The 57671-nt window shown below is 46.5% G+C and carries 40 protein-coding genes and 1 tRNA gene (1 of these 41 running past the window's edge); 12 read left to right on the forward strand and 29 right to left on the reverse strand.

The genetic code is table 11. The features are described from left to right. Positions 1–3: 3 nt before the first annotated feature. The 20 genes from NXS07_RS00005 to sdhC all read right to left on the reverse strand — a co-directional run bounded on the left by NXS07_RS00005 (position 4) and on the right by sdhC (position 19444). Positions 4–79, reverse strand: a tRNA-Lys gene (locus NXS07_RS00005). A 157-nt stretch (positions 80–236) separates the two neighbouring features. After that, the gene (cpoB, locus tag NXS07_RS00010; protein WP_038222379.1) at positions 237–1004 is read right to left on the reverse strand and encodes a cell division protein CpoB; all 768 of its coding nucleotides are present in this window, start codon (positions 1002–1004) and stop codon (positions 237–239) included. 9 nt (positions 1005–1013) lie between these two features. Then, on the reverse strand, positions 1014–1517 hold the full coding sequence (gene pal / locus NXS07_RS00015; RefSeq protein ID WP_038189160.1) for a peptidoglycan-associated lipoprotein Pal: 504 nt from the start codon (positions 1515–1517) through the stop codon (positions 1014–1016). 47 nt (positions 1518–1564) lie between these two features. Next, positions 1565–2872, reverse strand: a complete 1308-nt coding sequence (gene tolB / locus NXS07_RS00020) for a Tol-Pal system beta propeller repeat protein TolB (protein ID WP_038206421.1) — start codon at positions 2870–2872, stop codon at positions 1565–1567. Between the two features lie 169 nt (positions 2873–3041). Then, positions 3042–4130, reverse strand: coding sequence for a cell envelope integrity protein TolA (gene tolA / locus NXS07_RS00025; RefSeq protein WP_258085951.1), 1089 nt, complete (start codon positions 4128–4130; stop codon positions 3042–3044). A 35-nt stretch (positions 4131–4165) separates the two neighbouring features. Next, positions 4166–4597 (reverse strand): colicin uptake protein TolR, encoded by a 432-nt coding sequence (gene tolR, locus NXS07_RS00030; RefSeq protein ID WP_038193162.1) that lies wholly within the window; start codon positions 4595–4597, stop codon positions 4166–4168. Positions 4598–4621: 24 nt separating this feature from the next. Beyond that, positions 4622–5311, reverse strand: coding sequence for a Tol-Pal system protein TolQ (gene tolQ, locus NXS07_RS00035; protein ID WP_038193160.1), 690 nt, complete (start codon positions 5309–5311; stop codon positions 4622–4624). Then, on the reverse strand, positions 5308–5712 hold the full coding sequence (ybgC, locus tag NXS07_RS00040; protein WP_038193159.1) for a tol-pal system-associated acyl-CoA thioesterase: 405 nt from the start codon (positions 5710–5712) through the stop codon (positions 5308–5310). The genes tolQ and ybgC overlap by 4 nt, the downstream gene beginning before the upstream one ends. A gap of 125 nt (positions 5713–5837) precedes the next feature. Beyond that, positions 5838–6125 carry a cyd operon protein YbgE gene (ybgE, locus tag NXS07_RS00045; protein WP_038217835.1) on the reverse strand — a complete coding sequence of 96 codons (288 nt, stop codon included), beginning with the start codon at positions 6123–6125 and terminating at the stop codon, positions 5838–5840. Further along, positions 6125–6241, reverse strand: coding sequence for a cytochrome bd-I oxidase subunit CydX (gene cydX, locus NXS07_RS00050; protein WP_012987608.1), 117 nt, complete (start codon positions 6239–6241; stop codon positions 6125–6127). Before cydX ends, ybgE begins: the two co-directional genes overlap by 1 nt. Positions 6242–6253: 12 nt before the next feature. Next, positions 6254–7393, reverse strand: a complete 1140-nt coding sequence (gene cydB, locus NXS07_RS00055) for a cytochrome d ubiquinol oxidase subunit II (RefSeq protein WP_038217831.1) — start codon at positions 7391–7393, stop codon at positions 6254–6256. A gap of 14 nt (positions 7394–7407) precedes the next feature. Next, positions 7408–8979: a cytochrome ubiquinol oxidase subunit I gene (cydA, locus tag NXS07_RS00060; RefSeq protein WP_038206409.1), complete on the reverse strand. Its 1572-nt coding sequence runs from the start codon at positions 8977–8979 to the stop codon at positions 7408–7410. A gap of 641 nt (positions 8980–9620) precedes the next feature. Beyond that, a complete protein-coding gene (gene sucD, locus NXS07_RS00065; protein WP_038222375.1) occupies positions 9621–10496 on the reverse strand; it encodes a succinate--CoA ligase subunit alpha in 876 nt (291 codons plus the stop codon). After that, positions 10496–11662, reverse strand: a complete 1167-nt coding sequence (gene sucC / locus NXS07_RS00070; RefSeq protein WP_038191822.1) for an ADP-forming succinate--CoA ligase subunit beta — start codon at positions 11660–11662, stop codon at positions 10496–10498. Before sucC ends, sucD begins: the two co-directional genes overlap by 1 nt. A 163-nt stretch (positions 11663–11825) precedes the next feature. Next, positions 11826–13040: a 2-oxoglutarate dehydrogenase complex dihydrolipoyllysine-residue succinyltransferase gene (gene odhB / locus NXS07_RS00075; protein WP_038222373.1), complete on the reverse strand. Its 1215-nt coding sequence runs from the start codon at positions 13038–13040 to the stop codon at positions 11826–11828. A gap of 13 nt (positions 13041–13053) precedes the next feature. After that, complete coding sequence (gene sucA, locus NXS07_RS00080) at positions 13054–15861, reverse strand: 2-oxoglutarate dehydrogenase E1 component (RefSeq protein ID WP_038206400.1); 2808 nt, start codon at positions 15859–15861, stop codon at positions 13054–13056. Between the two features lie 331 nt (positions 15862–16192). Further along, the gene (locus NXS07_RS00085) at positions 16193–16909 is read right to left on the reverse strand and encodes a succinate dehydrogenase iron-sulfur subunit (RefSeq protein ID WP_038222371.1); all 717 of its coding nucleotides are present in this window, start codon (positions 16907–16909) and stop codon (positions 16193–16195) included. 37 nt (positions 16910–16946) lie between these two features. Then, positions 16947–18713: a succinate dehydrogenase flavoprotein subunit gene (gene sdhA / locus NXS07_RS00090; RefSeq protein WP_038206396.1), complete on the reverse strand. Its 1767-nt coding sequence runs from the start codon at positions 18711–18713 to the stop codon at positions 16947–16949. Further along, entirely contained in the window at positions 18714–19061 is a 348-nt protein-coding gene (gene sdhD, locus NXS07_RS00095; RefSeq protein WP_038206393.1) for a succinate dehydrogenase membrane anchor subunit, read from the reverse strand. Then, complete coding sequence (gene sdhC / locus NXS07_RS00100) at positions 19055–19444, reverse strand: succinate dehydrogenase cytochrome b556 subunit (protein WP_012987618.1); 390 nt, start codon at positions 19442–19444, stop codon at positions 19055–19057. The genes sdhD and sdhC overlap by 7 nt, the downstream gene beginning before the upstream one ends. A gap of 625 nt (positions 19445–20069) precedes the next feature. Here sdhC and NXS07_RS00105 point away from each other — a divergent pair. Next, a complete protein-coding gene (locus tag NXS07_RS00105) occupies positions 20070–21353 on the forward strand; it encodes a citrate synthase (protein WP_038191834.1) in 1284 nt (427 codons plus the stop codon). A 102-nt stretch (positions 21354–21455) separates the two neighbouring features. On the opposite strand, the gene NXS07_RS00110 is transcribed toward NXS07_RS00105, so the two are convergent. Continuing rightward, positions 21456–22241, reverse strand: a complete 786-nt coding sequence (locus NXS07_RS00110) for an AraC family transcriptional regulator (RefSeq protein WP_258085952.1) — start codon at positions 22239–22241, stop codon at positions 21456–21458. Positions 22242–22360: 119 nt separating this feature from the next. On the opposite strand from NXS07_RS00110, the gene NXS07_RS00115 reads away from it, so the two are divergent. After that, positions 22361–23479 carry a multidrug effflux MFS transporter gene (locus NXS07_RS00115; RefSeq protein WP_258085953.1) on the forward strand — a complete coding sequence of 373 codons (1119 nt, stop codon included), beginning with the start codon at positions 22361–22363 and terminating at the stop codon, positions 23477–23479. Positions 23480–23569: 90 nt separating this feature from the next. Here NXS07_RS00115 and NXS07_RS00120 read toward each other — a convergent pair whose 3' ends face one another. Both NXS07_RS00120 and NXS07_RS00125 read right to left on the reverse strand, forming a co-directional pair. Then, positions 23570–24313, reverse strand: a complete 744-nt coding sequence (locus NXS07_RS00120; protein ID WP_038217908.1) for a type 2 GTP cyclohydrolase I — start codon at positions 24311–24313, stop codon at positions 23570–23572. A 245-nt stretch (positions 24314–24558) separates the two neighbouring features. After that, positions 24559–24768 (reverse strand): YbfA family protein, encoded by a 210-nt coding sequence (locus NXS07_RS00125; protein ID WP_038191843.1) that lies wholly within the window; start codon positions 24766–24768, stop codon positions 24559–24561. A 338-nt stretch (positions 24769–25106) separates the two neighbouring features. On the opposite strand from NXS07_RS00125, the gene kdpF reads away from it, so the two are divergent. Genes kdpF through kdpE form a run of 6 tightly spaced genes read left to right on the forward strand, consistent with a single transcriptional unit; the run spans position 25107 to position 32992 of the window. Then, positions 25107–25196 carry a K(+)-transporting ATPase subunit F gene (gene kdpF / locus NXS07_RS00130; protein ID WP_038191844.1) on the forward strand — a complete coding sequence of 30 codons (90 nt, stop codon included), beginning with the start codon at positions 25107–25109 and terminating at the stop codon, positions 25194–25196. Further along, entirely contained in the window at positions 25197–26903 is a 1707-nt protein-coding gene (gene kdpA / locus NXS07_RS00135; protein WP_258085954.1) for a potassium-transporting ATPase subunit KdpA, read from the forward strand. A gap of 20 nt (positions 26904–26923) precedes the next feature. Continuing rightward, entirely contained in the window at positions 26924–28990 is a 2067-nt protein-coding gene (gene kdpB, locus NXS07_RS00140; RefSeq protein ID WP_038222363.1) for a potassium-transporting ATPase subunit KdpB, read from the forward strand. Positions 28991–29000: 10 nt separating this feature from the next. After that, the gene (gene kdpC, locus NXS07_RS00145) at positions 29001–29579 is read left to right on the forward strand and encodes a potassium-transporting ATPase subunit KdpC (RefSeq protein ID WP_038191847.1); all 579 of its coding nucleotides are present in this window, start codon (positions 29001–29003) and stop codon (positions 29577–29579) included. Positions 29580–29585: 6 nt separating this feature from the next. Continuing rightward, the gene (gene kdpD / locus NXS07_RS00150; protein WP_038222361.1) at positions 29586–32303 is read left to right on the forward strand and encodes a two-component system sensor histidine kinase KdpD; all 2718 of its coding nucleotides are present in this window, start codon (positions 29586–29588) and stop codon (positions 32301–32303) included. After that, positions 32300–32992 carry a two-component system response regulator KdpE gene (gene kdpE, locus NXS07_RS00155; protein WP_038206383.1) on the forward strand — a complete coding sequence of 231 codons (693 nt, stop codon included), beginning with the start codon at positions 32300–32302 and terminating at the stop codon, positions 32990–32992. The genes kdpD and kdpE overlap by 4 nt, the downstream gene beginning before the upstream one ends. Before the next feature lie 20 nt (positions 32993–33012). Here the strand turns inward: kdpE and pulA are convergent, their stop codons facing one another. The 3 genes from pulA to seqA form a co-directional block, all read right to left on the reverse strand. Further along, a complete protein-coding gene (gene pulA / locus NXS07_RS00160) occupies positions 33013–35793 on the reverse strand; it encodes a pullulanase-type alpha-1,6-glucosidase (protein WP_051862925.1) in 2781 nt (926 codons plus the stop codon). Positions 35794–36152: 359 nt separating this feature from the next. Beyond that, a complete protein-coding gene (pgm, locus tag NXS07_RS00165) occupies positions 36153–37793 on the reverse strand; it encodes a phosphoglucomutase (alpha-D-glucose-1,6-bisphosphate-dependent) (RefSeq protein WP_038222360.1) in 1641 nt (546 codons plus the stop codon). Between the two features lie 89 nt (positions 37794–37882). Beyond that, positions 37883–38416: a replication initiation negative regulator SeqA gene (gene seqA, locus NXS07_RS00170; protein ID WP_038222358.1), complete on the reverse strand. Its 534-nt coding sequence runs from the start codon at positions 38414–38416 to the stop codon at positions 37883–37885. A 260-nt stretch (positions 38417–38676) separates the two neighbouring features. On the opposite strand from seqA, the gene ybfF reads away from it, so the two are divergent. Both ybfF and NXS07_RS00180 read left to right on the forward strand, forming a co-directional pair. Then, positions 38677–39456, forward strand: coding sequence for an esterase (gene ybfF / locus NXS07_RS00175; protein ID WP_038206371.1), 780 nt, complete (start codon positions 38677–38679; stop codon positions 39454–39456). A 728-nt stretch (positions 39457–40184) separates the two neighbouring features. Continuing rightward, positions 40185–40451: a hypothetical protein gene (locus NXS07_RS00180; RefSeq protein WP_038206370.1), complete on the forward strand. Its 267-nt coding sequence runs from the start codon at positions 40185–40187 to the stop codon at positions 40449–40451. Between the two features lie 246 nt (positions 40452–40697). Here NXS07_RS00180 and NXS07_RS00185 read toward each other — a convergent pair whose 3' ends face one another. After that, positions 40698–41030 carry a PAAR domain-containing protein gene (locus NXS07_RS00185; RefSeq protein WP_258085955.1) on the reverse strand — a complete coding sequence of 111 codons (333 nt, stop codon included), beginning with the start codon at positions 41028–41030 and terminating at the stop codon, positions 40698–40700. A 636-nt stretch (positions 41031–41666) separates the two neighbouring features. Here NXS07_RS00185 and NXS07_RS00190 point away from each other — a divergent pair. Then, a complete protein-coding gene (locus NXS07_RS00190; RefSeq protein WP_038206367.1) occupies positions 41667–42404 on the forward strand; it encodes a class I SAM-dependent DNA methyltransferase in 738 nt (245 codons plus the stop codon). A gap of 238 nt (positions 42405–42642) precedes the next feature. Then, on the forward strand, positions 42643–42930 hold the full coding sequence (locus NXS07_RS00195; RefSeq protein ID WP_051862924.1) for a hypothetical protein: 288 nt from the start codon (positions 42643–42645) through the stop codon (positions 42928–42930). A gap of 108 nt (positions 42931–43038) precedes the next feature. On the opposite strand, the gene rtxA is transcribed toward NXS07_RS00195, so the two are convergent. Together rtxA and rtxC are read right to left on the reverse strand one after the other, a co-directional pair. Then, positions 43039–57189, reverse strand: coding sequence for an MARTX multifunctional-autoprocessing repeats-in-toxin holotoxin RtxA (gene rtxA / locus NXS07_RS00200; RefSeq protein WP_258085956.1), 14151 nt, complete (start codon positions 57187–57189; stop codon positions 43039–43041). Between the two features lie 27 nt (positions 57190–57216). Further along, positions 57217–57671: the 3' portion of an RTX toxin-activating lysine-acyltransferase RtxC gene (gene rtxC, locus NXS07_RS00205; protein ID WP_038183015.1), read on the reverse strand. Its footprint extends 7 nt past the window's final position; the window shows 455 of its 462 coding nt (coding positions 8–462); its start codon lies beyond the right edge, outside the window; its stop codon occupies positions 57217–57219.

Here is a 57671-nt window from a genome sequence, read left to right on the forward strand (position 1 = left end):
AAATGGTGGGTCGTGCAGGATTCGAACCTGCGACCAATTGATTAAAAGTCAACTGCTCTACCGACTGAGCTAACGACCCATCTAAATCTGCTTGACAGTATTCCCTGCCAACGGCGGCATATATTACTGATTTCTCAGAATGGCGCAACATTTATTTTATTAAATCTCGCTCAAACGCTTACTAATCACCCAACCACCCCCGAAAAGACCGATATATGACCTTTCGGGGATAATTATTACATCCCCGCAATCTTTTTCTCGGCCATTTTAGCCGAATTAGTGCCGGGATATTGTTTAACAACCTGCTGATAAACTGCTTTCGCTTTAGCCTTCTGTCCCTTTTCCTGCATGATTAATCCCACTTTGTACAGAGAATCGCTACTTTTCTGTGAGTTAGGATAATCTTTCACGACAGTAGCGAAATAAAAAGCCGCGTCGTCTTTCTTGCCTTTGTTGTAATTCAACTGCCCTAACCAATAGTTGGTATTCGATAGATATTTCGACTTAGGATAGGCTTTAACAAATTTTTGAAACGCAGAGATTGCTTTATCATATTCTTTGGTATTGATCGCCAAAGCAACCGCAGCATCGTAATCACCTTTTTCACTCCCCGTACTTGCCGGAGCAGCAGGTGGATTACCATCGGTTTTTGCCGATGGCGTAGCTGTATTATCGCCTTCTGTACCTGATGATGGATTAGTGATTTTATCCAACTGTTGGTAAATATCTTTCTGGCGCTCAATAACTTGATTTAATTGATACTGATTTTCCTGGATCTGACCACGGAGTGTATCAATATCACGTTGAGAGTCAGCAAGCTGTTGTTGAAGTTGAGTTAACAATTGACTGTGAGCATCGGAAACACGCTCTAATTGGGAGAGGCGCTCATCGGTGGAGCCTGAGCCGACATTACTGATTGGCGCTTGGGCGGTAGCGGCCCAAGGAGCCGCTACGCCAACCAATAACGACAGACCCAACACATAACGTCTGAAGTTACTGTTCATGCATTACTCTTAGTATACGATTACAGCACGACGGTTTTTAGCGTATGCTGCTTCGTCATGACCAAGTACAGCTGGTTTTTCTTTACCGTAAGAAACGATAGCCAGTTGATCAGCAGAAACACCTTTGCCTTGCAGGTACATTTTCACTGCGTTAGCACGACGCTCACCCAGAGCGATGTTGTACTCAGGCGTACCGCGTTCGTCTGCATGGCCTTCAATGGTCACTTTGATAGATGGGTTGCTGCGCAGGAATGCCGCGTGTGCATCCAGCATCTGAGCGAAATCGCTGTTGATGTCATACTTATCGAAACCGAAGTATACGATATTGTTGTTTTGCAGCTCTTGCATCTGCTGACGTGCTAATTCTTCAGCAGACAGACCTGCTTTAGCAGAATTATCAACAGTGCCTACACCAGACTGATCATTGTTGCCATTTTTGTTAGTACTACACGCTGCTACGGCCATGATTGGTAAAGCTAACATCAGCCCTTTTAGCACTTTGTTCAGTTGCATTTCTTTGATCCTTTTATAGTTTGCCATACATATTATTTTATTATGCATCACAGATACGGCGACCAGGCAGGGAATTTAACCTGTCCATCGGTAGCCGGAAGACGCGCTTTGAAACGCCCGTCGGTCGAAACTAGCTGCAATACAGTCCCCAACCCTTGAGTGGAGCTATAAATCACCATAGTGCCGTTAGGTGCGATACTCGGCGTTTCATCTAGAAACGTATCTGTCAAAATTTGGACAGATCCCGTTGCCAGATCTTGTTTGGCGATATGCTGACTGCCACTTGCTGAGCTAACCATCACGATAAAACTACCGTCAGAACTAACATCAGCATCTTGGTTCTGAGAACCTTCCCAAGTCAGGCGCTGTGGAGCACCGCCATTAATATCAATTTTGTACAACTGCGGACGGCCACCTTGATCTGAGGTATAGACCAGTGTCTGGTTATCCGGCATCCAGCTTGGCTCAGTATTGTTACTGCGGCCATCAGTTACCTGATGGATCTGACCAGAAGCCAAATCCATCATGTAAAGATTCAAACTACCTGTTTTAGATAGTGCAAATGCAAGTTTAGTCCCATCTGGAGAAAATGCAGGCGCTCCGTTATGACGAGGGAACGAGGCAACCTGACGCACTGCTGTCGTTGCCAGTGTTTGAATAACTAGCGCAGAGCGACCACTTTCAAACGTAACATAAGCAAGTTGAGAACCATCTGGCAACCATGCTGGCGACATTAATGGTTCAGGTGAGCGGTGGACGGTAAACTGGTTATAACCATCATAATCAGAAACACGCAGTTCATATGGGTATTTACCCACACTCGCTTTCTTGACGACATAAGCCAAACGGGTACGAAATGCCCCTTTAATACCCGTCAGTTTTTCAAATACTTGATCACTGGCAGTATGGGCGGAATGGCGTAACCATTTTTTCTCAATTTTAAATTGATCCTGAGCCATCACCGTTCCTGGTGCGCCAGCAGTATCCACTAGCTGATATGAAACCAGATAATTGCCATCTGCAGCTGGCTGGATTTGCCCAACAATCACAGAGTCAATCCCGAGGGCAGACCATGCAGCAGGTGTTACCTCTGATGCAGTTGTGGGTTGTTGTGGCATACGGTTTGGATCAATGGGATTGAACTTCCCACTGTTTCTCAAATCCGCAGCAATAATTGAACCAATTTCTTCTGGAGCATTGGCTGCACCTGTCCATTTAAATGGAACGACTCCAATAGGACGTGCAGAATCAACACCTTGTGTAATTTCAATGCGAACTTCCGCATGAGCAAGCGCTGCCCACATCATCAAAAAGCCTAATACTATTTTAAACGACTGTTTAAAAGTTTGCTTCATCATGTCTCCCTTATCGCGATCGTTTATATGCCCGCAATAATCCGCCGGATTCTAACAAAGGCCAACAAACAAAACTAGATACCTAAATAAAATCTAATAATTTTGTTTGTATATATAAATTATTCGTATTTTTAACTAGCAAATAACGCTTTTCTACCAAATAATTACCTTACTGGGGCTTGAAATCCAGTGAGGAATTCTTGAAATGCTCATAAATCTCTTTACTCGGTGGTCGTGGAATTTTAGTCTGACGAGCCGCCGCAACCGCTGCCCTGCATAACGCAGGGTCACCCGCACCAGCCTTAATATCAATCAGCAGGCCATCCGGTGCCAATTTTATCCTTAACTCACAAGTACGTCCGAGATACAAACTCGGGTCATGGAAATTCTGCTGGATTGCAGTCTGAATTTGCCCCTTGTAATTATTGATATCCGACTGTGAAGGGCCGCTTTTCTTGCCGCCACCTTGACCAGCCGCAGACGCCCCGCCCTGCTTAGGTGCACTGGACGTTAACCCACCCAGCAGGTCATCAACTTCCTGAGCCTGTTTTGTCGCTTCTGCCTTGGCCTTGGCTTTGGCCTTAGCTTCTGTTTTCGCTTTGGTTTCTGCCTCGGCTTCTGATTTTGCCTTAGATTCGGCTTCGGCTTTTACCTTAGACTCGGCTTCCGCTTTAGCTTTGGTCTTGGCTTCAGCCTCTGCTTTGGCCTTCGCCTCAGATGCGGCTTTGCGTTTCGCAGTCTCTTCCGCTTCTTTCTTGGCCTGAACCTCTGCCTTCTGCCGAGCCTCTGCCTGTTCCTTTAGAATTATTTCTTTTTCTGCTTTCGCCTTAGCAGCAGCTTCTTCCGCAAGTTTTTGTTCCTCACGGGCTTTCGAAGCGGCGGCATCAGCCTGTTTTTTCTGTTCTTCAGACGCCTGTTGTGCTTTTATTCGCTCTTCTTCTGCCGACTTCAAGCGTTCCTGCTCCTCAGCCTGTTTTACCCGTAATTCCGCCGCCTGCTGTTCAGCTTTTTTCTTCCGCTGCTGCTCAGCCGATTTTGCATTAGCCTGCTGTTGCTGTTGCTGATTGTATTGCTGAACGACTGCATTCGGATCGACCATAACAGCATCAATGACAGTACCACCAGCTCCGCCGCCTCCCATTTCTGTTTTTTGCATCAGCGAACCCCAAATCAGAAACCCGATCAGGATAATGTGAAGTATAACCGAAATGATAATGGCGCGATTCAGCCTATTATTTTGCTCGTTTGTCTTTCCCACGCTCGACATCCAGAAACTTTAAGTAACAGCAACCATCAGGCCCCAATGGGCTGAGTCATTAAACCAACCGATTTTACACCCGCCTGACGAAGCATATTCAGCGCCTTGATGATTTCGTCATAAGGAACTTCCTTAGAACCACCAATCAGGAAAACTGTTTTAGGATTGGCTTTCATCAAGGCTTGAGCTTCAACAATGATTTGCTGTTCAGGTAACAATTCCAGACGTTCCTGATTAACGATCATATTGTATTGCCCAATACCAGAAACTTCCATAATGACCGGCGGATTATCAGAGCTGGAAACTGCCTTAGAATCCACCGCATCAGGTAAGTCAACTTCTACGCTTTGCGTGATAATCGGGGCCGTTGCCATAAAGATAAGCAGCAACACCAGCAACACGTCCAGCAAGGGGACGATATTGATCTCGGATTTTAGCTCACGTCTGCGACTACGAGTGCGCGCCATTCGCTTATTTCCCCTAACGATTTATTACGACTTATTGGTATTAGGAGTAAAAGCCTGACGATGCAAAATCGCCAGAAATTCTTCCATAAAATTATCGTAGATTTGTTCTAGTTTATTGACGCGCTGGCTCAGACGGTTGTAGGCCATCACCGCAGGAATTGCGGCAAACAGACCAATTGCTGTTGCAATCAAGGCTTCAGCAATACCGGGAGCAACCATTTGCAAAGTTGCCTGCTTCACTGCACCCAAGGCGATAAAGGCGTGCATGATCCCCCAAACCGTCCCAAACAGGCCAATATAAGGGCTGATGGAACCCACAGTCCCCAAAAATGGAATGTGATTTTCCACTGTTTCCAGTTCACGGTTCATTGAAATACGCATGGCACGGGAAGCCCCGGTGATAACAGCTTCTGGTACATGGCTATTCACTTGATGCAAACGAGCAAATTCTTTAAAACCAGAATGGAAAATCTGTTCAGTACCGTTTAACGAATCACGGCGTGACTGACTTTCTTTATAAAGACGGGACAATTCGATTCCCGACCAAAACTTATCCTCAAATGCTTCCGCTTCTCGGGTGGCAGCATTAAGAATTCTCGTTCGTTGAATAATGATTGCCCAAGAAACAATAGAGAAGCCGATCAAGATTAACATGATCAACTGCACTAAAAAGCCCGCCTTCAGAAATAAATCAAGGATATTCATGTCAGTCACTGCTTAAACTCCGCGACAATAGACTTTGGAAGCGCAATAGGCTTCATTTGAGATGAATTCACGCAGACAACCAGAGATTCTGCGCTGCTGATAGCTACACCATTGCAATCAACAATTCGTTGAGTAAATGTCAGAGAAGCGCCACGAATATTCGTAATTTCGCTTTCAACAACCAGCAAGTCGTCCAATCTAGCTGGTTTCCGGTAGTCAACAGTCATGCGACTAACAACAAAGCCAATCTGCTCATCCAGCATATACTTTTGATGGAAGCCTTTTTCACGCAACATTTCAGTACGAGCTCTTTCATAAAAGGCTAAATATTGCGCGTGATAGACCACACCACTAGCATCTGTGTCTTCGTAATAAACACGGATAGGCCAACGGAACAACATATTACTCACATATAATCCTAATCAGGCGAATTGACGCTGCCACTATACTCAAGACAATCGCGCTTTGGAATGACTTGTCAGTAAAGAAGTCAAAAAAAATTTATAGACCATCGGTCTATAAATTTATAAATAGTTTACTTAAAAAAATGATATAAGCCAAAGAGAAGAATGAAAAATGCAGGTAATGGATGAAAAAAAAGCCGCCAGATAATCTGTTTAGGATGAAATCCGACACCAAAGGTAACACCAGAACAAACAGCCCAAATCAGTAAAACACCCTGCCACACATGAAGTGAACTGGTGTTAGCAGCAAAACGTGCAGGATCCCAGAATACACATGAGGCAAGCGCCAGAGCCATGATGAGGATAAGGGCCCTCAGAGGCCCCTTATCCATGAGTTGGTAGCATTTATCAGCCAACATTATTTTTCGCCACTCTCAGTTGCTTTTTTTGATTCGCTCTGCTCAAGTGCCAAGGCTGCAATGATAGCGAAACTACAAGCTAAGAGCGTTCCGAGAATCCAAGCAAAATACCACATGCGCTATGCTCCTTAGTACAGTGAATTTTTGTTGTTTTCAATATAATTCTTATCCAAACGTCCAAAAGTTTTATAGTAACACCAGGTGGTGTACGACAAGATAAGAGGAACGAAGATAAGTGCAACAACAAACATAACTTGCAATGTCCACTGACTGGATGTCGCATCCCACATAGTCAGGCTGATATTCGGATCAATGCTTGATGGCATCACAAATGGGAACATCGCAATTCCCGAAGTCAGAATGATGCAGGCAACGGTCAATGATGAAAACAGGAATGCCCACCCCCCTTTATCCATTCGTGTCGCCAGCATAGTCAGCAGAGGAAGAATGACACCCAATGCCGGTACTGCCCACAGCGCCGGATATTTATTAAAGTTAATCAGCCATGCCCCCGCCTGATGCGCGACTTCTTTATGCAGTGGGTTAGATGGGCCATTAACATCCAACCCTCCTGTCACAACATAACCATCGATGCCATAAATCAACCATACGCCTGCCACCAGGAAGGCGACTGCTGTTACCAATGCACAGACATGTGTGGCAGTGCGCGAACGCAGATGCAACTCACCGGTTGTACGCATTTGCAGGTAAGTAGCACCTTGTGTCACGATCATCATCAGGCTGATGATACCCGCCAACAAGCCATAAGGATTCAACAACCCGAAGAATGACCCTTCATAGGACAATCGCATATAGGAATCTATCGCCAGCGGTACACCCTGCAGCAGATTACCAAATGCAACACCAATAACTAGCGGCGGTACAAAGCTACCAATAACGATTCCCCAGTCCCACATACTGCGCCATTGACTATTTTCCAGTTTTGAACGGTAATCAAAACCGACAGGACGGAAAAACAGCGCAGCCAATACCAAGATCATCGCGACATAAAAACCAGAGAAAGCAGCAGCATATACCATCGGCCATGCAGCAAACAGTGCGCCACCGGCTGTAATTAACCAAACCTGATTACCATCCCAGTGAGGGGCAATCGAGTTAATCATGATGCGGCGTTCAGTATCGTTTTTACCGATGATCCGCAGCAGAACACCAACTCCCATATCGAAACCATCAGTCACTGCGAAACCGATCAGCAACACACCAATCAGCAGCCACCATATAAATCGTAATACATCATAATCAAGCATAAGTGGACTCCTGCTTACTCAATATTGTTGGCTGAAGAAGCGGTTTTCTGTTCAAAATGGTAACGTCCGGTTTTGAGGCTACTTGGACCCAGACGAGCAAATTTGAACATCAAGAACATTTCTGCGATCAAGAACAAAGTGTACAGACCACAAATCAGTACCATTGAGAAAATCAGATCACCAACACTGCGTGTCGAAGCAGCAACTGCGGTTGGCAGAATTTCACCAATCGCCCACGGCTGACGACCATATTCCGCAACAAACCACCCTGCTTCAATAGCAATCCACGGTAGTGGGATGCTGAACAGCGCTGCACGCAGCAACCATTTCTGCTGACCGATGCGATTACGAATAACACTCAGGAATGCCAGACCGATAACCAGCAACATGAGAAAACCAGAAGCGACCATAATACGGAATGCAAAGTAGAGTGGCGCTACACGTGGGATAGAATCTTTCGCAGCGGATTTAATCTGTTCTTCTGTCGCATTTGCTACGTCTTGGGTATAACGCTTCACGAGCATGCCATAACCAAGATCTTTCTTACTTTCATTAAATGCATTGCGAACCGTTGGATCAATATTGCCAGAACGCAACTCTTCCAGTAATTCGTACGCCTTAATGCCGTTACGGATACGCTGCTCATGCTGGCCCATCAAGTCACGCAGGCCGACAACGGGTGTATCAGTGGAACGAGTGGCAATCAGACCCAGAATATAAGGAATTTGAATAGAGTATTTATTTTCCATTTTATCCTGATCCGGAATACCAATCAGAGTGAATGAAGCTGGAGGTGGTTGAGTTTCCCATTCAGCTTCAATGGCAGCCAGTTTGGTTTTCTGTACGTCCCCCATTTCGTATCCAGATTCATCACCCAGAACAATGACAGACAGTATCGCAGCAATACCAAAACTTGATGCAATCGCAAAAGATCGTTTAGCGAACGGAATATCGCGTCCTTTAAGCAGATAGTAAGAGCTGATGCCCAAGACGAAAACCGCGCCTGTCACATAACCCGCAGCAACAGTGTGTACAAATTTCACCTGAGCCACAGGGTTAAGCACCAACTCGCTGAAACTCACCATTTCCATACGCATGGTTTCGAAATTGAAATCAGACGCAATCGGGTTTTGCATCCAACCGTTCGCAACCAGAATCCACAATGCGGAGAAGTTAGAGCCCAGCCCAACCAGCCAAGTAACAGCCAGATGTTGTTTCTTACTCAGACGATCCCACCCGAAGAAAAACAGACCAACGAATGTGGATTCGAGGAAGAATGCCATCAGGCCTTCAATAGCCAGCGGTGCACCGAAAATATCACCAACGTAATGTGAGAAGTATGACCAGTTGGTTCCGAACTGGAACTCCATGGTCAAACCCGTTGCAACACCCAGAGCAAAGTTAATACCAAATAACTTACCCCAGAATTTTGTCATATCTTTGTAGATCTGTTTGCCAGAAAGGACATATACCGTTTCCATGATCGCAAGCAAAAACGCCATACCGAGCGTCAATGGCACGAACAGGAAATGGTACATAGCAGTTAAGGCAAACTGTAATCGTGACAGTTCGACAATATCAAACATCTTGACTCCTTGCTCCTAGCAGGAAGACACCGACTTGCGGCAACCCGACTCCGTAAACGGAAGTCTCGTAACTACCAGCAATAAATGCCTAAAACACAACAATGAATTATTAAGTAAATCAGATATTCAGTAGATATCACAATAATATTACGCCTATATTCACACACAATAAATAGGTTTTACGTGACTCAGCTTGGAATTCTGAATATAGGTCAATAATGCCGTACATTCTTAGGCTAATATCTAATTATTTTAGATCAATTTAAGCAAATTCAGCGAATACATACCATAGTAATAAATTGATTTTAGTCAATTTTTTCATTTTTTTGTTAATCGTTACAGCTATTATTTCATTCTGGTTGGTTTAGTGTTAATAATTTGTTGCTTTCAATGTCTGTTGATTTATTTTTTGCTGTAAAAAACATTCGAAAATTAACTTTTTATTTTCATTCTTTGAAAAATATATTTTTTCAATATTTCCAATTAAATTAATCAAATAAATAACATATTCGAGACCCAGTTAAGTTAAATTTAAAAATACCTATTTGTATAAAATAACTAACTTACTGTATATATTATAAATATAAATAAAAAGGTCACCCTAAGGTGACCTTTTTCAATAAAAATAGCTTATTTTTCGACTAGTTGCCTGCTAATAAACCTTTTACTGCATCACCGATGTCAGCCAGACTGCGAACCGTCTTCACTCCAGCCGCTTCCAGTGCAGCAAATTTTTCATCTGCAGTCCCTTTACCACCCGCAATAATCGCACCAGCATGGCCCATACGTTTACCTTTAGGCGCAGTTACACCTGCAATGTAAGCGACAACAGGCTTAGTGACATACTCTTTAATGTAAGCAGCCGCTTCTTCTTCTGCTGTACCACCAATTTCACCAATCATGACGATAGCTTCAGTCTGCGGATCTTCTTGGAACAGTTTCAGAATATCAATAAAGTTTGAGCCTGGAATTGGGTCACCGCCGATACCAACACAGGTAGATTGACCTAATCCTGCATCCGTTGTCTGTTTAACGGCTTCATAAGTCAATGTACCAGAGCGGGATACAATACCCACTTTACCTGCCTTGTGGATATGGCCGGGCATGATACCGATCTTACACGCATCCGGCGTAATAACGCCCGGACAGTTAGGACCGATCATGCGAACACCTTCTTGATCCAGTTTTACTTTCACTGTCAGCATATCCAGCGTTGGAATACCTTCTGTGATGGTAATGATCAGTTTGATGCCTGCATCAATCGCTTCCAGAATGGAGTCTTTACAGAATGGAGCAGGAACATAAATAACAGAGGCTGTCGCACCAGTCGCTTCCACGGCTTCACGTACGGTATTGAATACAGGTAGCCCCAGATGCTCAGTGCCACCTTTGCCTGGTGTCACACCGCCAACCATTTGAGTACCGTAGGCAATCGCCTGTTCTGAATGGAAAGTACCCTGACTGCCAGTAAATCCCTGACAGATCACTTTGGTGTTTTTATCGATTAAAATAGACATTATTTATTCCCCGCTGCTGCGACTGCCTGTTTAGCCGCGTCTGTCAAACTGCTTGCTGCAATGATGTTCAAACCACTGTCTGCCAGTTTCTTCGCGCCCAATTCAGCATTGTTTCCTTCCAGACGAACCACTACCGGTACGTGAACACCAACTTCTTCCACAGCACCAATAATCCCGTCAGCAATCAAGTCACAGCGGACAATGCCACCAAAAATATTCACAAAAACAGCTTTAACATTTTCATCTGACAGGATAATTTTGAATGCTTCGGTAACACGTTCTTTTGTCGCACCACCACCCACATCAAGGAAGTTTGCCGGGGCGCCACCGTGCAGTTTGACAATGTCCATGGTTCCCATTGCCAAACCAGCACCATTCACCATGCAGCCAATATTGCCATCAAGCGCAACATAGTTCAGTTCCCATTGTGCAGCCTGGGCTTCACGCGGATCTTCCTGTGAAGGGTCATGCATTTCACGCAATTCAGCCTGACGGAACATCGCGTTACCATCTGCACCCAGTTTCCCATCCAAACAGATAAGATCACCTTGGGTTGTGATCACCAAAGGGTTAATTTCGACCATAGCCAGGTCACGCTCAAGGAACAGCTTTGCCAATCCCATGAAAATTTTGGTGAACTGACCAGCTTGTTTACCGGTTAAACCCAGTTTAAACGCTAGTTCACGGCCTTGATACGGCATAGGGCCAGCCAGTGGGTCGATGATTGCTTTATGAATCAGTTCGGGCGTTTCTTCCGCCACTTTTTCTATTTCGACACCACCTTCGGTAGAGGCCATAAACACTACACGACGTGTACCACGGTCAACAACAGCACCAAGATAGAGTTCCTTGGCAATATCGGTTGCCCCTTCCACCAAGATCTGATGTACAGGCTGACCCTGTGCATCAGTCTGGTAAGTTACCAGTCGTTTACCCAGCCATTGTTCAGCAAAAGCACGGATATCTTCCTTGCTGTTGACGACTTTCACGCCACCAGCCTTACCGCGACCACCTGCGTGAACTTGACATTTAACGACCCAAGGACCTGAACCAATCTTGGATGCTGCTTCTTCTGCTTCGCGCGGTGTGGTGCAGGCATAACCAGCAGGTGCTGGTAAACCATACCGTGCAAAAAGTTGTTTTGCCTGATACTCGTGTAAATTCATGATGTTCTATCCATAATTTAGTCTAAGAAAGGTAAATTACCTTCTATTTTGTTGCTCTGGATATGACCAGCCCGAGAGGCTGGCCTGCATATACATTTTTTACATCAACATTGCTTTACTTCAGACTGGGCAGAATTTAACACCCTCCGCCCCGATGGTGATGCTATACATCCAGCAACAAACGTGTCGGATCTTCCAGCATTTCCTTGATGGTTACCAGGAAGCCTACAGACTCACGTCCATCAACCAGACGGTGGTCATAAGACAGGGCCAAATACATCATCGGAAGAATCTCAACCTGACCATTCACTGCCATTGGGCGATCTTTGATGGCATGCATGCCGAGGATCGCACTTTGTGGTGGGTTAATGATCGGTGTAGACATCAGAGAACCGAAAACACCGCCGTTGGTAATTGTGAAATTACCGCCAGTGAGTTCTTCAACGGTCAACTTACCGTCACGGCCTTTAATAGCCAGCTCTTTGATGCTCTTCTCAATATCAGCCATGCCCAGTGCATCTGCATCACGCAGTACTGGTGTAACCAGACCACGAGGTGTAGATACCGCAATGCTGATATCAAAATAGTTGTGGTAAACCACGTCAGTGCCATCAATAGAAGCGTTAACTTCTGGATAGCGTTTCAGTGCTTCAACGACTGCCTTCACATAAAAGGACATGAAGCCCAGACGCATGCCATGACGTTTTTCAAACGCGTCACCGTACTGCTTGCGCAATTCCTGAATTGGCTTCATGTTGACTTCGTTGAACGTCGTCAGCATTGCAGTGTTGTTTTTCGCTTCAAGCAGGCGTTCTGCAACACGTTTACGCAGGCGAGTCATTGGAACGCGTTTCTCACTACGATATGACAGCTGAGAAGACTGTGCTGGTGCAGCTTCAGCCACTTTGCCACTCTCTTTTTTATGCGCAGTGATATATTTTTCCACATCTTCGCGAACGATACGGCCACCAACGCCACTGCCTTTAATTGCAGCAGGATCTAAATCATGCTCTGCAATCAGACGACGAACCGCAGGACTTAATACGTCGTTGCTTTCTTCTTCCAAAGAAGCAGTCTGGCGCTGTGCTGGTGTTGATTCTGTTTTTTCTTTTACTTCAGCAGGAATACCCGTGCTATCACTCAAACGGATACGACCGAGCAGTTGCTTGGACAGTACCGTGGCACCCTCTTCTTCCAAAATAGCTTCCAGAACACCGGCTTCACTCGCGGGTACTTCCAGAACGACTTTATCAGTTTCAATTTCAACCAACACGTCCTCACGTTGTACAGTGTCACCTGCTTTTTTATGCCATGTCGCAACAGTGGCATCTGCAACAGATTCAGGAAGGTCTGGAACCAGAATTTCTACGCTACTCATTTTCTATCCTTATTTATTCAACGTTCAGGGCATCATTAACCAGCGCTTGCTGCTGCTGCTGGTGAACAGACGTATAACCCACTGCCGGGGAAGCAGATGCTGGACGACCTGCATAACGTAAAGAAGCCCCAAATGGGATCACTTCACGGAAATTATGTTGACTGCAATACCAAGCCCCTTGGTTCAGAGGTTCTTCCTGACACCAGACGAAGTCATGAACATGAGCATAATGCTCAAGCAGAGTCTGCAAGTTCTGACGTGGGAATGGATACAGCTGTTCAACACGCACAATGGCAACATCAGCCTGCTCGTTCTTACGACGCTGCTCCAACAGATCGTAATAAACTTTACCGGAGCAAAGTACAACGCGTTTAACACCTTTTGGATCCAAGGCGTCGATTTCACCAATCACAGGCTCGAATTTACCGTTAGCTAGTTCATCCAGACTGGAGACAGCCAATGGATGACGCAGCAGTGATTTAGGTGTCATGACAATCAGCGGACGACGCATACCACGCAGAGCCTGACGGCGCAGCATGTGATAAACCTGAGCCGGAGTTGATGGTACACAAACCTGCATATTCTGCTCTGCACACAATTGCAGATAGCGCTCCAGACGTGCTGATGAGTGCTCTGGACCTTGACCTTCATAACCGTGCGGCAACAGCATGACCAGGCCACACATACGGCCCCATTTCTGTTCACCGGAGCTGATAAACTGGTCAATCACAACCTGTGCCACGTTGGCGAAATCACCGAATTGAGCTTCCCAAATCGTCAAAGCGCGAGGTTCTGTCGTTGCATAACCGTATTCAAACGCCAGTACTGCTTCTTCTGACAGAACAGAATCCCATACGTTGAATACACCCTGACTATTGTGAACATTTGCCAGAGGGACATAAACAGCAGCATTCGGCTGATTATGGATAACGGCATGACGGTGGAAGAATGTACCACGACCCGCATCTTCACCCGATAGGCGCACAGGGATGCCTTCATCAACCAGAGTAGCGTAAGCCAGTGTTTCCGCACCACCCCAGTCAAACAGCTTATTGCCGTTGGCCATTTCTGCACGGTCGCCGTAAATTTTCGCAACACGTGAGTGCATTTCAACTTCAGCAGGAATAGTGCTGATACGTTTGCCGAGATCTTGCAGACGTTTCATCTCCACTTTATGTGGATAATCCTCATCCCATTCGTGGTTCAGGTAAGGCTCCCACGTAAATGAATGCATTCCCATAGGACGCCATTCATCCACAACGCACTCACCATGGTCCAGCGCATCACGATACAGATTGGCCATCTCAGTAACATCGTTAGCTGCCAGCAGGCCTTCTGCTATGAGTTTATCTGCATAGATTTTACGTGGTGTTGGCTGTTTTTTGATTTTCTGATACATCAGTGGCTGAGTTGCACTTGGCTCATCAGCTTCGTTATGACCGTGGCGACGGTAGCAAACCAGATCAATCATCACGTCACTTTTGAAGGTATTACGGAAATCAAGCGCCAAACGAGTAACGAAGGCAACGGCTTCCGGATCATCCGCATTAACGTGGAAAATCGGCGCCTGTACCATTTTCACAATATCAGTACAGTATTGCGTTGAACGGGCATCTTTCGGATTAGAGGTAGTGAAACCAATCTGGTTGTTAACCACTATGCGGACAGTACCGCCAACTTCATAGCCGCGAGCCTGAGACATGTTCAGTGTTTCCTGAACAATCCCCTGCCCTATTACAGCAGCGTCACCATGAATGGTTACTGGCAGAACCATGTTGCTTTGGCCTTCATCAAGACGGTCACGGCGAGCACGTACTGAACCAATAACGACAGGGCTGACAATTTCAAGGTGAGATGGGTTGAAGGCTAACGCCAAATGTACCAATCCCCCTTCAGTTTCGAAATCAGAGGAAAAGCCCTGATGGTATTTTACGTCACCTGTACCGAGATGCTCTTTGTGTTTACCCGCAAACTCGTCAAACAGATCAGCCGGCTTTTTACCAAAGAGATTAACCAGAACGTTGAGACGACCACGGTGGGCCATTCCCAGCACAACTTCACGGGTACCCTGTTTTCCCGCATGGCGGATCAGTTCTTTCAGCATTGGGATAAGCGCATCACCCCCCTCAAGGGAGAAACGTTTCGCCCCCGGGAATTTAGCACCCAAATAGCGTTCTAAGCCTTCCGCTGCTGTCAGTTCCGCCAAGAAACGATGTTTTTCATCCGCACTGAACTGTGAACCTACCGCCACGGATTCTAGACGCTGCTGAATCCAGCGTTTTTCTTCCGTATTGGTGATATGCATATATTCTGCACCAATTGAACCACAGTAAATGCGTTTCAGGGCGTCATATAGATCAGCCAGTTTCATTGTCTCTTTGCCAATGGCAAACGAGCCAACATTGAACGTTTCTTCAAAATCCGCTTTTGTTAAATTATGGAAAACAGGATCGAGATCGGGTACAGGTTCCTGTTTCCATAATCCCAATGGGTCAAGATTCGCACTTTGATGGCCGCGGAAGCGGAATGCGTTAATGAGCTGCAAAACTTTAACTTGTTTTGCATCCATTGCTGGATCGCTGACTGAAGTGTGATAACGCGTGGCATCTTTTGCCAGACGACGGAAGTAATCGCGCGTCTGTGAGTGAAGTTGTTCCCCGCTAAGTCCTGTATCCGGTAATTGTTGGAATATTTCTCTCCAACTTGCATCAACGGAGTTAGGATCGGTTATATAGTCTTCATAGATTTGCTCTATGTAAGACTGGTTTGCACCAGCCAGAAAGCTCGAGTCCAGCCAGTCCTTCATTGCGCCGTTCTGCATTGTGATCCCTTAAGCTTTAAAAGCTTTAGTTTTCGCCGTGGTTAACAAATACCGCTTAATGAGCGGTGTTGATAAAAGGTTCATTTGGACGTGCTTAATGCATGTTCTTTATTGGGGTTTTCCTACCCTTCAAGGAACCTTTAAAAACTGGATATCAGTTTTTAAAGGTTCCTTTATTTCAAAACATGCGCCGTCATTCGCAGTAGGCAATTTATCATTTTTCATTCTTAATGCCCTCCATCAGCTTGATATTTCTTTCAAAATTGTGGAGGGCAACATTATATGCATTATTTACACGCGATTTATGCGTTATTTATGCACTATATTTTACTTATGCGCTGTGTTTCAGCAGCATCGACTTAATATGACCAATCGCTTTTGTCGGGTTCAGCCCTTTAGGACAGACGCTGACACAGTTCATGATGCTATGGCAGCGGAAAACGCTGAACGCATCATTCAGGCCATCCAACCGTGAAGCCGTTTCAGTATCACGACTGTCAATCAGGAAACGGTACGCAGCCAAAAGACCTGCCGGCCCAATAAACTTATCTGGGTTCCACCAGAACGACGGACAAGACGTCGAACAGCAGGCACACAGGATACATTCATAGAGGCCATCCAGTTTTTCACGCTGTTCCGGTGATTGTAGATGTTCGCGCGCAGGTGGGTTTTTACCATCGTTAATCAAATAAGGACGGATTTTTTCATATTGCGTGTAGAACTGGCTCATATCAACAACCAGATCACGAACAACAGGTAAACCAGGCAATGGCCGAATAACAATTTTCTTATTACCCCGGCGCAGTACCGAAACGGGAGTAACACAAGCCAGCCCATTTTTACCATTCATGTTCACACCGTCAGAGCCGCAAACACCTTCACGGCAAGAGCGGCGGAATGATAAGGTCGGGTCCTGCTCTTTTAACTGGATAAGCGCATCCAGCAGCATCATGTCACGCCCTTCTTCTACTTCCAGCGTGTAATCCTGCATACGGGGTGCGTTGTCTATATCCGGATTATAACGATAAATCGAAAATTCAAGTTTCATAATCTCTTTCTCCGCAACTGGAACATCAGCAACGCAATTAGTAAGAACGCACTTTCGGCGGGAAAGCTTCACGCAGCGTAGGCTGCATGTTAACTTCACGGCGAGTCATGCTCTCAGTTTGCGGTAAATACAAGCTATGGCACAGCCAGTTCGCATCGTCACGCTCTGGGTAGTCAAAACGACTGTGAGCACCACGGCTTTCTGTACGATAATTCGCAGACACTGCGGTCGAATATGCGGTTTCCATCAGGTTATCCAGTTCCAGACATTCGATGCGCTGGGTATTAAATTCTGATGAAGTATCATCCAGACGGGCATTTTGCAGACGTTCACGAATCACTTTCAGCTCTTCCAGCCCTTTTGCCATCGCATCACCTTCACGGAATACCGAGAAGTTGTTCTGCATGCAGGCTTGCAGTGCCTTACGGATTTCAACCGGATCTTCACCGGAGCGGGTATTATCCCAGCGGTTCAGGCGTTGCAGTGCTGCGTCAACATCAGACTCACTGGCGTCACGGCTGGTTCCCTGCTCCATCAGGCACTCTTTCAGGTGCAAGCCAGCAGAACGGCCGAATACCACCAGATCAAGCAATGAGTTACCCCCCAGACGGTTTGCTCCGTGGACAGATACACAAGCAATTTCACCCACAGCGAACAAGCCTGGAATGATGACATCTTCGCCTTTTTCGTTGACAGTCAGCGCCTGACCCGTGATCTTGGTTGGAATTCCTCCCATCATATAGTGACAGGTTGGAATAACCGGAATCGGCTCTTTCACAGGATCAACGTGAGCAAAAGTACGGGACAATTCAAGGATGCCCGGCAGACGGGATTCCAATACATCTTTACCCAGATGATCCAGTTTCAATTTTGCATGAGGTCCCCAAGGACCTTCACAGCCACGGCCTTCACGGATTTCGATCATGATGGAACGTGCAACCACATCACGACCTGCCAGATCTTTAGCATTGGGCGCGTAACGCTCCATGAAGCGTTCACCATTTTTATTCAGCAGATAACCACCTTCACCACGGCAGCCTTCTGTTACCAGAACGCCGGCACCCGCAATGCCCGTTGGGTGGAATTGCCACATTTCCATGTCTTGTACAGGAACGCCGGCACGCAGCGCCATACCAACACCATCACCGGTATTGATATGAGCATTGGTTGTGGATTGGTAAATGCGACCAGCGCCACCAGTTGCCAGAATGGTTGCCTTGGATTTGAAATAGACGATTTCGCCCGTTTCAATACAGATGGCAGTACAACCAACGATAGCACCATCCTGATTTTTGACGAGATCCAGTGAATACCATTCAGAGAAAATCGTCGTGTTATTTTTCAGGTTTTGCTGATACAGAGTATGTAACAAAGCGTGACCCGTACGGTCAGCAGCAGCGGCAGTGCGGGCAGCCTGCTCGCCACCAAAATTCCTGGATTGCCCACCAAATGGACGTTGATAAATACGGCCATTATCCAGACGGGAGAATGGCAGCCCCATGTGCTCCAATTCCAGAATAGCTTCAGGGCCAGTTTTACACATGTACTCAATGGCATCCTGGTCACCGATATAATCGGAGCCTTTCACCGTGTCATACATATGCCATTCCCAGTTATCCTCATGGGTATTGCCCAGAGCGACCGTAATTCCGCCCTGTGCTGAAACGGTATGTGAACGGGTTGGGAATACCTTGGAGATCAAGGCACAGGATAAACCCATTTGTGAAATTTGCAGTGCAGCACGCATACCTGCGCCACCTGCACCAATAACAACAGCGTCAAACTCTCTTACTGGCAGTTTCATTTATGCACCCCACACAACAATTGTTCCGTAAATCAAATAAACCAACAGCGCAACAATAATGACCAGTTGCAGCACCAAACGCAGTGCGAGTGGCTTGACATAATCCGTCAGCACCTGCCACATCCCGATCCATGCGTGAACCAGAATGGAAAGCAGTACCAGCACGGTGAACACTTTAGTGAGAGATGAAGAGAAGAAACCGCGCCAGACTTCATAGGTGATGTCTGACGTTGTTGCTACAAAACCAACAAGGTAAAGGACGTATAAAACAATAACGATTGCAGATGCACGCAGCAGCAGCCAGTCCTGAATACCCGTGCGACCCAATGCGGATGCGTTGCTTACCATAATAATACCCCAGCCAGAATAGACAGAATAACCGCGATCACTATTGCTACTTTGGCAGAAGCACTACCGGTAGCGAGGTTTTCTTCCAAGAAACCAAAATCCATCAATACATGGCGGATGCCACCACAAATATGGTAAGCCAACGCCGTCAATATCCCCCACAGGATAAATTTAGCGAAGAAGCCAGTCATGATTTCAGATGCTTGCAGGAAGCCCTCTTGCGAAGACAGTGACATCCCCAGCAACCACAGCAAAATGCCGACTGCGATAAAGGTAATGACGCCTGAGATACGGTGCAAGATCGAAGTTATCGCGGAGACGGGTTGGTTAATCGTCCGCAAATCGAGGTTGACAGGTCTTTGTTTTTTCACAATTTTGCCCACACAGCTTTTTTTATTTTCCATCCTCCGGTCCTGGGCGGGAATCAGACAGCGCTAAGAGGATACAAAGACACAACATAATTAAATTAACAATCCTTACATGTTCATCAAAAGTTGTGATTTGGCTACGCTGGATGCTCCTGCAGCAGGGTAATCCGGAGACCTTACGGCAGTATAGGTACTTCACATACTTATTACAATTCCCACACAATATGATTGTTAACATTTAGCTTGAACAGTGAGAAAGATCACGCTTCAAACATTTATCATAAAAACCATTATCTTATTTGACAAGGATTAAACATTTATCTTACATATATGACGGTATATATTGTTTACCGTCGTTTTCCGGCGGAAAAGTAAACTTCACGAAAAACAAAAGTTATGCAAAAGTACTAATTAGACACAAAATGACAACATTTTATGTTAAGAATACTTTAAACATAACACCCAGAAACTTTTTAACAACCTAAAAATCGTTGTCGCCCGTAATGAGATTTCAGCGTTATATAATATGATACCAGCCTGATTTTAAATTCTCTCCGGTAGCACAATGCCATCGGCACAGTATAAATTGCGCCTATCATGGTTGTTAGGGGTTATAAAAATAAGCTCTAAGGAGATGTAAATGGCTGATAAAAAAGCTACGTTGACCATAAATGGTGCAGCTGCTATCGAACTAGACGTACTAACGCCGACCCTAGGTTCTGAAGTGATTGACGTTCGTACCCTCGGCTCAAAGAGCTTCTATACCTACGATCCTGGCTTTACTTCTACGGCCTCCTGTGAATCAAAAATCACCTATATTGATGGTGACGAAGGCATTTTGCTGCACCGCGGTTTCCCGATCGATCAGCTCGCAACGGGATCAAGCTATCTGGAAGTCTGTTATATCCTGCTGTATGGCGAACCACCCACGCCTGAAGAGTATGAAACATTCAAAAAAACGGTGATTCGTCATACGATGATCCACGAACAGATCACCCGTCTGTTCCACGGTTTCCGCCGTGATTCTCACCCAATGGCCGTACTTTGTGGTGTGACAGGTGCACTGGCTGCCTTCTACCATGATGCACTGGATGTCCATAACCCTCACCACCGTGAAATTACTGCTTACCGTTTGCTGTCCAAAATGCCAACTGTAGCGGCAATGTGTTACAAATATTCTATCGGGCAGCCTTTCGTTTACCCACGTAACGATCTTTCTTATGCAGCCAATTTCCTGCACATGATGTTCTCAACACCTTGTGAAGAATATAAAGTCAATCCAGTGCTAGAACGCGCCATGGATCGCATTTTCATTCTGCATGCGGATCACGAACAGAATGCTTCAACTTCAACGGTACGTACCGCAGGTTCTTCTGGTGCTAACCCATTCGCCTGTATTGCAGCGGGCATCGCATCCCTGTGGGGGCCTGCGCACGGTGGCGCGAACGAAGCCTGTCTGCGTATGCTGGAAGAGATCCAGACTGTCGAACATATTCCTGAATTTATCGCTCGTGCCAAAGATAAAAACGATTCTTTCCGCTTGATGGGCTTTGGTCATCGCGTTTATAAAAACTATGATCCACGCGCAACAGTAATGCGTGAAACCTGCCATGAAGTGCTGAATGAACTGGGCCTGAATGACAGCCTGCTGGAAGTCGCGATGGAGTTGGAGCGTATCGCCCTGAATGATCCGTACTTCATTGAGAAGAAACTGTACCCGAATGTCGATTTCTACTCCGGTATTATCCTGAAAGCAATGGGTATCCCATCCTCCATGTTTACCGTGATTTTCGCCATTGCCCGTACTATTGGCTGGATTGCGCACTGGACTGAAATGCACGATGAAGGCTTGAGAATCGCTCGTCCACGCCAGCTTTATACTGGCCATACCCAACGTGATTTCAAAAGTCAGTTAGAGAAATAATTTAGTATTCTTTATTTCATAGTCAGACATTATCTGACAAGTGCATGAACTGCACCTCGCATATCAGGTTCAATCGTAATATTGAACCTGATTAGGGTGCAGTTATCGCCTGCAAGCACCGGCCATATACTCCCTCGGTGGTCTTCCCATATTTTTGCGAAAAAATGTCACAAACGCACTATCATTAGCAAATCCCAGCTCCTGTGCGACATAAGACAGAGTTTTATCCTGAGCAAGTAACTCAATGGCTTTTATCAGCCGCCATTGCTGCCGCCACTGTTGATAATTCATTCCCGTTTCACGCAGAAATATTCGGGTGATAGTTTTCTCACTGGCGCCAACATGAGTGGCAAGCATTTGTAATGGCGGAGGAAATTGTTCAAACGGCAAACGTGCCAGACGCCGATCAGAAGGTAGTGGTAATAAAGTCGGTTCTTTACCTGCATCACTCATTTCATCAAAAAAGACCGCCAATAAATGCGCTCCCTTTCCCTGACGCCAATCGGTATCAAAAGGAGATATTGCAATACGTTCTAAAATCACCCGTAGCAATGGTGTGGTTTGCAAGATTTCACTCTGCCTCGAAATCCACTCTATCCCGGAAATATCCAGATAAATGGAGCGATATCCTACGGAGCCACGCATTTCCGCCCGATGCAATGTCTTTGGCGGTATCCATGCAACTCGGGTCGGAGGCAGGATAGAGAGTTGATTTGCCAGCGTGATCTTGATGCAACCCTGCTGAGTAAACAACAGTTGCCCCATATCATGCTGATGAAAGCCTGAATCGTGCTGCCCCATCTCTGCCGCAATGCCTATCACGGGCACATTCAAACTATATTTCAAACCATCAGGATCAAAATGATCACTTTGTCGCAGCCACGCCATATTAATATCCTTTAACTTTATGTCCGAATACATAAATAAACTGCCTTTATTATCATAAAAAGACATTCAGCAGAATGCTAACCTTTCGGGCTATAAATAATTCATCAGAAGAAAATATCATGCACACTAGACCATCGCTTTGGCTCGCTATCACCTTGATGATGTTTCCACAGATCGTGGAAACCATCTATAGCCCTGCCCTAACCAATATTGCCAGTGGATTTTCTGTCAATGCAGAACAGGCTGCCCAAACCCTGTCACTCTATTTCTTTGCTTTTGCCATCGGTGTTGTCGTATGGGGGCGCATGTGTGATGTCATTGGCAGGCGTCCTACCATCATTGCAGGATTATTACTCTACGGCGCAGCTTCCTTGCTGGCACTGCTAACCGAACACTTCTGGCTATTACTGGCTGCCAGAATGTTATCTGCCTTCGGTGCAGCTGTCGGTTCTGTCGGTACGCAAACTATCATGCGTGATACTTACCGCGGCGAAGAACTATCGCGTGTTTTTTCCATCATGGGGATCGCCTTGGCCGCCAGCCCTGCGATTGGCATGATCAGCGGCTCTATACTAAATCATTTTGGGGGTTATAAAGCGGTATTTGCTGGGCTGGCCATTCTGGCTGTTATCCTGATGGGCTGGTCTGTTATTCGCTTACCGGAAACTCGGCCAATAAATGTGCCAAAAATTGCCCTATTTGGCACCGCCGTCACCATGTTCAAAGATATTTCGATTTGGCGAAATGCGTTTCTCATCGCATTTTTCAATATTTGCCTGTTCAGCTATTACCAGTTAGCTCCCTTTCGCTTTCAGCAATTCGGACTATCACAGGCACAGTTCGGTTATACCGGCCTGCTATTCACTTTCGGCGTTGGGCTAGGTTCACTATTGAACAAGCATCTGTTAAAAAAACAGTGGCTATCGGAAAAATTAATCTCTCTTGCCGCGATGATTGTTTTATTAAGTGGGATCGGCGTTTACCTGCTCGAAAATAGCTGGCTATTTATCTTTCCCATGCTGGGCATTGTTACCGCCTACGGCCTTGCCATTCCCAATATTTTAGCATCGGCACTGAACAACTATGTAGATCGGCTGGGTACAGCAGGCGCCTTACTGGGGCTATTTTATTATCTCTTGCTGGGCGGCGGTTTGGCGCTGGCTGGCTGGAGTCAGGCATTGGGCAGCATACTGATCTGCTGTGGCGTATCAACCGTGCTTTTAACAAGAAAATGGTGATAAACAGGTTCTGCGAAAACAAATTGGGAAAAAACAACGGGGCTACCGTTCTGATAGCCCCGCCTGACAAATTGATAAGTTGCGAACAAATCAAGCCGGATTAGGAATATCAACAAAAGTGACATCCAACCCATAATGGTTCGCCAGCCATTCACCGAGTACTTTGATACCATAACGCTCTGTCGCGTGATGCCCTGCCGCATAAAAATGCAGCCCCATCTCACGGGCAACATGGATAGTCTTCTCTGATACTTCCCCCGTCACAAAGGCATCGACACCAAACTCAGCCGCCTGCTCAATAAAACTCTGGCCACCTCCCGTACACCATGCCAGTGTACGAATTTCTTCCGGTGCATTATCGCCACAATGCAGTACTTTGCGTTCTAATCTTTTTTCAAGCCGCTCAGTCAACTCTGCGGGGGTAATCGGTTGGTCAAATGCTCCATGAGGAAGCAGGGAATCAATCTGCCCGATGATTTTTACCCCCATCTGACGCGCCAACTGAACATTGTTACCCAATGTAGGATGAGCATCCAAAGGAAGATGATAACCATACAGATTGATATCATTGCTGAGCAGTGTTTGTAGACGGCGGCGTTTCATGCCACGGATAACGGGTGATTCGTTTTTCCAAAAATATCCATGATGAACGATGACCGCATCAGCTTCGAGATGAACCGCCTCATCCAACAGAGCCTGACATGCTGTCACACCTGTAATAACCCGCTGAATATGGGGACGGCCTTCCACCTGTAAACCATTGGGGGCATAATCCTGAAATTCACGGACATTCAGTTCCGTATTGAGCACATGTTCCAATTCAACATTGTTCATCACACTTCCCCCGTCATTGAGCGCTTTCGCCATAAAATACTTACCTGTCATTAATTGCTCCCAAGATTGTTGCTTATATGCACCACATCAAGAATCGCATCAATAGCAACAAATAGCGATAAAAGCAAAACACCTCGTCAGCATAAACAGGCAAGGTGTCAAAATACTCTATCAGGGGAAAAAATAAGAATGGAAAGTGACAAACCAGAGCAATACAGTCATGTTACTTACATAATGATGCCGTCTTAGCGATTTCGAATACCTGCGGCCATTTCCGAGCTCTCCAGCCATACGGGTTTATCGCTGGTTTTTATCCATACCTTACGCAGATAACTGTAAAAACGGGCACGATCCCGACGAAATAGCATAACAGGAAGCGCAATGACGCCCAATGTTACAGCGCCAGTACGCCGCAAGAGAACCTGATGCCAAGAATATTCACGATATGTAGACATTAAGACCCTCCTCATGGGCTATATCTGTAATACGTACAAAATTTTACCCGACAAAATGAAAACTTGCTACTTATCCAACCCCTTTTTTAGCCTATATATCACTCTTTTTTTCTATTGATGTAATTTAATTACAAATTAACACCTAAACAGAAACAAAACCAACACATTGAAAACAAAAAATCAACTTATAGAGTTTGCTAGACTTTCCTTGGATACCTTATCAATTAATCCCTCTTATATTTTTATACTTTTTTTACGCTTTCATAATCTCTTTTAACAACTTCTTTGCATGGCTCTTCTTATGCTGTAACCACCTAGTGAATAAGGATATAAGCACAATGAATACATTCATAATTATCGGCGTATTTCTGGCAGTGTCATTACTGTTCTATCTGATTTACGCGTTATTGAATGCGGAGGATTTTTAAATGGTAGTATCCGCTTTTTTGCTGATTACCAGTTTCTTGGTCATTCTCTTTATATTGAGCAAACCCCTAGGCAGTCTGATCGCAAATCTGGTCGAAGGAGAATTACCCCGCTGGCTAACAAGTGCAGAAACCAGCCTGTGGCGTTGCTGTGGCTTGCAAAAGCCCGGCGGCCACGTCAAGGAGATGAACTGGTGGCAATATGCACTCGCTATCATCACATTCAACATCATGGGGTTGTTGCTACTCTTTATTCTGTTGATAAGCCAAGAACATCTGCCGCTCAATCCACAGCATTTTGCCGGTATGAAATGGGATCTGGCACTCAACACCGCAATCAGTTTTATTACCAACACCAACTGGCAGGCCTACAGCGGTGAAAATACCCTCAATTACTTGAGTCAAATGGCGGGTTTGACTGTTCAGAATTTCCTGTCAGCCGCCACGGGGATTGCAGTAGCTTTCGCCTTAATGCGGGCATTTTCCCGTCAGGGCGTTAAGACACTAGGCAATGCCTGGATAGATATTACACGCATTACACTGTATCTATTGCTTCCGCTGTCGATAATCATTGCACTTATCTTCGCCAGTCAGGGCGTTATCCAAAATTTCTCCCCCTATGCGCTTGCCCACACCCTTGAAGGACAACAACAACTTATTCCCATGGGGCCGGTTGCTTCTCAGGAAGCCATAAAATTACTGGGTACAAATGGCGGAGGGTTCTTTGGGGCAAACTCAGCCCACCCCTTTGAAAACCCGAATGCCCTCAGTAACTTTGTGCAAATCCTTACCATTTTCCTGATCCCCTGTGCACTGTGTTTCGCGTTCGGTCTTGTGGTCGGGGATAATCGACAGGGGCATGCTTTGCTGTGGGCGATGACGATTGTCTTTATCATCGCCGTTACGATTGTGATCTATGCCGAAATCATGGGTAATCCCCACTTCATCCAGGCTGGTGCCAGCAGTAATCTGAACATGGAAGGGAAAGAGTCCCGCTTTGGTATCCTTACCTCCTCTCTTTATAGCGTCGTCACAACTGCGGCTTCCTGTGGGGCTGTAAATGCAATGCACGATTCCTTCACGGCACTGGGTGGCATGATACCACTCTGGTTGATGCAAATTGGTGAAGTCATCTTTGGTGGCGTAGGCTCCGGCTTATATGGCATGCTGCTATTTGTCCTACTGGCTGTGTTTATCGCCGGTTTGATGATTGGCCGCGCTCCAGAATACTTGGGCAAGAAAATCGATGTCCATGACATGAAAATGGTCGCGCTGGCAATTTTGGTTACGCCCTCCCTTGTCCTGTTAGGAACCGCTCTGGCAACTTCAATCGATGCAGGACGCGTTGCGATCATGAACCCCAGCGCCCACGGGTTCACTGAAGTGCTTTATGCTCTCTCATCCGCTGCCAATAACAACGGCAGTGCATTTGCTGGTCTGAATGCCAACAGTATGTTTTATAACCTGCTGTTGGGGGCAATCATGTTTCTAGGACGCTTTGGTGTGATTTTGCCAGTTCTGGCCATCGCTGGCTCCATGATTAGCAAGAAACGCCAGACTATCAGTAGTGGAACACTGCCGACTCACGGCTCTCTATTCACTGGATTACTGATTCTGGTGGTTTTGCTGATGGGTGCACTCACCTTTATTCCTGCGCTGGCGCTTGGCCCTGTCGCAGAACATTTACAACTTTGGCAAGCACCACGATAAGCGAGATTGCGAGATAACTCATGAAAGACAAACAACAAGCATTATTTGAACCCGCTTTAATACGCCATGCACTTATCGACGCAGTGAAAAAATGCCATCCCGCTATCCAATGGCGTAATCCCGTCATGTTTGTCGTCTATCTGGGAAGCTGCCTGACCACCGTGTTGTGGCTGGGGATGTTAACGGAACAGCTCACCGGTAATGCACTCTTTACCGGCTCCATTGCCTTATGGTTATGGTTCACTGTACTTTTCGCTAATTTTGCCGAAGCACTGGCAGAAGGCCGTAGCCAAGCCCAGGCGTCCAGTCTGAAAGGCGTAAAAAAAACTACGTGGGCGACCCGATTAGCTTCCGCTAGCCGTGATGCAGCAAAGGAAAAAGTCACTTCAGACCATCTACGCAAGGGCGATATTGTGCTGGTGGAAGTGGGCGAAATTATCCCCTGTGATGGTGAAGTTCTTGAAGGGGGTGCTTCCGTTGATGAAAGCGCCATTACAGGAGAATCGGCTCCCGTGATCCGCGAATCTGGCGGTGATTTTGCTTCAGTCACTGGCGGGACACGGGTTTTATCGGATTGGCTGATTATCGAATGTTCTGTCAATCCGGGCGAAACCTTTTTGGACAGAATGATTTCGATGGTTGAAGGTGCCAAACGACGCAAAACTCCCAACGAAATTGCTCTCACTATTTTGCTCACTGCGCTGACTATTATTTTCCTGCTGGCCTGTATCAGCCTACTGCCCTTTTCCTTGTTCAGCGTTCAAACCAATCAATCAGGCGATCCCATCAGCATCACCGTGCTGGTTGCCCTGTTAGTCTGCCTGATCCCCACCACCATCGGCGGATTACTTTCAGCCATTGGCGTTGCGGGTATGAGCCGCATGTTGGGCGCCAATGTCATTGCCACCAGTGGACGCGCGATTGAAGCTGCCGGCGATGTGGACGTTTTGTTACTGGATAAGACGGGAACCATTACTCTCGGTAATCGTCAGGCATCCCAGTTTCTACCTGCACCGGGCGTAACTGAAGAACAACTGGCCGATGCTGCGCAACTTTCCTCACTCGCTGACAAAACACCGGAAGGACGCAGCATCATGATTTTGGCAAAACAGCGCTTCAATATGCGCGAGCGCGATCTGCGCGCACTCAACGCGACATTTATTCCTTTCTCAGCCATGACACGCATGAGCGGCGTCAATATAGGCACCCGCATGATCCGTAAAGGCTCAGTAGATGCCATCCGCCGTTATGTTGAGGCCAATCACAATCAATTTCCCGATGCCATTGATCTATTGGTGCAGCAGGTCGCCAGTAAAGGTGCAACGCCATTGGTCGTTGCGGAGAATCAGCGTGTTTTGGGTGTGATCGCCCTGAAAGATATTGTGAAAGGCGGCATCAAAGAACGTTTCAGCGAGATGCGCAGAATGGGGATCAAAACGGTGATGATCACAGGCGACAATCATTTAACCGCCGCTGCAATTGCAGCAGAAGCCGGCGTTGATGATTTTCTGGCAGAAGCTACGCCCGAAGCGAAGCTCGCGCTGATCCGCCAATACCAGTCTGAAGGGTGTCTGGTTGCCATGACCGGTGACGGCACAAACGATGCTCCCGCGCTGGCTCAGGCGGATGTTGCCGTTGCTATGAATTCGGGGACACAAGCCGCAAAAGAGGCTGGAAATATGGTGGATTTGGACTCCAACCCCACCAAATTAATTGAAGTGGTGCATATTGGCAAACAAATGCTGATGACCCGTGGCTCCTTGACCACATTTAGCATCGCCAATGACATTGCTAAATATTTTGCCATCATTCCCGCCGCATTTGCGGTCACTTATCCCCAGCTTAATGCCCTGAACATCATGCATCTTCATTCGCCGGAATCGGCGGTGCTGTCTGCCGTTATTTTCAACGCGATCATCATTATCTTTCTGCTTCCTTTAGCGCTAAAAGGCGTCAGTTACCGTGCGATGAACGCACTGTCACTCCTGCGCCGAAATCTTTGGCTATACGGCCTTGGTGGGCTGCTCGTCCCCTTTATCGGTATCAAGCTCATCGACATATTGCTCACTATTCTGGCTTTCAAATAAGGAGATTAAAATGATTGGGTTACGCGCTTCCATCGTCCTACTGACATTCCTGACTTTAATCACTGGCATCGCCTATCCGTTGCTGATAACGGGCATAGCAAACGCCTTATTTCCCCATCAGGCCAAAGGTGCGTTGATTGAACACAATGGCAAACTGGTTGGTTCAGAATTAATCGGTCAGTCATTTACCCAAGCCATCTATTTTCATGGACGTCCGTCTATGACGTCGGAACAGCCTTACAATGCCCTGTCATCTGGAGGAAGTAACCTCTCGACAACCAATCCCGCCTTGACTCACCAAATACACCAGCGGGTTACTCAGGTACGTTTATTCAATCATTCAGAAAACAACGCCATTCCTGTCGATCTCATCACCGCATCCGGCAGTGGTTTAGATCCCCATATTTCCCCCAATGCGGCTGAATTTCAGGCACAACGTGTCGCCACTGCCCGCCACTTATCCATAAATGTGATTAACAAATTGATTCAAGCGCATACTGCATATCCTCCACTGGAATATATGGGTGAACCCGTGGTAAATGTACTGGAGCTTAATCTGGCACTGGATAACCTGAAATCACAAGGCTGATAATATATGGATCAGATTGAACCCCTGCGCCCCGATCCGGATGACTTGCTGACACTGGCAAACGAAAAACCCCGTGGCAAACTAAAAATATTTTTCGGAGCCTGTGCAGGAGTAGGTAAAACCTATGCCATGTTACAGGAAGCGCAGCGGCTGCTGTCTCAGGGGCTGGATGTTATTGCCGGTGTTGTCGAAACCCATGAACGACAAGAAACCGCAGCACTGCTGACAGGCTTACCCCAATTGCCACCAAAGCATATTCGCTATCATGAGCGCAGAATTGCCGCATTTGACATTGATGCGGCCATTGCCCGTCATCCTGCCATTATCCTGATGGACGAACTGGCCTTCAGCAATCCTCACAGCAGCCGTCATCCCAAACGTTGGCAAGATGTGGAAGAGTTGCTGGAAGCAGGTATCGATGTCCTGACCACCATCAACGTGCAACATCTGGAAAGCCTGAACGATGTGGTCGGCGCCATTACGGGCATTCGTGTTCGCGAAACCATTCCCGATCACATATTTGATCATGCCGATGACGTCGTGCTGGTTGATATTCCACCGGATGATCTGCGCCAGCGCCTTAACGACGGCAAAGTCTATATTTCCGGTCAGGCCGAACGGGCTATTGAGCATTTCTTCCGCAAAGGAAACTTGATCGCGCTGCGTGAGTTAGCATTGCGCCGCACGGCAGACCGTGTTGATGATCAGATGCGTGCTTTCCGTGATACACGGGGAAAAGAACCTGTCTGGCACACACGGGATAACCTGTTGCTGTGCATTGGCTGTAATGCAGGCAATGAAAAGCTGATCCGAACCGCGGCTCGTCTGGCGGCAAAACTGGGTTGTAAATGGCATGCCGTTTACGTTGAAACCCCCAAATTACACCGGCTGCCAGAAATCAAGCGGCGTACCATCTTGAAAGCATTGAAGCTGGCACAGGAGCTGGGAGCTGAAACTGCCACGCTTTCCGATCCTCATGAAGAAAGAGCTATTCTGCGTTATGCAAGAGAGCACAATCTCGGCAAAATCCTTATTGGGCGCTATTATGGCTCACATTCGACTTCATTTAGTGATAAATGGTTTGGTTTTAAATGGCGCTCTGATTTCGTTGAACGTTTAGGAAAATTGGGGCCTGATCTCGATCTCATCATTGTTGCACTGGAAGACAAAAAACGCTGGGATAAAGAGCAACGAGATAACCGGGCATTCCACGAAAAATGGCGCGTCCAGATTCACGGCTTCCTGATGGCGATTATGCTCTGCGCCTTAATCACCCTGTTCTCCCGTGCCTTTTTACTGACCCTTGATAAAGCCAATCTGGTCACACTCTACCTGCTCGGTGTCGTCATTATCGCCCTGTTTTATGGCCGCTGGCCTTCTGTCTTTGCCGCCTTTATCAATGTCATCAGTTTCGACATCTTTTTTGTCCAGCCGCAATGGTCACTGGCCGTCACAGACATGCAATATCTGCTTACCTTTACCGTGATGTTGATCGTGGGAGTAGTCGTGGGAAACTTGACCGCAGGTATACGCTATCAAGCCAGAGTGGCCCGCTACCGTGAACAGCGAACGCGGCACTTATATGAAATCACGCGTGAACTCAGCCGTGCCTTGAATGAAGAAGACGTTGCCCGCATCAGCTATCACTTTTTGTCCAACAGCTTTCAGGCAAAAACGGGCTTGCTGCTGCCGGATAGCGACGCACGTTTATATCAGGTGAAATCCAATAACGGCGGACAAATGCAGATCGATGAGGCGATAGCTAAATGGAGTTTTGACAAGAAACAGCCTGCAGGGGCAGGAACCGACACATTACCCGGCGTACCCTATCAGCTATTTCCTATCGCCACGGCTTCACAGGTATTTGCTGTCCTTGCTATCGAATCGCCTAACTTGCGCCAATTATTAGTACCGGAACAACAGCGGTTATTACAAACGTTCACCGGGCTTATCGCCAACGCACTGGAACGTTTGCACCTTTCCCGTCGTGCGGAATCCGCCAAGCTAGAGACCGAACGGGAGCAATTGCGAAATTCACTACTGGCCGCACTTTCCCACGATTTACGCACTCCGTTGACGGTTCTGTTTGGGCAGACAGAGATACTGATGCTAGATTTATCCACTGAAAATTCGCCTCATACCCAACAGGTTAACCAAATTCGTCAACAGATCCTCAGCACCTCACGTTTGGTCAATAACCTGCTGGACATGGCACGTATTCAATCCGGCGGTATTCAACTTAATCTTGAATGGCAGTCACTGGAGGAAATTGTCGGTAGTACCCTGCGCTCATTAGAATATACCCTCAGCCGCTACACGGTAGAACTTTCCCTGCCAGCCAATTTATTATTGCATTGTGACGCATCCTTACTGGAACGAGTCTTCATTAATTTGCTGGAAAACGCCATTAAATATACCCATGAACAGACACCATTAGGCATACGAGCAACCACCGAACACAAACAGGTACATATTGAAATTTGGGATGCAGGCTCCGGTATTCCACAAGGACAAGAACAATTCATTTTCGACAAATTCTCACGCGCCCGTAAAGAATCCGCCATTCCCGGTGTGGGATTAGGGCTAGCGATTTGCCGTGCCATCATTGAAATTCACGGCGGCCGTATATGGGCAACTAACAATAAAAAAGGTGGAGCCAGTTTCCACTTTGTTCTACCGTTAGATGAGGCGCCCAAAATTGAAGAAATCATTGAGGAAACGTGAGCATAACCAAAAACAGTACGATCTTGATCGTTGAAGATGAAAAAGAGATCAGACGTTTCGTCAGATTGGCTCTGGAAGGCGAAAACTGGCGCGTATTTGAATGTGACACACTGAAACGCGGTTTAATTGAAGCCGCCACCCGCAAACCCGATTTGCTGATCCTTGACTTGGGATTGCCCGATGGTAATGGCATTGATCTGATCCATGATATCCGCCAATGGAGCAGCATTCCGATCATTGTGCTTTCCGCACGCGATAATGAGCAGGATAAAGTAGCGGCGCTGGATGGCGGCGCTGACGACTATCTGAGCAAACCTTTTGGTATCAACGAACTGCTTGCCAGAGTCAGAGTCGCCCTACGTCGTGCCACCAAAGCCAATCAGCCCGATCCGGTGATTCATTTTGCCGATATCAGTGTTGACTTAATCAATCGTCGGGTCTTAAAAGGCCAGAAGGAGCTTCATCTTACGCCGACGGAATATCGTCTGCTGACCGAATTGCTGACCAACAGCGGCAAAGTGCTGACCCAACGCTATTTGCTCAATCACGTCTGGGGGCCGCATTATGTCGAGCATAGCCATTACCTGCGGATATACATGGGGCATCTGCGGCAAAAACTGGAAGAAGACCCTGCCCGTCCCAAGCATTTACTGACAGAGACTGGTGTGGGTTATCGATTTATGCCCTGATGCCCTGATAAAGTTTCCTGTTATTTTCTACGGACAGGTAAACCCGTACCTCGGATACCCTTCTGTGGTAAAACCAGCACCGCTGCTGACCAAGCTGGCATTGTCACCATGCCATCTTCGGTTATTTTGATTCCGGCAGCTAAAGATGCATTCCCTAATCTGCTTTGAATATCATTTAATTTCAAACCATGAGTATTGAGATCTCTCACCGTGACGGGTTTTGACGCAGCATTAATCACCACCACTAAACCATCAAACCGCAAATCACGATCATCATCGGTAGTGTTGCCGTCATCAATGGTCATGACCAGTAATCCGAGTTGCTGATGTGGCCCCACATTACGAAAATCGATACGTTGCTTGACTGATTCCCCCTTACCAAGGGTCATCAAAGGTGAAAATTGACGCAGACGTAACAGTTCCTGATAGAAAACCATCATCTGTAATAACTCACTTTGGCCTGGTTTTTTCACCTGATTTTTCACTCTATGAATCAGTGCATAATTATCACCGTCATCCCGTTTCCCCGGCATACCAACATCATAGTTGTTATCTTTGTAGTTATAACTGACACGGTTAAACCAATCGCCTGCATTATAAGAATCACGAGTAAACGATTTTGAGCGTAGTAATTCCGACCCTTGCTGATCGAAAGCCAGCCCTTGCCCGAGGAGTACTGTGGAAAGAGAAATGGCCTGCATACGAAGCCTTGTCGCCAGATCCGCCTGATAAGCAGCTTTGTAGCTGATGATGTCCCATAATGTCTGATTATCGTGCTTAGAGACATAATTAATCACTTCAATGGGATCAGCGGCATAACCCGCAGCGACACCTTTGTAGTTAATTTCCCGACCCGCTTTCACTTTCCCATCTTTATCGATCATGACAAAGTCAGCCAGATTACCCGCCATCCCTAGACGGACCAGATCCGCCAAATGACGAGCTTCATTCGCATCTAATACGGCAATTTCGTTAGGTAATGTTCCTGCACCGTTACCCATTCCCTGATTAATACGAATATTATCAGCAGAATCAAACGGCCCGCCACCGCGTACCGAATCCCGCAATCGATCCGAGAAAGTACCAATACCAGAGCCTTTAAGATTAATCTGTGAAGCCGTTTCGAACCGATCGTCCTGCCCGGAATTCCAACCCTCACCGAAAAAATAGACCGAGGGATTAATTGTGCGGACTTTTGCCAGCGCCGAGACAATCTGAGCCTTAGGATGGTAGCCCATTAAATCAAAGCGGAACGCATCTATCTTATAGTGCTTAACCCAAGTCACTAATGAGTCTTCGATAAGCTTGGAGAACATCCGGTGTTCGGGTGCGGTATCAGAGCAACAGGTATTATTTTCAACATTGCCCGTAATTTCATCCAAACGGTGGTAATACCAAGGCACGACTTTATCCAGCACCGAAGTTCGATGTGCAGGGCCAGCGGCATTAGTATGGTTATACGCGACATCCATGATCACATTCATCCCCAGTTGCTGCTTGATGGCCTGAACCATGGCACGAAACTCTTTAATACGCACTGAGCCTTCTGCATGAGTGGCATAAGAGCCTTCCGGTACTGAGTAATGGAACGGATCGTAGCCCCAGTTATAGGAGTCGGTTTCTGCAATCATTTCGTTTAACTCTTGTACTTGCGGATTGCTGGCACTGTCACCGCGTTGTAACGCCTGCAATACTTCCCTCACGGTCAGGGAACGGTTGCAATAATCAGCGAAGCGGCTATTTTTCACCGTTGTGTTGACTTGACATAACCGATTGAAGGGCTGATTAAGATCAACCACGTTATGACTAAATTCATTAATAGAAGCGATATCAAACACGGGCAACAGCTCTATATGAGTCATTCCGGCCTGACTCAATGCCTTTAGGTGTTTGAACATATCGCTGCTGTTAGCCGTGAGAGCCAGATACTTACCACGCCAAGCTTGTGGTACTGTGCTGTCCGCAACGGAGAGATCCCGGATATGCGCTTCATAGAGGGTCATACGCGCAATATCCGCCGGTGTCTTCTGCGGATGCGGCATGCTCAGGTCATCCCAGTTTTGTGGCTTAAGGGCTTCGTCATCCAGATTGATGACCTGGCTATATTCCGAATTCGTAGACAGGCTATGAGAATAGGGATCGGTAACCTCATAGCGTTCCACCTTGCGGGAATACGGATGATACACGGTTAAAGCATAGCGGTAGTAAGCCCCGATCAAATTCGTATCACCCTGCCATGACCAAGAGCCACTCTCCGCATCGCGATTCATTGTATGATTGGCGATGGCCTGTTTATCTTCATTATAAATAACCAGACCCACATTTTGAGCCGTCGGCGCCCACAGGCGGAAAGTCACCTCCGTGTCGTTTATCAGTGCGCCATACTCCAGTGTTTCTGCGATGCCGGCAAAGCGGTCGTCCAGCACACCAGCAATTTGTACTTGAGTTGCCGATAATAACAAGCCTTCTTCATTGGTCGCCAATGCCACCAGATCACCGGTAATCAGCCGATCAACATCCGTGTTCTCTGGCAGATGGAATGCGGGTAACTCCGCCAGATGAGGAAATCTTTCGGCTGTCTTTTTGCTCAGAGTTGTCGGTGTTAGCGCCAGATAACTATCGGTGAAATTTCCTTCGTCATTCGCCTCTACCTTGTTATGTCGGTTATAATATAAACGGACATGAGGCTTATCTGCTCCCTCTGGCCATAATAGTGTCCGTTTATCGACCCAATGTGCTGAAGCCTGAAGATCGTCAGCAGTGGTGACTTTAGCAGGTATGTTATTCGGAATATAAGCCATCGGTTCCTCGGTGATTTTGGGTAAATTATTTTTGTTATCACAGCTAGTGAGTAGTAGAAAAAATAAACTGCTTAATAGGATCAGGTAAGCCTTTTTCCAAAACTGAGATTCCATAGCCAGACCTTTTAATAGCAAGAGAGCATCGACTATTTTAGGGTTGAAAAAATGAGATTAGATATTAAATGCTGTCTCAAACGATTAGGCATCCTCCTTGGGTTATAAAGGGAGGGAGGAGAAAATAGGCGGAGTTTTACTGCGGGGGCTTTAATGGTCGCTTTGGGATAACCCCACTCGCCGGAAGCAAAAAGCCGCAGCAACAGTCTATTGCTACGGCTTTTATAATCTCTTCAGATAATCAATCAACCGGCGGTAAACACCTGATTGACAATTTCCAGCGCTTCCTGCTCAATCTTCTCGCGATGTTCTGCGCCGAGGAAACTTTCACAGTAAATTTTGTAGGCTTCTTCCGTACCTGAAGGACGAGCGGCAAACCAGCCGTTGTCGCTCATCACCTTTAAGCCACCAATAGAAGCACCATTACCGGAAGCGGTAGTCAGGCGTGCAGTGATGGGATCGCCGGCCAGTGTGTTCGCCTTGACCATTTCCGGTGACAGTTTGGACAGCAAGGCTTTCTGCTGATGGCTCGCCGGAGCCTGAATACGGCTATAACTTGGCGTACCGAAACGTGCAGCCAGTTTGTCATAGCGCTGCTGCGGATTCTCTCCGGTAGTCGCCGTCATTTCCGCCGCTAACAGGCAGAGGATAATACCGTCTTTATCCGTTGACCACGGCGTACCGTCAAAACGCAGGAAGGAGGCGCCAGCACTCTCTTCACCACCAAAGCCCAGCTCGCCTCGATATAACCCATCGACAAACCATTTAAAACCGACAGGCACTTCCAGCAGCTCGCGTCCCAGATCCGCGACTACGCGATCGATCATGGCACTGGAAACTAAAGTTTTGCCCACAGCAACTTTTTCAGACCATTGTGGACGGTGACGGAATAAATAATCCACAGCCGTTGCCAGATAATGGTTGGGATTCATCAAACCGGCTGGAGTGATAATCCCGTGGCGGTCGTAATCAGGGTCATTAGCAAAGGCTAAATCAAACTTACCGCGCAGCTCCAGCAGACCCGCCATCGCCCAGCGTGATGAACAGTCCATGCGGATCACACCGTCATGATCCAGCGTCATAAAACGGAATGTCTGATCGACCTTATCATTGACCAGCGTTAAATCGAGATTGTAGTACTCACCGATCCGCTGCCAGTAAGCAATACCTGAACCACCCAACGGATCAATACCGATTTTCAACCCTGCCTGCTGTATGGCCGCCATATCCACAACATCCCCCAAGGATGTCACATAAGGATCAACCAAATCCTGTGGATGCAGATATTCACTCTTCAGTACCCGCTCATAAGGCAGACGCTTAACCCCGTTCAGGTCATTCGCCAGCAATGCGTTGGCACGCTTTTCAATGATTGAAGTTAAATCAGTATCGGCAGGCCCGCCATTAGAAGGATTATATTTAATACCGCCGTCTTCTGGCGGGTTATGGGATGGCGTAATCACAATCCCATCCGCCCGGTTTTTCCCCTGACGGTTGTAGCACAAAATAGCGTGGGAAATAGCAGGAGTCGGTGTAAAACCATTATTTTCCTGCACAATCACCTCCACACCATTCGCGGTCAGGACTTCCAGCACAGAAATGAAAGCTGCTTCAGACAGTGCGTGGGTATCTTTGCCTACATAGCATGGGCCAGTAATCCCCTGCTGTGCACGGACTTCCACTATCGCCTGAGAAATTGCCAGAATATGCGCTTCATTAAAGCTGTTGCGGCCAGAACTGCCACGATGACCGGAAGTGCCAAATTTGACCTGATGAGCCGGATTTTCGGGATGGGGCTGTAGGGTGTAATACTGGGATGTGAGCTGTGCAATATTGATTAAATCATGCTGCTGGGCAGGCTGCCCCGCTCTTGGATGAGTTGCCACTTTATTTCTCCTGAAAGGCTACACTGGCTTATTCGCCAGTGCAGTTTAATCAATTCAGCGGTTTAAATCAGTTAACTGATCGAGTTCAGTTAAATAGTGCCACACACTCTTTCAATCACATTTGCCGGAAATTTCATATCCTGCATAACGTGTTCAACCATGCTGCGTTTACGGTCGGTATTGGTATTAGTGATAACCCAGAAAGGTGTGCCAGGGATATGACGTGGCTTGGTGTGATTACCACTGGCCAGTAGAGTTTGCTCATCTCCCGCAAAATAGGTACGGGTACGGCCATGCATGGCTTCTGTTGTTTTCGCAAAGCTTTCGCTGTTCAAACTGTACAGAGTGGACAGAATCGACATGAAACGCTCAACGGATTTTTTCTTTTCAGCATACTCGTCAGAAAGCAATAATTCACGAACAACGCGAACAACATCACGGGAGCGTGCAGCCGGCACTTTGCTGACAGAGACAGATTCTCTGGCAGGCGGTGTAGTTTGTACTGGCTGCCCGGCATCCACTTTCAATATGCGCCGCAAAATATCAGATGCACTTTCACCGATATGCAGGGTTTGGCTTGCAATAAAGCGGTAAAGGTCTTCATCAACTTCTATCGTTTTCATTTCTATCCAGTACTGTTCTTAATGAAAAAATTATTCTGAGATTATAAGATATAATACAGCAAAACAAAACAATTAAACTTTCAATAACTTAAAGTGATTCTTTCTGAAATTAAGAAACAAAAAAAACTTGTCTTTTCCTCTAAAATAAATCAACCAGTTACAGTCATTTTATGCCATTTAGTTTGTCACTGCCGACCTGTCATGGTATTAAACATCACGATATTAAACGTTGTATCAATGACATTAAATTCAGGCAGACTATGAACTCAAATAATCAATTAAATTATCATTTTCACACGCCGGAAAATCCACAGTCATCAACCCCTATTGTCTTGATTCATGGGCTTTTTGGCGATTTGAGCAATTTGGGGATATTGGGGCGTGATTTGCAGCAACATTATCCGGTCATTCAGATTGATGTGCGTAACCACGGTATTTCTCCGCAGATGGAAAACATGGATTACCGCGATATGGCACAAGATGTTTTATCTCTCCTTGATGAGCTGAATGTGGCAAAAGCCATTATTATCGGGCATTCAATGGGAGGTAAAATTGCCATGACCATCACGGCGGTTGCGCCGGAGCGTATTGAACAAATCGTGGTTATCGATATAGCGCCAGTGACTTACCTGACTCGCCATCACGACAGCATTTTTGCTGCACTAAACCAAGTCACGGAAGCAGGTGCTCAGACTCGGCAGGCTGCGACGGAAGTTATGCGGAAGGATATTCATGAGGATGGCGTGATTCAATTTCTGCTGAAATCATTCCGTCAAGGAGAATGGAAATTCAACCTACCGGTTTTGCAAAAAGAATATGAAAAAATTATCGGCTGGGAAGCGATTCCTGCATGGCCCAAACCAGCGCTGTTTATTCGTGGCGGAAATTCGGATTACATTACCGAAGCCTACCGCGAAGATATCATGCGCCAATTTCCTCAGGCGACAGCATGGGTTATAGCGGGTTGCGGGCACTGGGTACATGCGGAAAAACCTGAAGCGGTACTCAGGGCAATTCATCGTTTTTTAGCAAAAAAATAATTACAGTATCAGTCCACACTCTATGTGGACTGATAATAAAATCAAATTCCCTTTTGATGTCAGGGAATAACAAAATTTGTCTTTTTTATATACTGTGCATAAGGTGCTTCATTTCCTGCAAAAGCATTTAGAACGAAAGATGATAATAATAAAATAAATAATGCAATAAAAAATCTAATAACTCTATTTAGATAGAATTCCATAGATAAATACTCCTGTCGCATTATATAAAAACAATCATAAAAAATCAGACAATTATCTATTTTTATATAGTAGATAGAACATCAAAGTATATATAATAAAAATTATTACAAAATAATTTAGTTTAATTAAAAAACAGTAACAGATAAAATAATCACTTTATATTTTTATGGAAAATAGATTATTTAACTTCATCTCCACATAAATTAAACGATAATTTAACAATGGCGTATAATGAAAAATAGTTATTACATAATAAAATTATTAAATGATAATTGTTTATATAAAACAACAATAAAAATAAATATAATCAACCAATCCAAATATTAATAAAATTAAATATTTTCATATGACGATTATTATATTATTCATATCATGATATTATTTTTTATTATTATTGCATGAATCACAAAAACTAATTAAATTTATCATCAATCAGTAACAATATATTTAAAAATATAAACTTAACCTTAATATAATAATATCGGTAAATATATTATATTGAATAAATCACTACAGGAGGAATCATGAAGATAATAAATAATACACAAAGTAATATCATAGTTTCTGTTAATAAATGGGGTGATGATGGACAAACGGGTCGGTTTACGGTATCACCTGGCAGTGGTGAATCATGGGATCGCACTGATGAGCGCGGTTTTGTCATGGCAATACTGAAAGAAGGTGTACAAGATTCCTTTTATATTTTTGCTGATAGTTACATCAAGATTTTTGACAGTTATGTCACTGATAATGGCAGAAGAATCAAACCCGCAACTGACCGATATTATTAGTCCTACTGTGTACTAGTTTTATCAAAATAGCTTGCTAAATGGTTAATTAGGACAATGTCCTACTCTTTAATCTCGAATGAACATTGTCCATTTAACTTGAGTATTCCCCCAATAAAAAATTGTTTTAACAAATGATACTAGTGAAATTTCTCTGGCTATAGCGATTTATTTATGATTTCTCCAAAAAAATCAAAAAATACGCGATAAAATAGATTTACCTCAGTAGTATAAGCCAGAGAAATTGCTCTATTTCTGATAGCTATCAGGAATGGAGCAAATAAGACTAGCATTACAGGGACAAGTACTTTGACTATCCAAAGTCCCTGCCAGTTTCGTTCCTTTATCTAAAAAAGAACCCACTCCTCCCACAATGACATAATTTCCTGAGTATCTCCCACAGGTAACAGTGGAGCCTTCAATTGCAGCCTGTCGCCCATAAAATTTAATGTTGCTGGTTCCCGTAAGAATTTCACCACCACAAGTTGTTTTATCGCTGACTGTTAAAAAATATCCCTTTGACATTTGATTTCCTCTCTTTTCAGATTCGACATGAACCCATGAATTATTCATTTTCAGCATAATAATATTTCACTTACTATAAAAAACCAAGTAAAAAATATATATTAAATAGGCTCATTTTTATCATTAATTACATTTTTAGTATATTAAATTTACCTATTATCATATTGAAATTACACGCTAAATTTATTGACATTACTAATGTTAACGTTAAATCCACTAAATTTCTATGTAGATTCAATGTTTATTTTTAAAGATAATTAATTTTATATAAAAATCAATATCTCACTAGAATATATCAAACATTGATATCATTTCATAATAATTAATATTTACAGCTTCATAATCTCCTTCACCAAATATAAATTTCCAGGCGTAAAACTGGAGTCATATCAGGAAATCCTATTTTAGGCGCTCCAGAATTATAATAATAAATTAAATATTTATCACTCGAATAACAGATGACATATTTCAAGCTTTCTTTGCATCTATGCCTCCAATAATTATCACCTCACCTGATATTTTTATTTTATAGTTGTTAATTTAATGGTAATCAACAAAAATAATTATATAAAATTCTTTATTGGTACTTTAATATATACAACAGAGAAACCATCATTAAATATTACATCAATACTAAATAACAAATCCCACAGAAAGAAATAACACCTTGAATGTAATTAAGGAGAACAAATAATGACAGATAATATCTTATATAATCCTATTGCACATCTCTACGAAAATTTTTCAGACTCAAGTCCTCATATCGACGTGGAAATTCAGACTATCATGCATTTGGCCGGTGAAGTACAAGGAAAGTCCGTGTTAGATTTAGCATGTGGATATGGTCTTTTTAGTCGTAAATTCAAAAAACTTGGCGCTTCAAACGTTATTGGTGTTGACATATCAGATAAAATGATACAAATAGCCAAAAATAAATCACGGCAATATCAAGATGACATAGAATTTCATATTAGAAATGTCTGCAAGATGGAATCATTTGGGAAATTTGATCTCATCGTTGCAGCCTGGTTATTTTGTCACGCCGAGTCATTTGAAGACCTTAAAACGATGTTCCGTGTTGTTGCCGACCATCTTAAACCTTCCGGCAAACTCATAGCTTATACATTCGAACCTGATTATCGGCTAGAAAAAGGGAACTATGAAAATTATTTCATAAAAATTCTTAGTGAAGAACCCGTAAAAGATACAACGCTTTTGAAGGCTGAATTCATTACCACTCCTCCCAGCCCTTTTACAATGTATCGCTGGAGCCGCGAACAGTATGCTGCTGCAATCAATGAAGCGGGTTTAAAACATTTTGAATGGCATAAACCCATGTTGCAGGAACGTGATATTGAGAAGCAACCCCCGGGTTTTTGGGATGATTATCAACGTAACTGTCTTGATACAGCGCTTGTTTGTCAACTTTAACAAAATAATCCTCCGTAAAATTACGGGGGATTTTCTCATTATATTTAGCTTGCATAGCAAGCAACCAAATAGCCAAATTATTTAATAGAGATTTGGCTAATGAAAATAAAAAATTCTTCCTATAAGCCTATTGCAGAGCATTATGTGAATCTACCCCCCATTTATTAAAAAAAGGGCTCGATAATGGAAATAAAAGACACATCTTAAGTTAATCAATGAAATTGAACCAGACTTTCAATTGGATAATCATGACTACAGTAACTATCAGGTTAAGTTTATCAGCGAAACTCCGTGGAAAAACGGGTTCCGCCATGAAGCGGAATTTATCACCAATCCTCCAAGCCCTCTTATTTTCTATTGCTGGAGTCATGAAGATTATGAAAATGCCGCCAATAAAGCGGGATTAAAACATTTTGAATGGCGAAAACCGATGATAATGGAAAGTGATATTGAGCGCTATCCTCCCGGATTCTGGGATAATCACCAGAACAATAGTTGGGAAGTTGGATTTATGTGTCAATTTTAATAAATATCCTCCATTAATTTTAAGAATAAATAAAACAGTCTGAAATGGCCCACTTTCGTGAGCCATTATATTTAATGAAGATTACTGCTTAAAAACCCTTTCCGGCCATTAGGCCAGTTTGGATTTTCCGCTTGTGGTGTCCGCCCAAGCGGTCAAAATCGTCGATTTCGTCTGACTATCAAGTGTATCAATAAAGCCGGTGTCGCCCATATTTGGCGCAAACCCGCTCATCGCCTGAACCAACGAATCCACCGAATTGGCAGAGAGTGCCGTATATTCACGTTCACCCTGTGCATCTTTGTCTCCCATTTGGGTGACAATATCCGCACGGTTGCCATTGAAGTAATCGTTGAAGGTCACAGAACCCATCGCCTCAAACTTCCCTTGTGCCGAGGTGTCTGTCACATCACGGCCAGTCAGCAGAACCAGATCGTAACCGCTGCGCTGGAACCACAGCTTTTGCCAGTTGGGGTTGTTGAAAATGATCTTGTCGCCGCGTTTGATATCTTCAACCACGTTGTCAATCACCGCCCCGCTGACCACAAAGCTATTGACGCCCGTGCCACCCTTGAAGTGGTTTTGGTACCCGCCCAGTACCAGCAGGTCATCGCCATCGCCGCCGTTCAATTGGCTGAACTTGGAGACCACATCGGCAATCAGATGATCGTCGCCCGTACCGCCATTGATCGCCGCGTGATAGCCCATCAGTTTGATCGCGTTATTGCCGGCGTTGCCATCAATGTTGTTATAGTTGCCGAATACGGTGGCAAAATCGTTGCCTTCTCCCAAACCCACCTGATTGTTGTTACCAATGGCAACAACATAATCCTGCCCTTCTCCTGCAAGGATGTTATTGAAGTTACCGGAAGCCACGATATAGTCGCGCCCTTTGCCGCCATCAATCACACCGCCTTCACCGAAGACAAAGACCTGATCATCACCGTCGCCCATGTAAGCGTAGTTAATGCGTCCGGCCAGTACGGCAACATCATTGCCCGCACCACCAAACATCATGTTCTCACGCCCCATCAGGACACCCATATCATTACCTTCACCACCGGTGAAGATATTGGAGGTTCCTACGGAGTAATAGACGTCATCACCACGACCGCCCCAGAAGTTGTTGTTATCCCCCAGATAAGCGCCAAGGTCTTTGCCGTCTCCGCCCCAGTTAAAGTTGTAGTTACCGAGAGAGACATGCATATCACCGTCACCTTGCAGATGGCCGCTGTTACGCAGGAAGTCAAACGTTTTGTCCTGCATATTCAGCAAATCGGCGGTCAGATTCTCTTTCAGATCAGCGACCAGTGATGCCATCTCAACCTGCTTATCCTGCTTGAACAAGGTGGTGAACAGGCTTGGCAGGTTAAAGCCAAAGGCACGATCTGACGGTAATTCTTCAGCTTCCTGAACAGGTTTACCCTTTTCACTGATTGATACATGTCCCTCTTTGTTTTCATCAGGCGCTTTTGCTTTCAGGCCGTGGCTTTCCGCAAAAGATTTAACGCCATCTGCCCCCATATTCAGCCCGGCTTCCAAGCTGCCGAGCAGTTTTGCCGGATCAGTAAATGCCTGTAGTTGATCGCCGCTGAATTCACCGATCACTTCCAGCATTTCACGCAGAATTGCAACGCCATCAACCGATTGATTGGAACGGGAAACAATATGGCCATCCGCGGTGTAATCAACACCAAAGATATCTGCCAGTGTCGTATCTGCACTGACACCCGCCAGATTGCCGAGCAGCTTGTTTTTAAGCTGACGTGGTAAGTCCGTCGGGCTGAAAGTAAACGTAGTTTTAGCCATGCCCGTGGACGTGTATTCCTGTGTCATCAGGCCAAACAGTGAACCCAAGTTGGTATCCAAGATCGATTGGATATTGTCACCAAACATAAAGTTCCAGTTACCCGTCGTTACCTGAATATCGGCACCCTGCCCGCCAACGGCGAAGTTAAAGGCCAGTTTTTCATTCGCCTGACGGAATTTATCCGCCCGACTGACGTTGCCCATTTCACGAGTATTACCCTTCCTGCCCAACCACTGATTGTATTTCTTGTTCAGTGTGGTTTCGATATCACTTTTCAGGCCACGACTGCTTCGTTCATTCTCCGCATCGAGATCGGTCAGCGGGTTGTAATCAACACTGCTGGTCAGATCGAGACCTGACAGGTCGCTGACGTATTTTTTCGCGCTCTCCAGTGTCCACTGCTGATCTTGGGCGCTCAGCCAATCTGGTGAATCAAAGGAGCCGGCAATGCCTTGCAAGACATCAGAAATACGGGAAGCCCCATCAAATGGATTGATCAACGGAGGGGTTGGAATGGATTTATCCATCATCACGATCAGATCGTTGCTACGCCCCTTATTGAAGCTGACGTTCCGGTTACCCATAAAGAATTGCGCACCTTCCAGTGCCTGATAACCAGCAATATTGACGCTGTGTTTGCTATCACCGTTACCCATGTGAACCATAACGTTGTTATCACCAAAGGCCAGTGACTTGAAGCCACCTGTACCGACTTTGATACCGACGTTGGTCGTTCCCCAGTTGATGGCGGTAAATTCGCCATCACCCGCTTGTACCTGAATATTGCCGGAATAGCTCAGTTTGTTGTTGGATGACTTCGCCGGTGACGTGGCCGATGAATCATCATTCACCTTCTTGTGCTGTTCCGGGGCGTGGAATGTTTCTGTATTTTCTGCAATCGCACCTTTCGCTTTCACATCAGTATCCATGTGACCGATACGGGACAAGTTAATGTCGCTTTCAGAGATACCCCTGCGGATCCGTTCAGCGTGGGTTTCCAGCTCTCCCTTGTCATTCCAGCCCAGCACAATCTTGTTATCCACGAGTTTGTGAACCCACTGTTCTTCGGCATTACGCGTGAATTTACGGCCAATGCTGTCTACCGCAACTTCACTGCTGCGGGCAGATACCGTGGTTCGGATGCCCTGCTTATCCAACTCTGAAATAAAGTGACGGGCAAAGCCATCGCGTTTGTCATCGCTGATCAAAGAGCAGCCGACAAGACTGATATGATCAGGCGAGCCGGCCTGCTTGAAGTCGGTACGGAACTGTTTCAGTTTCAACGCAAGTTCATCGGCACTGTAGCCACTCATGCGAGTGTGATTCTGTACTGATTCATCACGTCCATGTCCGACGATCTGCCAGCGCAGTTTGCCAGACAGCGTCGCAGGATCACCATACACCACCCGATATTGACCATTAGCATCAAGTTGCACAATCACACTGGAGTCTGGGTGCTTACCGGCCAAGCGTGCGGCAGCCTTGGCCGCGACGGGATCATTTTCCGTCTGGATGATGACCTGACCGTTAAAGCGACTGTCACCCCCTTCTGCCTGCGGTTTGACAAAAGCCGGTTCCCAATATTCGACATTCTCGTTGTTAACCACACGGTCAACGCCTTCCGGGAGATTGTCCTTGAGTGGTACTTTCACCTCATGGGTAATTTCCACACCTGAATGGGCTTTTATTGGCGTCTCATCAAAGATATTCAGATCAAGGATACCCTGCATGGTGGTCTTGTCAGCCCGTGTCGGGCTGTAAGTTGCCAGTACGCTGCCATCCATCACAACTACACGGTTGAAGGTAATTTCACCCGCGTCATTTTTTGGCAGTTTGTAGCTTTGCTCCATGTTCAGGCCAGATTTGCCGAAGAAGCGAGTAAGGTAATCACCAAATTTCTCCGCAGACGAAAATTCGACAATACCTGCGTTCGGATCGTAGAAACCATAAACGCGATTCTCACCACTGCCTTTCGCCCATGCAGCCATCGCATGGCCTGGTGCATCCAACTCAAGCAGAACGGGTTTGCCATCCGCATTTGCGGCAGTCACTTTCCCAATCACGCCATTGACGGTCAAGGCCTGCTTACCTTCCAGCTTCTCCTGCCACACCTTCATAGAAATGTCATGCATCGGGTTCCGGGCATGAAGAGCAGCCAGAGAACCCAATAATTTACTGGCATTGCCGCGTTCAGTGTCTGAATACAGCTCTGGATTGCTAAGTACTGCAGCCGCAGAATACATTTTTTCCAACAGTTTACGGGCAACGCCATCCTGACCATTGTTTTCCAGCTGTTTCGCAACCAGAACCAGTTTTGACAATGGGTCACAACGCCCGCCAAAACCGTCATTCGACAGGTTCAATAACAGTAATTGTGGTGCAAGATGCTTGTTCGCCTTGGTGTCAGCAACCCCGGCCGAAACAACGTCATTGAACAGCCGATTATGCTTCTCAGCCTGAGGCTGGAAGGTAATCTTCAAGGCTCTGCTCTCAATTTCCCAAGCCAGTGAGCCTTTTTGTTCTGCTGTCCAGTTACCTTTAACCAGCAGATCCACCAGTTGTTTGATGTTCATGTCTGAACGGAAACCATCAACGGTCTGCTCTGCATGCCCTTGCTGATAACCGGTAAGGAAGTCTTGCGTCGCACGGATATCTTTCGTTTTACCCGGTGCACCTTTCTGAGGTTCCAGCGCTTCACCATAGCGCTTCAGATCACTCTTGATACCTTTAAGTGCCGTTGATTCATCCGGCTGACGCTTCACATCAAACAAACCTGTCACAATCTGTTCAGCATATTGGTTCATCAAGCGGCTGCTGGCCTCATGACCATAGAAGGTATGTTCACCCGATACCTGATAGCCATCAATAACCAGTTTAGCGCGCAGTTTTTCTCCCGCTTCACCCAAACCTTCATTATCGGTCAGCAACATGATTGGGGTTTGCTTCGAGATCCCCTGCAGGTTTTTCTCTACTGAGAACTGGCCATTGACCGATTTTGCCAGTACGCCCGTCATTCCTGCTGGGTTTGGCACTTCGTGAGCAGTAATCGCTTTGGTCATACTTGGCATTGGTCTATCGAGCAGCAAGCCAGAAACGGTTTGTCCGTTCCGTTCGGCATAACGGGCAAGATTAGCCGCAATTGGCCCACCCATAGAATAGCCATGAATAATGATATTTTCCGGCCTGACGCCACGATCATTGACCAAATAACGGAACATCGTGCGGGCATCATGATACAGCCCTTTTTCGCTCGGACGACCATCACTGGAACCATAACCTCGCATGTTCACCGCGAGCATATCGATACCCTGTTTCTGGTATTGGTTCTGGATGACACTGGCTTGTTCTTCCGCAGAGGAGCCAGAACCATGAATGAACAGGACTACTTTTTTCGCTGCATTCGGTTCGGTTGCTACATCAGGCTTCTGTTCGCCCTGATGGTAATAGCCGGTCAGACGCCCAGCGTCGCCCCGTAACGTGACTTTATCCGCCGTGCCGTTGGTCACAGCCGTGTCCAGCGCCGTTTGAGTGTAACCATGCACATTGCGGCGATCTTCCTTAGCGCCGTAAAGCTCATTGTTCAGGAAGCGGGTTACTGGATTGAAGGGTTCTCTGTCACGCGGTGGTTTGCCGTCGTTGTCAATGGCAACTTTTTCCAGCACGTTGTCTTTTTTAGCCTGCTGGTTCAGCGCTTCCAGATCTTCACCAACAATGCGTTTCGGCTTATTGGCTATTCTCTCAATCTGCGCTTCTTGCAGTTTCTGCGCATAATTGAATAATTCGGTTGGGGTCCAGATACCAAAGTTTGGCCGCCATGTATGACCGATCACTTTATCGGCTCCACCTGCCTTGAGCACTTTGGCTACGATACTTGAACAGTTACTGTTCAATATTTGATAGCGGGCATCAGGGTTCTGGCTAATTTTGTTCCATTCTGCCTGCATTGCCGCGGCATCCAAGCCTGCCAGATTGATGCGGAATACACGTCCCTGATCGGCTTCGCTGGCCTTGAAATCCTGAATGTCGCTCAATTCACGTTCGGCAAACTGACGAACGATATTAGTGATGCGTTTTTCAGTTAGCTCAGGCGTGATTTTCTGTTTCGCGGCTGTCCGCAGTGCTTCGGCAAAATCTCGGCCAATGTCCTGCATGTCAATGTTGCCATTTTCCCATTGTTCGATAAACGGTCGGGAAATATGCTCAGGTATACCGGCTGATTTAAGCAGGTTAGGGTTAGCCAGCGCAGACATGGCAAAGCCCTCGCTGATATCCTCGAATTTTGCATCAACGCCTTTGGCAGCCTGTAGTTTTTCAATAAATTTCTCCAGCTTGTATGTACCATCCTTCAAGCCAAAGTTATCCCCTTCTTCAGAGCCGACATCAAATTTCAGCGTCTCATTCTGAGAAGCCGGCTGGCTGAGATCACGCCAACGTAACCTCACGTCTGGATTTTCTGCCGTGGAAACATTAAAAATGTGTCCAGGACTGGTCGATTTACCGCCTTTCGGCCACCAGCTCACATAGTTTTTCTCATTGAAGCCTCCGGCATCTTCTGCGCTAACCTGAATACGTCCTTGCCCAATTTGCAGGGCGGCATGTCCCAGTCGGCTGTGATCGCTCGGTTTCCAGACAAACAGAGTGGCACTGACCGGAGACAGTTGCTGTTCAATTGCCTGATGCACCTTTCTCAAGCCAGACACATCGATGCCGTTGCCATCTTTCGACAAATCTTGGGGTTTCAGGTTTGAGAAGACGGTTTCTGCCACTTCCTGACCATATTCTCTGGTGACAGCTACTTTGATCTGCCTGACCGCTTTTTCCGTCTCTTCCGCTTTCATCACTAGCTGAATATTGGATTTACCACGGGTAACAAAATCACCCTGTTCATCAATATAAAGATGCTTCGAATCTTTGAGATTGGCATTGCCGAGTTTGTTATACAACTCACTGAAACTGCCCTTGCCCGTACTTGTCAGCGTAGGTTCCGCCAGTACCCGCGATTCTTCCATGCGCACATTGATTTGTGATAGCAGGTTTGTCATGGCGGGTAAGCGTTTTGAATCAGGATGCCCTAATAGATAGCCTTCAACTTGCTGGTGCAGGCTGATGAGTTTTTCCACGGCATCCAAGTCATAGTCTGCACCGTTTTGCAGGGCTTTTTCGTAACTGCCGAGCGCTTCCAGTACGTTGCGGTAACTGTCACCAAGGATTTTACCCTTAACGGAAGCCGCATCCTTAAACTCACTGACAGACATCAAGTCAGTCTTCGGCTTGTAGTTCCAACTGCCATCCACTTTTTTAGCCACGATACGGGTACGCCCCTGCTCGTGGGAAACAATCTGGTCTGCCACCAAATACAAGGCATCCGGCAGTTTTCCGTAATCGTCGTAGTTGGCGAGGATGAAACGCTCAATAGCCTTGATCTGAGCCGGATCTTCCGCATCTTCCACCATGATCGTCTTGAAATCATCACCGTCATGACCCGGCCACCGGCGCACTTCAAAGCCTTCATCATCAGCTTCACGTACCAGCAGGTTGCGCTCTGTCCGCAGTCCGTAGAATGGCAATGCCTGATTCAACATGTTGTCGATGGCGCTCAGTTTTATGTCGAGATCAATCAGTGTATCGGGCTTATACCCTGCCGGATTCAGCGTAAGTAGTCTTTCCTGTTCTCCAATGCTGAGAGAATCAAAACGTGCCTTCACAGAAACGCCGGCTTCCGTCAGCCTGCGGCCAATAGTTTCAGGTGCTGCGCCCTGATATTCACGGGCAGGTTTATCCAGCAGACGGATTTCGCCCACCAGCCCTTCACGCTGCAATTGACGTAGTACCGGCAGTTCAACATTCCAGAAATAGTTGCCAAGACGCAATCCCCCTTCTGCAATGACATACACGTCATCACGAGATCCGGTGGCATAGAGGGAGCTCCAGAACCCGGTGTTGCTCCGTGCCGAAGCATTAATGGCCGTTTGTAATGCGTTATGTTCGGCATTGTCAGAATCGAGATATACGTTGCCCCAACGCATCAGGGTTTTGTTCAGTTCGATGGCAAAAGAGTTGCCTTTCACATCAATATCGTAGACCACTTTCTTGCCGTCGGTCTGCACGGCATCAAGAACATTGCGGTATTGCTTGAAGTTTTTGCCAGACCAGAACGACACGATGCTTTTATCACCATGGACAGGCTCAAAACTATAGCCATATTGTTCCAGCTTAGAGACGAATTCGACACGCTTATCCCAGTTACAATCAATCGTGGCATCAACGAACAGTTTCGCCAGCGGAGCGACTTGCTCTTTCGGCACATTATTGTCAGTCCCCTCAAGGTATCCCTCAACAAAGGTCACCAACCTCTGTCTGATGTTATCGGGAATATCAGCATCACCGCGATCAAACCCAGGCACCGGAATATAGGTATCTGTGGCAATATTGTTGTCACTGTCCAGCCAACGGTAAACATCTGCAACTTTTTGTGCTCTTATGGCAGTGGCAGGCGCTTCGGGTGCATCAGTAGATCCCTGCTGAACATGGGTTTCACCCAGCGCTTGCAGGCCACTGAGATCCAGACCGGAAATTTTCGGCGTGTTTCTGACCCATTCGGTAGGCACATCTGCGGTCTTGCTGACAGGCTGACTGGCAGACGTTTCTGTATAAGCCGATATCAGGGTAGCCCCGGTACTTTTACCGCGTTTTGCTGCATTGATCTGTAAGCGATTCAATGCTGCTTTTGCCTCAGTCAGCTCGTCGAGGTCTTCATCCAGATATTGTAATTCCTTACTGAACCCGGTATTTGTCTCATCTTTCGGTGCAAAACCGATAGGATTATCCGTTTTTATCCGCTCAGGCTGGTTTTCAGCGGCATGGGACTCATAGGCAGTGCCTGACAAGCCACTGCCTGCTGCACCCGCGCGGTTCGGTTTGTAGTTATCACTCTGTTTTGCGGCTTTGGCATCAGATTGCACCTGTGCTGTCTGGCTGACTGCCTCAGAAACTTCATGTTGACCACGCTGTTCAGCTTTCTGCACTGCGGCCTTAGCGTCACTTTCAGCGTGTTCAGCCTGTTTCTTTTGGCTTAAGGCTTGCTGCTTCCTGAATTCGGCATTAGTGCGGGTCTGTTCAATCTCTTTTTGAGACTGCTGCTGGTGTTGCTCGCCTTTGCTGACCCCGGCTTCCGATTTAGCCACCGCATCTTTGAGATCACCAAAACGTTCTAAGGCCGCGCGCTGTGAGCGATCCAACTGCTGCTGTGCTGTTTCGTCTGCACGATTCAGTTGTGTCTGAACCTGCCCTAACAAACCACCCGCAAATTGAGCACGCCACTGTTCACCGGATTTCCCATGATGCTTGCCGTAGCTATCCAGTGTTGCCAGCCCTTTGACTTTCTCCGCCAATTCTTCGGTAACAGCTTCGGCTTCATTATTTATTGCATCGCGCTGGTCTTGTCCATTCCCATTCAAAGCCTCCAGATCCGTGGCTTCTAATTGCGCTCGAGAGCCAGAAACGGCGGCCAGTTGTGTATCCCTTTCCTGTTCCAGACGCTGGCGATCAGCTTCTGCTTTTTCTTTATCCTGTAACGCATTCTGTGCGGCGGTGTCCTGCTGCACATGGCCAGCAATGGCACTGTCTGGCAGCTCAGATTTGGCAACGACATTATCCAGAATGTAGCCCAGACCATCATTTGTGCCTGTGCCTTTAAACTCCAGCCGGTTGCTGCCCGCCTGTGCGGTTAATGACAATGTTTTATTCTGCCATTCCGCGTTACCTGCGGAAATTGAGAACACGGTTTTTCCGTTCCACAGTACTTCCATACCGTTGTCAGCAGAAATATCGGCGCGTTTTGCAAAATCAAAACTCAGCGTGATGGATTCGCCCACCGTGAGATCACTAATATCCTGATAAATACTGGTATTAGAATCCTTATCAGCATGGGTATAAGCATCGAGCTCACTGACACGTTCGCCATGACCCTCATTACTGAGGCCATAGGACTGTGCAGCATAATAGGCTTCAATACCATTGGTGGATTGCCAGCCGTCTGCGCCCTGCTCAAAGTCTCCATTGACAATGAGATTGCGCGACTGATTAGAGCTCAACCGTTTTTCATTGCCCAAGGTATTCTGGATACTGTCAGTGTCCGGGGTATCAACGCCCGTCACCGAACCTTTCAGGCTATTCTGCAAATCAGATTTGACCTGCTCCATTTCAGTCAACTGGAAACCATTCAGCGCGGAAACTTCGGGCAGATTAATGGCACCGCGTCCCTTATGAGTTCCCGATGTGTTGGCTTCGTCGCCATTAACCAGATAGCTAATACCCTTACTGCCCGCCACGCCAAGCAGTGTCTGCTTCACGTTGTCAAATAAGGCACCCAGCTTATTGCTCTCGGTATTACTTTCCGCAACGGCAAGACTATAAAAATCGCCATTACCCACCTGAATCGCCACGTTATTGCGTGCATAAGAGGCGTTAATGTTTAAGCCGTCACCCACACGGATATTGGCATTTGCCTGACCTTTCATGACGGAAACATTCAGGCCATCACCCACTCGGGTATTGACGTTGAGTTTGCCCCAGGCCACATTGACGGAAACGCCATCACCCACTTTGGTATTGACATTCAAATCACCGTGAACGGTGGTAACACTCAGGCCATTGCCTACAGTCGTCGTGATGTTGCCCTTACCTTTGGCTGCCGTGACTTGCATGCCATCACCCACTTTGGTAACAACATTGCCCTGACTCCACAGTGCATTGAAACTGTCTCCATTACCAATCTGGGTCACAATATTGGCATCGCCTTTGGCAAGTACGACATTACGTCCGTCACCCACTTTGGTGATCACGTTGGCCTTGCCCCAAGCACCCGTGTAATCATCGCCCTTGCCCACATGAGTCACAATGTTGGCTTGACCTTGCACTACGGTAACTTCCTGGCCATCACCCACTTTAGTGATGATATTCGCTTCACCTTTGGCAAAGTTATAACGATCACCCTCGCCAATATGGGTCATGATGTTGGCCTTGCCCCAAACGGCATTGATTCCCAACCCATCACCCAACTTGGTCATGATGTTGGCTTCACCCTTGGCGAACCCGATGGTGGTTCCATCACCCAGATGGGTCATGACATTGCCGATTTTAGAAATCAGTAAACTCACGGTGGTTCCGTCACCCACTTTGGTCAACACGTTGCCTTTACCAAGCAGCACGGCTGCTGTAGTACCATCACCAACATGGGTCACCACGTTAGCCTCAGAAGCCGCAACAACCCCCATGAAATCGTTGCCGACTTTTGTCATGATGTTGGCTTTGCCCAATGCAAGGACGCCAGTCAAACCGTCGCCGACATGCGTCATGATATTAGCTTTGCCAAACATGGCCGCAAGGGTGGTTCCATTACCCACTTTGGTCATCACGTTGACAGAACCCACAAACAGGCCGATGCTGGTTCCATCACCCACATGGGTATAAATGTTGGCTTCACTCACCATCAACCCGGCTGTCAGACCATTGCCGACTTTAGTCAGAATGTTCGCCTTACCCAGCATGGCGGCAAAGGTGTCACCGTTACCAATCTGGGTAAGGATATTGCCCTCGCCAATCATGGCAGAAAGCACTTCACCATGACCGACTTTAGTCGCAATGTTGCCTTTGGCAACCATCAAAGCCACGCTCATACCATCACCAACGTGCGTGAACACATTGCCGGCAGCCAGCATTAATGCCAGTGCGTCACCATCGCCAACTTTGGTGAAAATATTCCCGATACCCCCCATCAGTGCCCAGGCATTTCCCTGACCAACGTGAGTGAAAATGTTACCTGCCCCCACCATAGCCGCGATGGTTGTCCCCTCGCCCACTTTGGTGAAAATGTTACCCGCCGCCGCCATCACGCCCAGCGTCTGCCCATTGCCGACATGAGTCAGAATGTTACCAAGACCCAACATGATGCCCGTGGTATCGCCGTTGCCGACTTTGGTCAGAATGTTCACGCCGCCCAGCAGGATACCGGTGGTTTTGCCATCACCAACATGGGTCAGCACGTTGGCACCGCCGCCCATGACAGACAATACGTCTCCCTTGCCCTTTTTAGTCAGGACATTGGCACCACCCAGTGCGATGGCTTTCGTGTTGGACGTTTCACGATCATTGCTGATATGGGTAATGATGTTGGCGCCGCCTAACATGGCGGATTCAAGATCGCCTTCACCGACTTTGGTCAGGACGTTAGCACCGCCCAGCAGAATGGAGGAAACATGACCTTTCCCCATTTGAGTCAAGACATTGAAGCCACCGACACCAGACCAGAATGCGTCGCCATGACCGATTTGGGTGTGGGTATTGAAACCACCGCCCATTGAAATGCGGCTGTTGCCGTTGCCCTTGTGAATGGAGATATTGCCGACCGCCAAAAGATGAGCGAGATAGCGGCCATCACCGACGCGAACCAGTATATTGGCCGCTCCTCCGGCATTCACGTCCATGTCACCACGCAACCCTTGATGCAGTATGACGTTGGCAATTCCGACACCGTTGAAAGTCAGGTTGCCTTCTTTGCCTTTTTTGACGATGACGTTCGCCGCTCCGCCGCCATTAAATTCCGTGTTACCAAACTCAGAAGTATGTTCAATCACATTGGCGATGCCTGCCCCATTAAAGTAGACATTGCCACGGGTAACGTTGGAGTGGATAACGTTACCGCCACCTGCGCCTGTATAGTGAACATCACCGGAACTTTTACCGCTGCTCGTCGGCGCTTTGAATAACGCCAGATCACTGTATTCGTGCATGCCAGATACGCGCCCTGAAGCTGTACGTACTGCCTTAGCACTGTAATGAAGATCGCTCAGAGTATAGATACCCGCCGGCACGGCTTGATAGCCATTAGCAGAAGAAATATCTTCGTTCGCCAGTTTCGCCATGCGATCTTCCAAACTGAGCCAAGCCTGTGCGTTATATTGCAGCATGCCTGTTTTTGGATCGTTCCTCAGTTCAATAACCACAATTTTGGTATATTTATCGATTCGCTTGGCATAGATATAAGTGTTCGATTTATGGTTGGATTTCACCACCTGTACATCGGCGGTGCCTCCCTTACTGTCAATCGCATAGCCACCCATTTTAGCATTTGACAATGTGACATCTGCTACATTAACCAGCACGCCATCGCCATGATTCATCCATTGGTCTTCAGCCAGTTTTTCCTCAACAGCATGGACGGTAACAGATTGCTGGTGTTCAACGGTCAGATTTGACAGGGTGTAAGCACCGTCAATATTGACGCCCGCAAAACCACCTTCACCAGAGATATCCTGCTTCTCAAGGTCTTTAAGATGGTTCCCATTCTTGTACCAAGCCGTCGAGTGATAGATCAGTTTGCCGGTTTCAGGATCATTACGGAGCTGAACTTTGTTGACTTTGGTATACATGCCATCAGCAAACGCAAACAGATAAGTGTTCGCTTCCTGTGCCGATTTAAGACCCGTCACCTGCTCGTTGTAGCCAATCCACTTACCACTCAGGGTCGCATTTTTCAACACAATGTCTTCGGCTTTGGCATATTCCATGCCTTCGTTATCGAAGTCATGGGCTGTGCCCTTGCGGGTAATCTGGTTATAGCCCCCCACTCCTGCAAAACGGATATCACCGTGCGCAACATCAGAGTACAGGCTGTTATAACCGCCAGCGCCTTCGAACTTGATATCGCCTCTGGTTTCAGAATAGACATCATCCGTCTGGCGGGTACGTTCAATACGGTTAGAAGCCCCTGCGCCCGTTAAAGTGACGTTGCCAATTTTTCCTCTGCGGACAAGATTGTTAGCCGCTCCTGCGCCCGCAAAAAAAATATCACCACTTTCGACTCTGGAGCTGATGATGTTTGCCGCACCGATGCCTTCAAAGGTCAGATCACCGTTAGACCCCTGATAACGGTTGAACCATGTGCGATCAATCTTGTTTCCACCCCCCGCGCCGGCAAAATAGAAATTTCCCTGATTGGTTTCATGCCAGAGTTCGTTATACGCCCCTGCGCCCTTAAAAGTGAAATTTCCTTCCAATCCCTTGCGGGTGATGCCATTGTAGCCAGACGCGCCAGAATAATCGATTCGACCTTTATCACCTGTGTGATTGATTTTCAGTCCACCGGCAGCGCCAGCAAAATCTATCGTGCCATCGCTTGTTTTATTGATGGAGGTATAACCTGAGCCTCCTTTTACCGTCAGAGTACCGCTCGTATCGTTAATATCCAGATACCCGGCCGCCCCCACGACAGTATCGTGCCCCCATGTCGTATTGACTGTTGCACCAACGGAACCCACTACAATGTGATCATTCCCGCCATAGGCGTTAATGACGCCGCCAATGCCGATGGCGTGTATTGTATTTCCATCATTATCATCTTCATATTTACCGGTAAAGGCATATGCCGCACTTCGGTTGGATGATTTTCCCATAAGTAATCCTGGTATTGGGCAGAAAAATTAAACGGTAAACCACTGTACCCGACGGATACAGTGGTCATTTTGTGTGTCCAGCATTCCCCGGACAGTACAGGCTTTTTGCCCCTTCCATGCTGCAAAGACACGCCGGCGAAGATCACGGGCGATACCCTTCGCATGCCCAAAAGGGGCAATCATTTCCGGAAAAAAGATATGTTGTCCTGAACGCCAGTCTTCCTGCGAAATCTCCCGTTCACCGGAAAGGATCGCATCCCGACTGCTATCAGACAAAAAAGCCCAATTACAAAATGCAACTGGGCGTTGGTGTTCATCTTCGTAATAGCAAAACTGATTGAGCTGGAATGAAGGAAAGATACGCTGTTGCCACTCAGCAACTAAATAGCGTCGGTGTAAGGGTGAATGCTGACAAAGCAACATCACCCCACCTATCATTGCCTGTATTTCAGTGTCACTCAGCGTTGCGGGTTGATGTGTGA

Origin of the sequence: Xenorhabdus bovienii, from assembly GCF_024721015.1 — a bacterium.
In the GTDB taxonomy this organism is placed as follows: Bacteria; Pseudomonadota; Gammaproteobacteria; order Enterobacterales; family Enterobacteriaceae; genus Xenorhabdus; species Xenorhabdus bovienii.

What these genes read in the sequence shown, in the direction of transcription:
- odhB (WP_038222373.1), bottom strand. Translation starts at nt 13,040, where the DNA reads ATGAGTAGCGTAGAAATTCTGGTTCCAGACCTTCCTGAATCTGTTGCA.
- NXS07_RS00085 (WP_038222371.1), bottom strand. Translation starts at nt 16,909, where the DNA reads ATGAAACTTGAATTTTCGATTTATCGTTATAATCCGGATATAGACAAC.
- NXS07_RS00105 (WP_038191834.1), top strand. Translation starts at nt 20,070, where the DNA reads ATGGCTGATAAAAAAGCTACGTTGACCATAAATGGTGCAGCTGCTATC.
- ybgE (WP_038217835.1), bottom strand. Translation starts at nt 6,125, where the DNA reads ATGTTGGCTGATAAATGCTACCAACTCATGGATAAGGGGCCTCTGAGG.
- sdhA (WP_038206396.1), bottom strand. Translation starts at nt 18,713, where the DNA reads ATGAAACTGCCAGTAAGAGAGTTTGACGCTGTTGTTATTGGTGCAGGT.
- NXS07_RS00190 (WP_038206367.1), top strand. Translation starts at nt 41,667, where the DNA reads ATGACAGATAATATCTTATATAATCCTATTGCACATCTCTACGAAAAT.
- kdpB (WP_038222363.1), top strand. Translation starts at nt 26,924, where the DNA reads ATGAAAGACAAACAACAAGCATTATTTGAACCCGCTTTAATACGCCAT.
- pal (WP_038189160.1), bottom strand. Translation starts at nt 1,517, where the DNA reads ATGCAACTGAACAAAGTGCTAAAAGGGCTGATGTTAGCTTTACCAATC.
- cydB (WP_038217831.1), bottom strand. Translation starts at nt 7,393, where the DNA reads ATGCTTGATTATGATGTATTACGATTTATATGGTGGCTGCTGATTGGT.
- cpoB (WP_038222379.1), bottom strand. Translation starts at nt 1,004, where the DNA reads ATGAACAGTAACTTCAGACGTTATGTGTTGGGTCTGTCGTTATTGGTT.
- cydX (WP_012987608.1), bottom strand. Translation starts at nt 6,241, where the DNA reads ATGTGGTATTTTGCTTGGATTCTCGGAACGCTCTTAGCTTGTAGTTTC.
- kdpC (WP_038191847.1), top strand. Translation starts at nt 29,001, where the DNA reads ATGATTGGGTTACGCGCTTCCATCGTCCTACTGACATTCCTGACTTTA.
- NXS07_RS00185 (WP_258085955.1), bottom strand. Translation starts at nt 41,030, where the DNA reads ATGCTGAAAATGAATAATTCATGGGTTCATGTCGAATCTGAAAAGAGA.
- sucD (WP_038222375.1), bottom strand. Translation starts at nt 10,496, where the DNA reads ATGTCTATTTTAATCGATAAAAACACCAAAGTGATCTGTCAGGGATTT.
- kdpA (WP_258085954.1), top strand. Translation starts at nt 25,197, where the DNA reads ATGGTAGTATCCGCTTTTTTGCTGATTACCAGTTTCTTGGTCATTCTC.
- tolB (WP_038206421.1), bottom strand. Translation starts at nt 2,872, where the DNA reads ATGAAGCAAACTTTTAAACAGTCGTTTAAAATAGTATTAGGCTTTTTG.
- tolR (WP_038193162.1), bottom strand. Translation starts at nt 4,597, where the DNA reads ATGGCGCGCACTCGTAGTCGCAGACGTGAGCTAAAATCCGAGATCAAT.
- NXS07_RS00125 (WP_038191843.1), bottom strand. Translation starts at nt 24,768, where the DNA reads ATGTCTACATATCGTGAATATTCTTGGCATCAGGTTCTCTTGCGGCGT.
- sucA (WP_038206400.1), bottom strand. Translation starts at nt 15,861, where the DNA reads ATGCAGAACGGCGCAATGAAGGACTGGCTGGACTCGAGCTTTCTGGCT.
- NXS07_RS00115 (WP_258085953.1), top strand. Translation starts at nt 22,361, where the DNA reads ATGCACACTAGACCATCGCTTTGGCTCGCTATCACCTTGATGATGTTT.
- cydA (WP_038206409.1), bottom strand. Translation starts at nt 8,979, where the DNA reads ATGTTTGATATTGTCGAACTGTCACGATTACAGTTTGCCTTAACTGCT.
- ybfF (WP_038206371.1), top strand. Translation starts at nt 38,677, where the DNA reads ATGAACTCAAATAATCAATTAAATTATCATTTTCACACGCCGGAAAAT.
- NXS07_RS00180 (WP_038206370.1), top strand. Translation starts at nt 40,185, where the DNA reads ATGAAGATAATAAATAATACACAAAGTAATATCATAGTTTCTGTTAAT.
- NXS07_RS00110 (WP_258085952.1), bottom strand. Translation starts at nt 22,241, where the DNA reads ATGGCGTGGCTGCGACAAAGTGATCATTTTGATCCTGATGGTTTGAAA.
- kdpD (WP_038222361.1), top strand. Translation starts at nt 29,586, where the DNA reads ATGGATCAGATTGAACCCCTGCGCCCCGATCCGGATGACTTGCTGACA.
- sdhD (WP_038206393.1), bottom strand. Translation starts at nt 19,061, where the DNA reads ATGGTAAGCAACGCATCCGCATTGGGTCGCACGGGTATTCAGGACTGG.
- kdpF (WP_038191844.1), top strand. Translation starts at nt 25,107, where the DNA reads ATGAATACATTCATAATTATCGGCGTATTTCTGGCAGTGTCATTACTG.
- seqA (WP_038222358.1), bottom strand. Translation starts at nt 38,416, where the DNA reads ATGAAAACGATAGAAGTTGATGAAGACCTTTACCGCTTTATTGCAAGC.
- pulA (WP_051862925.1), bottom strand. Translation starts at nt 35,793, where the DNA reads ATGGCTTATATTCCGAATAACATACCTGCTAAAGTCACCACTGCTGAC.
- NXS07_RS00120 (WP_038217908.1), bottom strand. Translation starts at nt 24,313, where the DNA reads ATGAACAATGTTGAATTGGAACATGTGCTCAATACGGAACTGAATGTC.
- sucC (WP_038191822.1), bottom strand. Translation starts at nt 11,662, where the DNA reads ATGAATTTACACGAGTATCAGGCAAAACAACTTTTTGCACGGTATGGT.
- rtxA (WP_258085956.1), bottom strand. Translation starts at nt 57,189, where the DNA reads ATGGGAAAATCATCCAACCGAAGTGCGGCATATGCCTTTACCGGTAAA.